General features: G+C 68.2%; 55 protein-coding genes (1 of these 55 cut by a window edge). 31 read left to right on the forward strand and 24 right to left on the reverse strand.

Translation table 11 applies throughout. The features are described from left to right. Positions 1-3 precede the first annotated feature (3 nt). The 4 genes from ABNQ40_RS02600 to ABNQ40_RS02615 form a co-directional block, all read right to left on the reverse strand. On the reverse strand, positions 4-801 hold the full coding sequence (locus tag ABNQ40_RS02600) for an ABC transporter permease (RefSeq protein ID WP_109050897.1): 798 nt from the start codon (positions 799-801) through the stop codon (positions 4-6). Next, complete coding sequence (locus ABNQ40_RS02605; RefSeq protein WP_109050898.1) at positions 801-1,652, reverse strand: ABC transporter permease; 852 nt, start codon at positions 1,650-1,652, stop codon at positions 801-803. The genes ABNQ40_RS02600 and ABNQ40_RS02605 overlap by 1 nt, the downstream gene beginning before the upstream one ends. Further along, the gene (locus tag ABNQ40_RS02610; RefSeq protein ID WP_391345463.1) at positions 1,649-2,725 is read right to left on the reverse strand and encodes an ABC transporter ATP-binding protein; all 1,077 of its coding nucleotides are present in this window, start codon (positions 2,723-2,725) and stop codon (positions 1,649-1,651) included. The genes ABNQ40_RS02605 and ABNQ40_RS02610 overlap by 4 nt, the downstream gene beginning before the upstream one ends. Positions 2,726-2,853: 128 nt before the next feature. Then, positions 2,854-3,963: a PotD/PotF family extracellular solute-binding protein gene (locus ABNQ40_RS02615; RefSeq protein WP_109050900.1), complete on the reverse strand. Its 1,110-nt coding sequence runs from the start codon at positions 3,961-3,963 to the stop codon at positions 2,854-2,856. A gap of 164 nt (positions 3,964-4,127) precedes the next feature. On the opposite strand from ABNQ40_RS02615, the gene ABNQ40_RS02620 reads away from it, so the two are divergent. From ABNQ40_RS02620 to ABNQ40_RS02660, 9 genes are all read left to right on the forward strand, one after another. After that, positions 4,128-5,036, forward strand: a complete 909-nt coding sequence (locus tag ABNQ40_RS02620; RefSeq protein ID WP_109050901.1) for a LysR family transcriptional regulator — start codon at positions 4,128-4,130, stop codon at positions 5,034-5,036. Positions 5,037-5,158: 122 nt separating this feature from the next. Next, positions 5,159-6,754: a gamma-glutamyltransferase family protein gene (locus tag ABNQ40_RS02625; protein ID WP_109050902.1), complete on the forward strand. Its 1,596-nt coding sequence runs from the start codon at positions 5,159-5,161 to the stop codon at positions 6,752-6,754. 136 nt (positions 6,755-6,890) lie between these two features. Further along, the gene (locus tag ABNQ40_RS02630; protein ID WP_109050903.1) at positions 6,891-7,607 is read left to right on the forward strand and encodes a GntR family transcriptional regulator; all 717 of its coding nucleotides are present in this window, start codon (positions 6,891-6,893) and stop codon (positions 7,605-7,607) included. A gap of 59 nt (positions 7,608-7,666) precedes the next feature. Next, positions 7,667-8,530: a transporter substrate-binding domain-containing protein gene (locus tag ABNQ40_RS02635; RefSeq protein ID WP_109050904.1), complete on the forward strand. Its 864-nt coding sequence runs from the start codon at positions 7,667-7,669 to the stop codon at positions 8,528-8,530. A gap of 85 nt (positions 8,531-8,615) precedes the next feature. After that, the gene (locus ABNQ40_RS02640) at positions 8,616-9,281 is read left to right on the forward strand and encodes an amino acid ABC transporter permease (RefSeq protein WP_109050905.1); all 666 of its coding nucleotides are present in this window, start codon (positions 8,616-8,618) and stop codon (positions 9,279-9,281) included. Positions 9,282-9,293: 12 nt separating this feature from the next. After that, a complete protein-coding gene (locus ABNQ40_RS02645) occupies positions 9,294-9,959 on the forward strand; it encodes an amino acid ABC transporter permease (RefSeq protein ID WP_109050906.1) in 666 nt (221 codons plus the stop codon). Between the two features lie 42 nt (positions 9,960-10,001). Next, positions 10,002-10,814: an amino acid ABC transporter ATP-binding protein gene (locus ABNQ40_RS02650; RefSeq protein WP_109050907.1), complete on the forward strand. Its 813-nt coding sequence runs from the start codon at positions 10,002-10,004 to the stop codon at positions 10,812-10,814. Positions 10,815-10,894: 80 nt separating this feature from the next. Then, positions 10,895-11,818: an aminotransferase class IV gene (locus ABNQ40_RS02655; protein WP_109050908.1), complete on the forward strand. Its 924-nt coding sequence runs from the start codon at positions 10,895-10,897 to the stop codon at positions 11,816-11,818. A gap of 48 nt (positions 11,819-11,866) precedes the next feature. Continuing rightward, entirely contained in the window at positions 11,867-13,645 is a 1,779-nt protein-coding gene (locus ABNQ40_RS02660; RefSeq protein WP_109050909.1) for a chloride channel protein, read from the forward strand. 40 nt (positions 13,646-13,685) lie between these two features. Here ABNQ40_RS02660 and ABNQ40_RS02665 read toward each other — a convergent pair whose 3' ends face one another. Further along, positions 13,686-14,624: a choline sulfate utilization transcriptional regulator gene (locus ABNQ40_RS02665; protein ID WP_109050910.1), complete on the reverse strand. Its 939-nt coding sequence runs from the start codon at positions 14,622-14,624 to the stop codon at positions 13,686-13,688. Positions 14,625-14,735: 111 nt separating this feature from the next. On the opposite strand from ABNQ40_RS02665, the gene betC reads away from it, so the two are divergent. Both betC and ABNQ40_RS02675 read left to right on the forward strand, forming a co-directional pair. Then, positions 14,736-16,277 carry a choline-sulfatase gene (gene betC / locus ABNQ40_RS02670; protein WP_109491070.1) on the forward strand — a complete coding sequence of 514 codons (1,542 nt, stop codon included), beginning with the start codon at positions 14,736-14,738 and terminating at the stop codon, positions 16,275-16,277. A gap of 76 nt (positions 16,278-16,353) precedes the next feature. Then, positions 16,354-17,325, forward strand: coding sequence for a choline ABC transporter substrate-binding protein (locus ABNQ40_RS02675; RefSeq protein ID WP_109050911.1), 972 nt, complete (start codon positions 16,354-16,356; stop codon positions 17,323-17,325). 286 nt (positions 17,326-17,611) lie between these two features. Here the strand turns inward: ABNQ40_RS02675 and ABNQ40_RS02680 are convergent, their stop codons facing one another. Beyond that, the gene (locus tag ABNQ40_RS02680; protein WP_109050912.1) at positions 17,612-19,063 is read right to left on the reverse strand and encodes an aldehyde dehydrogenase family protein; all 1,452 of its coding nucleotides are present in this window, start codon (positions 19,061-19,063) and stop codon (positions 17,612-17,614) included. Between the two features lie 336 nt (positions 19,064-19,399). Between ABNQ40_RS02680 and ABNQ40_RS02685 the strand changes: the two genes are divergently transcribed. The 4 genes from ABNQ40_RS02685 to ABNQ40_RS02700 are packed head-to-tail and all read left to right on the forward strand — an operon-like array spanning position 19,400 to position 24,128. After that, complete coding sequence (locus ABNQ40_RS02685; RefSeq protein WP_391345467.1) at positions 19,400-22,081, forward strand: PAS domain-containing protein; 2,682 nt, start codon at positions 19,400-19,402, stop codon at positions 22,079-22,081. Beyond that, positions 22,030-23,157 carry a response regulator gene (locus ABNQ40_RS02690; protein WP_391345469.1) on the forward strand — a complete coding sequence of 376 codons (1,128 nt, stop codon included), beginning with the start codon at positions 22,030-22,032 and terminating at the stop codon, positions 23,155-23,157. The genes ABNQ40_RS02685 and ABNQ40_RS02690 overlap by 52 nt, the downstream gene beginning before the upstream one ends. Beyond that, the gene (locus ABNQ40_RS02695; protein WP_109050914.1) at positions 23,150-23,536 is read left to right on the forward strand and encodes a response regulator; all 387 of its coding nucleotides are present in this window, start codon (positions 23,150-23,152) and stop codon (positions 23,534-23,536) included. The genes ABNQ40_RS02690 and ABNQ40_RS02695 overlap by 8 nt, the downstream gene beginning before the upstream one ends. 7 nt (positions 23,537-23,543) lie before the next feature. Then, the gene (locus tag ABNQ40_RS02700; protein ID WP_109050915.1) at positions 23,544-24,128 is read left to right on the forward strand and encodes a DUF533 domain-containing protein; all 585 of its coding nucleotides are present in this window, start codon (positions 23,544-23,546) and stop codon (positions 24,126-24,128) included. A 30-nt stretch (positions 24,129-24,158) separates the two neighbouring features. On the opposite strand, the gene ABNQ40_RS02705 is transcribed toward ABNQ40_RS02700, so the two are convergent. The 3 genes from ABNQ40_RS02705 to ABNQ40_RS02715 form a co-directional block, all read right to left on the reverse strand. Further along, complete coding sequence (locus ABNQ40_RS02705; protein WP_244592406.1) at positions 24,159-24,590, reverse strand: CBS domain-containing protein; 432 nt, start codon at positions 24,588-24,590, stop codon at positions 24,159-24,161. A 94-nt stretch (positions 24,591-24,684) separates the two neighbouring features. After that, complete coding sequence (locus ABNQ40_RS02710; RefSeq protein ID WP_109050916.1) at positions 24,685-26,451, reverse strand: SLC13 family permease; 1,767 nt, start codon at positions 26,449-26,451, stop codon at positions 24,685-24,687. A gap of 173 nt (positions 26,452-26,624) precedes the next feature. After that, on the reverse strand, positions 26,625-28,496 hold the full coding sequence (locus ABNQ40_RS02715; protein WP_109050917.1) for a diguanylate cyclase: 1,872 nt from the start codon (positions 28,494-28,496) through the stop codon (positions 26,625-26,627). Positions 28,497-28,530: 34 nt separating this feature from the next. On the opposite strand from ABNQ40_RS02715, the gene ABNQ40_RS02720 reads away from it, so the two are divergent. Next, the gene (locus ABNQ40_RS02720; protein ID WP_146255508.1) at positions 28,531-28,734 is read left to right on the forward strand and encodes a hypothetical protein; all 204 of its coding nucleotides are present in this window, start codon (positions 28,531-28,533) and stop codon (positions 28,732-28,734) included. 111 nt (positions 28,735-28,845) lie between these two features. After that, entirely contained in the window at positions 28,846-29,253 is a 408-nt protein-coding gene (locus tag ABNQ40_RS02725; protein WP_109050918.1) for a hypothetical protein, read from the forward strand. A 40-nt stretch (positions 29,254-29,293) separates the two neighbouring features. On the opposite strand, the gene ABNQ40_RS02730 is transcribed toward ABNQ40_RS02725, so the two are convergent. After that, positions 29,294-30,160 carry a LysR family transcriptional regulator gene (locus ABNQ40_RS02730; RefSeq protein WP_158285605.1) on the reverse strand — a complete coding sequence of 289 codons (867 nt, stop codon included), beginning with the start codon at positions 30,158-30,160 and terminating at the stop codon, positions 29,294-29,296. 140 nt (positions 30,161-30,300) lie between these two features. On the opposite strand from ABNQ40_RS02730, the gene ABNQ40_RS02735 reads away from it, so the two are divergent. The 6 genes from ABNQ40_RS02735 to ABNQ40_RS02760 all read left to right on the forward strand — a co-directional run bounded on the left by ABNQ40_RS02735 (position 30,301) and on the right by ABNQ40_RS02760 (position 34,169). Further along, positions 30,301-30,666 (forward strand): cupin domain-containing protein, encoded by a 366-nt coding sequence (locus tag ABNQ40_RS02735; protein ID WP_109050920.1) that lies wholly within the window; start codon positions 30,301-30,303, stop codon positions 30,664-30,666. A gap of 115 nt (positions 30,667-30,781) precedes the next feature. Further along, the gene (locus ABNQ40_RS02740; RefSeq protein WP_109050921.1) at positions 30,782-31,324 is read left to right on the forward strand and encodes a hypothetical protein; all 543 of its coding nucleotides are present in this window, start codon (positions 30,782-30,784) and stop codon (positions 31,322-31,324) included. 217 nt (positions 31,325-31,541) lie between these two features. Beyond that, complete coding sequence (locus ABNQ40_RS02745) at positions 31,542-32,006, forward strand: hypothetical protein (protein ID WP_109050922.1); 465 nt, start codon at positions 31,542-31,544, stop codon at positions 32,004-32,006. Between the two features lie 33 nt (positions 32,007-32,039). Then, positions 32,040-32,387: a hypothetical protein gene (locus tag ABNQ40_RS02750; protein ID WP_109050923.1), complete on the forward strand. Its 348-nt coding sequence runs from the start codon at positions 32,040-32,042 to the stop codon at positions 32,385-32,387. 242 nt (positions 32,388-32,629) lie between these two features. Beyond that, on the forward strand, positions 32,630-33,340 hold the full coding sequence (locus tag ABNQ40_RS02755) for a Crp/Fnr family transcriptional regulator (RefSeq protein WP_391345474.1): 711 nt from the start codon (positions 32,630-32,632) through the stop codon (positions 33,338-33,340). Positions 33,341-33,443: 103 nt separating this feature from the next. Next, positions 33,444-34,169: a hypothetical protein gene (locus ABNQ40_RS02760; RefSeq protein ID WP_391345476.1), complete on the forward strand. Its 726-nt coding sequence runs from the start codon at positions 33,444-33,446 to the stop codon at positions 34,167-34,169. A gap of 6 nt (positions 34,170-34,175) precedes the next feature. Here ABNQ40_RS02760 and ABNQ40_RS02765 read toward each other — a convergent pair whose 3' ends face one another. From ABNQ40_RS02765 to ABNQ40_RS02810, 10 genes are all read right to left on the reverse strand, one after another. Then, a complete protein-coding gene (locus ABNQ40_RS02765) occupies positions 34,176-36,962 on the reverse strand; it encodes an SUMF1/EgtB/PvdO family nonheme iron enzyme (RefSeq protein WP_391345478.1) in 2,787 nt (928 codons plus the stop codon). Between the two features lie 261 nt (positions 36,963-37,223). Beyond that, complete coding sequence (locus ABNQ40_RS02770; RefSeq protein WP_391345480.1) at positions 37,224-39,131, reverse strand: CHASE2 domain-containing protein; 1,908 nt, start codon at positions 39,129-39,131, stop codon at positions 37,224-37,226. Between the two features lie 7 nt (positions 39,132-39,138). After that, positions 39,139-40,260, reverse strand: a complete 1,122-nt coding sequence (locus ABNQ40_RS02775) for a DUF4384 domain-containing protein (protein WP_391345482.1) — start codon at positions 40,258-40,260, stop codon at positions 39,139-39,141. A 27-nt stretch (positions 40,261-40,287) separates the two neighbouring features. Beyond that, on the reverse strand, positions 40,288-40,665 hold the full coding sequence (locus ABNQ40_RS02780) for a hypothetical protein (protein ID WP_391345484.1): 378 nt from the start codon (positions 40,663-40,665) through the stop codon (positions 40,288-40,290). A gap of 26 nt (positions 40,666-40,691) precedes the next feature. Beyond that, positions 40,692-41,516 (reverse strand): OmpA family protein, encoded by an 825-nt coding sequence (locus tag ABNQ40_RS02785; protein WP_391345486.1) that lies wholly within the window; start codon positions 41,514-41,516, stop codon positions 40,692-40,694. Positions 41,517-41,633: 117 nt separating this feature from the next. After that, entirely contained in the window at positions 41,634-43,193 is a 1,560-nt protein-coding gene (locus ABNQ40_RS02790; protein WP_391345488.1) for a DUF4384 domain-containing protein, read from the reverse strand. Positions 43,194-43,286: 93 nt separating this feature from the next. Further along, positions 43,287-43,868, reverse strand: a complete 582-nt coding sequence (locus ABNQ40_RS02795) for a DUF4399 domain-containing protein (protein ID WP_109050931.1) — start codon at positions 43,866-43,868, stop codon at positions 43,287-43,289. A gap of 38 nt (positions 43,869-43,906) precedes the next feature. Continuing rightward, the gene (locus ABNQ40_RS02800; RefSeq protein WP_391345490.1) at positions 43,907-44,341 is read right to left on the reverse strand and encodes a DUF4399 domain-containing protein; all 435 of its coding nucleotides are present in this window, start codon (positions 44,339-44,341) and stop codon (positions 43,907-43,909) included. A gap of 215 nt (positions 44,342-44,556) precedes the next feature. Beyond that, entirely contained in the window at positions 44,557-44,892 is a 336-nt protein-coding gene (locus ABNQ40_RS02805) for a hypothetical protein (protein WP_109050933.1), read from the reverse strand. A 113-nt stretch (positions 44,893-45,005) separates the two neighbouring features. After that, entirely contained in the window at positions 45,006-45,404 is a 399-nt protein-coding gene (locus ABNQ40_RS02810) for a RidA family protein (protein WP_109050934.1), read from the reverse strand. Between the two features lie 153 nt (positions 45,405-45,557). Between ABNQ40_RS02810 and ABNQ40_RS02815 the strand changes: the two genes are divergently transcribed. Continuing rightward, the gene (locus ABNQ40_RS02815; protein ID WP_109050935.1) at positions 45,558-46,154 is read left to right on the forward strand and encodes a TetR/AcrR family transcriptional regulator; all 597 of its coding nucleotides are present in this window, start codon (positions 45,558-45,560) and stop codon (positions 46,152-46,154) included. A gap of 68 nt (positions 46,155-46,222) precedes the next feature. On the opposite strand, the gene ABNQ40_RS02820 is transcribed toward ABNQ40_RS02815, so the two are convergent. Continuing rightward, entirely contained in the window at positions 46,223-46,600 is a 378-nt protein-coding gene (locus ABNQ40_RS02820) for a cytochrome c family protein (protein WP_109050936.1), read from the reverse strand. Positions 46,601-46,911: 311 nt separating this feature from the next. Between ABNQ40_RS02820 and ABNQ40_RS02825 the strand changes: the two genes are divergently transcribed. Both ABNQ40_RS02825 and ABNQ40_RS02830 read left to right on the forward strand, forming a co-directional pair. After that, positions 46,912-47,766: a LysR family transcriptional regulator gene (locus tag ABNQ40_RS02825; RefSeq protein ID WP_158285608.1), complete on the forward strand. Its 855-nt coding sequence runs from the start codon at positions 46,912-46,914 to the stop codon at positions 47,764-47,766. Between the two features lie 150 nt (positions 47,767-47,916). Then, positions 47,917-48,138 carry a hypothetical protein gene (locus ABNQ40_RS02830; RefSeq protein ID WP_109050938.1) on the forward strand — a complete coding sequence of 74 codons (222 nt, stop codon included), beginning with the start codon at positions 47,917-47,919 and terminating at the stop codon, positions 48,136-48,138. A 29-nt stretch (positions 48,139-48,167) separates the two neighbouring features. Here the strand turns inward: ABNQ40_RS02830 and ABNQ40_RS02835 are convergent, their stop codons facing one another. Genes ABNQ40_RS02835 through ABNQ40_RS02845 form a run of 3 tightly spaced genes read right to left on the reverse strand, consistent with a single transcriptional unit; the run spans position 48,168 to position 50,354 of the window. Continuing rightward, positions 48,168-48,467: a DUF3325 family protein gene (locus tag ABNQ40_RS02835; protein WP_109050939.1), complete on the reverse strand. Its 300-nt coding sequence runs from the start codon at positions 48,465-48,467 to the stop codon at positions 48,168-48,170. Further along, positions 48,460-50,031 carry a PepSY domain-containing protein gene (locus ABNQ40_RS02840; RefSeq protein ID WP_109050940.1) on the reverse strand — a complete coding sequence of 524 codons (1,572 nt, stop codon included), beginning with the start codon at positions 50,029-50,031 and terminating at the stop codon, positions 48,460-48,462. Before ABNQ40_RS02840 ends, ABNQ40_RS02835 begins: the two co-directional genes overlap by 8 nt. Continuing rightward, on the reverse strand, positions 50,028-50,354 hold the full coding sequence (locus ABNQ40_RS02845) for an iron uptake protein (protein ID WP_109050941.1): 327 nt from the start codon (positions 50,352-50,354) through the stop codon (positions 50,028-50,030). Before ABNQ40_RS02845 ends, ABNQ40_RS02840 begins: the two co-directional genes overlap by 4 nt. A 267-nt stretch (positions 50,355-50,621) precedes the next feature. Here ABNQ40_RS02845 and ABNQ40_RS02850 point away from each other — a divergent pair, with 267 nt between their 5' ends. The 5 genes from ABNQ40_RS02850 to kdpB all read left to right on the forward strand — a co-directional run. Beyond that, positions 50,622-51,218 carry a gamma carbonic anhydrase family protein gene (locus ABNQ40_RS02850; RefSeq protein WP_109050942.1) on the forward strand — a complete coding sequence of 199 codons (597 nt, stop codon included), beginning with the start codon at positions 50,622-50,624 and terminating at the stop codon, positions 51,216-51,218. A 132-nt stretch (positions 51,219-51,350) separates the two neighbouring features. Continuing rightward, a complete protein-coding gene (locus ABNQ40_RS02855; protein ID WP_109050943.1) occupies positions 51,351-51,560 on the forward strand; it encodes a hypothetical protein in 210 nt (69 codons plus the stop codon). A 268-nt stretch (positions 51,561-51,828) separates the two neighbouring features. Further along, the gene (locus tag ABNQ40_RS02860; RefSeq protein ID WP_109050944.1) at positions 51,829-51,918 is read left to right on the forward strand and encodes a K(+)-transporting ATPase subunit F; all 90 of its coding nucleotides are present in this window, start codon (positions 51,829-51,831) and stop codon (positions 51,916-51,918) included. Between the two features lie 13 nt (positions 51,919-51,931). Next, positions 51,932-53,641 (forward strand): potassium-transporting ATPase subunit KdpA, encoded by a 1,710-nt coding sequence (gene kdpA / locus ABNQ40_RS02865; protein WP_109050945.1) that lies wholly within the window; start codon positions 51,932-51,934, stop codon positions 53,639-53,641. 14 nt (positions 53,642-53,655) lie between these two features. Further along, positions 53,656-54,954, forward strand: partial view of a potassium-transporting ATPase subunit KdpB gene (kdpB, locus tag ABNQ40_RS02870; RefSeq protein WP_109050946.1) — the 5' portion only. The gene runs 810 nt beyond the window's last position; only the first 1,299 of its 2,109 coding nucleotides appear in the window; the start codon lies at positions 53,656-53,658; its stop codon lies beyond the right edge, outside the window.

A 54,954-nucleotide genomic window follows, 5' to 3' on the forward strand; every position in this document is an offset into this window, starting at 1 on the left:
CAGTCAGTCCTGCCGTATCCAGGCGCCCAGCAGGCGCGGCAGGTCGCCGAAGCGGGCGATCAGCCCGAAGACGGCCGCGGTCAGCAGCACGAACAGCACGGTGACGGCGGCCATGGTCGGCGTGTAGCCGTAGCGCAGGGCGTTGAAGATCTTGATCGGCAGCGTTTCCAGCGTGAAGCCGGCGACCATGTAGGCGACGATGTATTCGTTGAGCGACAGCACGAAGGCGAAGGCGAAGCCGGAAATCATGTATGGCCGCACCAGCGGCATCACCACCGTCCGCAGCACGGTGCGGTCGTCGGCCCCCATGGTCGAGGCGGCCTCGACAAAGCTGCGGTCCACCGCGCCGAAGCCCAGCGACAGCGTGACCAGCGGCAGGGTGACAAAGAAGACGGCGTGGCTGACCACCACCGTCCACGGCTCGCCATACTGTCCGAAAGTGGACCAGAAGCTGAGGAACCCCAGCGCGGTGATGACCGGCGGCAGGATGAAGGGGGCCATGCCCAGCACCTCGAACGCCCGCGCCCAGGGCGCCCGCCAGCGCCAGATGAACCACGCCAGCGGAAAGGCGATGGCGACCGCCAGCGCCGCCGACGACGCCGCCACCACGAGGCTGGCGATCAGCGCCCCGCGCCAGCCGGGATCGGTGAAGATCTCGGCATACCATGCCAGCGACAGACCCTTGGGCGGGAAGTCGAGCGAGCGTTTGGCGTTGAGTGATACCCCCGCTACCACCAGGATCGGCGCCGCCAGGACGAGGCCGATCAGGCCGGCCATCAGGCTGTTGAGCCAGCGCAGCATCACGCCTCCTCCTTGCGTCCGAACAGCAGGGACAGCCCGACCAGCGCCAGGCTGATCAGCACCAGGAAGACCGCCATCGCCGCCGCGAACGGCATGTTGGACTGGTAGATCGCCTGATCGGTAATCAGCACCGACAGGGTCCAGTGCTGCGGCCGTCCCAGAAGCTGCGGCAGCAGGTAGCTGCCCAGCGCGAAGACGAAGGCCATGATCAGGGTTGCGACGATGGTGTTGCGCTGGGCCGGCACCACCACGGTGAAGAAGGCCTTGAGCGGCGAGGCCCCCAGCGTCCGCGACGCCTCCACCAGCGCCGGGTCGAGCCGGGCCAGCGCCGGATAGAGCACCAGCACGGTGTAGGGGAAGGCCTGATAGACCATGCCGGCCAGCAGCGCGCCGAAGCTGGGCGACAGCGATTGCGGCTCCGCCATCAGCCCGACCGCCACCAGCAGGTTGGTGATGCCGGCGGTGCGCGACAGCAGGGTCGACCAGGCGAAGCCGATGATCACCTCCGACAGCGACAGGATCGACAGCAGGAAGACCAGCCAGCGCACCTGGGCCGCCCGCGGCAGCCGCGCCAGCCGATAGGTGAAGGGGAAGCCGATGCCGACAGCCACCACCGCCACCAGCGCCGCCAACTCCAGCGAGAAGGACAGAACGCCGCCGAAGAAGGCGCTGAGAAACCGTTCGTAATTGGCGAGCACCAGATCGGGCTCGTAGAAGCCGCCGGGAATCCGGCGGGCGACGCTGACCGCGATCATCAGGCCGAAGGGAATGACGAAGAAGACGACCAGCATCAGCGCAGGAAACAGGATCGGCGCATGTTCGCCCAGGCTGCGGGGGGCGCGGCGGATCATGACGACCGCTCCCCGGCAGTTTTGCCCTCCGGCGGCAGCACGACGCAGGCCTCGGCCGGAATCTCGACGATGACGGCGGCGCCCGGTTCGACCGCCGGGCGGTCCTGCGGCCGGGTCAGCGCTACGATCTCCCGCCCGGCGACATCGATGCGGAACTCGACGCTGGCGCCGAGATCGCGGACGAAGGACAGGGTCCCGGCCAGCCGGTTTGCTCCATTGGGCGCGGTCGCCGGATGCAGCAGCACCTCCTCCGGCCTGACCGACAGCAGGGCGCGGCCATGCGGCGGCAGTCCGGCGAGGACCAGTTCGCCCCCCGGCACGCTGGCGCGGCCGGGGGCCGTCACCTCGCCTTCCAGCAGGTTGGTCATGCCGATGAAGTCGGCGACGAAGGCGTCGGCAGGCTGGCGATAGACTTCCATCGGCGGGGCGGCCTGACGGATCCGGCCCTCCGACATCACCACCACCAGATCGGCCATGGTCATCGCCTCCCGCTGGTCGTGGGTGACGACGATGGTGGTGATGCCCAGCCGCCGCTGAAGCTGCTTCAGCTCGATCTGCATCGCCTCGCGCAGCTTGGCGTCGAGCGCCGACAGCGGTTCGTCGAGCAGGAACAGCTTCGGTTCCAGCGCCAGGGCGCGGGCGATGGCGACGCGCTGGCGCTGACCGCCCGACAGCCGCGACACCGGCCGGTCAGCCATGCCGGGCAGGCGCACCAGTTCCAGCAGGCTGTCCGCCCTACGGCGGCGCTCGTCGGCGGGAACGCCGCGGATGCGCAGGGGATAGGCGATGTTCTCCCCGGCGCTGAGATGGGGAAACAGGGCCAGCGACTGGAACACCATGCCGAAATCCCGCTTGTGTGCGGGGGTCGCGGTGATGTCGCGGTCGTCGATCAGCAGCTGACCGCCGGAGGGTTCCTCCAACCCGGCGATCATCCGCAACAGCGTGGTCTTGCCGCAGCCGGAGGGCCCCAGCAGGCAGATGAACTGACCGTGCGGGATGCGCAGGCTGGCCCCATGCACCGCGGTGAAGCTGCCGTAACGCTTGGTGAGACCGTCGAGAACGAGGGCGGACATGGCGGGCCTTCGGATCGTTCGGAAAAGACGGAGTCCTTCCCCCGGCCTTCTGGATTTCCGTGCGATTCACGCTTCAGACGAGTCCGTCTGAAGCGACCGCACTCGGGGGGAGGAAGGGCACTCGCGGGTCAGCCCACGATCATTTCCGTCCATTTCTGGTTCAGCCAGTCGGCCTTCGACACATAGAGGTCGTAGCGCGGAACGATGGGCGCCAGATCGGAGGAGACCGCGGCGAACTCCTTGTCCGTCAGGTCGGTGGCCGACCGGTCGATGGTCGGCGAGGTGCCGACCTTGCGCGACAGCAGCGCCTGGATTTGCGGCTGGCACATATAGTCGATGAAGACGTGAGCCAGATCGCCGGCCTTGGACGCCTTGGACACCGCCCAGCTGCCGGAATCGAGGATGCCGCCCTCCTTGGGGAAGGTGGAGCGCACCGGATGGCCGTCGGCGGCGGCAAGTCCGGTGACGTCGTGGTAATACTGCCCCATCGGGACCTCGCCGGACTTCAGCGCCGCCTCGAACTGCGCCTCGTCGCGGTACCAAAGCTTCACATTGTTCTTCAGCTCGGCCAGCTTCTTGAAGCACTCCAACTGGCCCTGTTCGCTGTCGAGATGCTTGGGGCCGCCGAAGAAGGTGGCGGCGGTCACATCCAGCAGGAAGGAGTTGGAGACCAGCGCCAGCAGGCCGAGCTTGTCCTTGTTGGCCGGGTCCCACAGCGCCGCCCAGCTTTCCGGAGGCTGGGGGTAGCTCTTGGTGTTGGTCACCAAGGTGATGTACCAGGACACCGCACCGATGCCGGACAGCCGGCCGTCGGGATACTTGTTCATCAGCGCCGGCTTGACCTTGGCGGCGTTCGGCAGCCTGGCGGGATCGAGCGGCGCCCACAGTTCGGCGGCCATGCCCTTCAGCATCGCCACCTGGGACATCATCGACACGTCGGCCGGAGCCTGCTTCGCGCGGGCCGCCTGTTCAAGCTGGATCAGCCACGCCTCGCCCGTAGGTTCGGCCACCGCCTCCACCGCGATGCCGGTCGCCTTGGTGAAGTCCGGGAAGATGTGCTTGTCGAAGCTGTCCTTGAAATAGCCGCCATACACCCCGACCTTCAGCGACTTCGATTGGGCCCGGACGATGGAGGGAAACCCCACCGCCCCCACCGCCGCAGCTGCGGCCGCCACGCCCGCTCCCGCCAGCACCGCCCGCCTGCCCAATCCCCTGCCCAGTCCCGCGCCGATCGTCATAGCGTGTCTCCCTCTCGTCGTTGGTCAGCCCCGATGGAAGTGCATGACGGAAGTAGACGGCGACTTTGCGTTCCCACACATCCGGAATTTTTTGTATCTTACTTCGACAGGAGCCGAAGTAAGTCCGGCCCAGACCCCATCCAGGCCGGAGCACTTCCGACACCATGAGCCGGATGACCATCGAGACCGCCGATCTGCGGCTCTTTCGCCTGTTCATGACGGTGGTCGAGGCCGGCGGCTTTACTGCGGCGCAAGGCGAACTGAACCTGTCGCTTTCCACCATCTCAACCCATTTCGCCGAACTGGAAGGGCGGCTGGGAGTGCGGCTGTGCCGGCGCGGCCGCTCCGGCTTCAAGCTGACGGAGGAGGGGCAGGCGGTCTATGACGAGCTGCGGCGGGTGTTCGACACGCTGGACCGCTTCGGCGCCCGCGTGCGGGGACTGCGCGACCGCCTGACCGGAACCCTCAGCATCGGGCTGGTGGACAACACGCTGACCGACGCCAATTTCCCGCTGGAGCGCGTGATCACCCGCTTCGCCGACGCCGCCCCCGAGGTCAACCTCGCCATCGCCACCCGGCCGCCCAACGAACTGCTGCGCGACGTGGTCGGCGGCGAGTTGCACCTCGCCATCGCCAGTTTTCCGCGGATCGTGCCCGGCCTCTCCTACATCGACCTCTACACGGAAACCAACCTGTTCTATTGCGGGGCCGGCCATCCGCTGTTCGACCGTCCGGACGACATGGTCGATCTCGACGAGGTGCGCCGGCACCGCTTGGTCGCCCGCAGCTATTGGGGGGCGCGCGACATCAAGATCTTCGCCATCAGCGCCCCGCATGCGACCGTCGGCGACATGGAGGGTGCCGCCCGGCTGATCCTGTCCGGCCGCTATCTCGGCTATCTGCCCGACCATTACGCCGCCCCCTTCGTCCAGGCCGGACGGCTGCGCGCCCTGTTGCCACGGGTGCTCTCCTATCACTCGCCGTTCCAGATCGCCGTCCATGGCGACCGGGCCAGGACGCCGGTGGTCGATCTGTTCATGACCCTGACGCGGGAGGAGATCGCCAGCCGCTGATGCCCCGTCAGATCTCCTCGCTATGATGGGATTTGGTATACCATATCGGCAGAACGGTGGAGGATGCCCGCGCATCCGGCCCTTCACCGCAAAAAGCCAACATCGGGGAGTCGACGGAGACCATGCGCAACTTCGAAGAACCGGGCCGGTCGCTCGCCATGGGGCGCAACGGCATGGCCGCCACCTCCCACCCGGCGGCAACCCTGACGGCGGTCGAAATCCTCAAGGCCGGCGGCACGGCAATCGATGCAGCGGTGGCGGCCTGCGCGGTCCAGAGCGTGGTCGAAGCCGGCTCGACCGGGATCGGCGGCGACTGCTTCGCCATGGTCGCTCCGCAGGGCGGGGCCGACATCCACGCCTACAACGGCTCCGGCCGCACCCCGGCAGCGATGACGCTGGAGCGCCTGCGGGCGACAGGCGTCACCGCCATCGACCGCCACTCCCCCCACGCGGTCACGGTGCCGGGTGCGGTGGATGCCTGGACGCGGCTGGTCGCCGACCATGGCCGCCTGCCCCTGAGCGAGATCTTCGCCCCGGCCATCGCCATGGCGCGCGAAGGCTACGCGATCACGCCGCGGGTGTCGCACGACCTCGCCAAGCAAACCGATCTGCTGCGCCAGAGCCCGCCGGCGGCGGCCACCTTCCTGGTGGACGGAGAGGCTCCCGCCGCCGGCACCGTCCAGACCCAGCCGCTGCTGGCCGACACGCTGGAGGCCATCGGGCGCGAGGGACCGGACGCCTTCTATCGCGGTGCCGTCGCCGAGGACATGGTGGAGTGCCTGCGGGCGGCGGGCGGCTTCCACAGCCTGGAGGATTTCGCCGGGGCCAGGGGCGAGTATGTGACGCCGATCCGGGCCGACTATCGCGGTCGCACGATCCATGAATGCCCGCCGAACGGACAGGGCATCATCGCCCTGATGATCCTGAACATCCTGAAGCGCTTCCGCCCCACCGGCGATCCGCTCGACCCCGACAGCCTGCATGTGGAGATCGAGGCGACGCGGCTCGCCTATGCCGCGCGCGACGCCTTCCTGGCCGATCCGGCGCAGACCGGACCGTCGATGGTGGAGCATCTGCTGTCCGATGCGCTGGCCGACGAACTGGCCGCCCGCATCGACACCGCCCGCGCGCTGGAGATCGGTGAGGTGTTCGACGCTGTCGAGCACAAGGACACCGTCTACATCGCCGTGGTCGACAAGGATCGCACGGCGGTCAGCTTCATCAGCTCGATCTTCCATCCCTATGGCAGCGGGCTGATGGCGCCGCGCTCCGGCGTGCTGTTCCACAACCGGGGCCAGAGCTTCTCCCTGGCCGACGGGCATCCAAACGTGGTGGCGCCGCGCAAGCGGCCGATGCACACCATCATTCCGGGCATGGTCAGCGAAAACGGGCGCGTCAGCCTGACCTTCGGCGTCATGGGCGGGCATTACCAGGCGATGGGCCATGCCCATTTCCTGTCGAAGCTGTTCGACCATGGGTTGGACATCCAGAGCGCCATCGACCTGCCACGCCTGTTTCCCCTGCCCGGCACCCTCACCGTGGAGGCGGAGACGGCCATCCGCAGCAGGGCGGGGGCGGAGTTGGCCCGCCGGGGCTTCACCGTGGCGGCGCCCACCGGGGCCATCGGCGGCGCCCAGGCCATCGCCATCGACTGGGAGCGCGGAACCCTGCTGGGCGGCTCCGACCACCGGAAGGACGGGTGCGCGCTGGGCTACTGACGCGCCACCGGCGGCGATACCGTGCAGAGGACCATGGTCGCCGCACCATGGTCCTTCGACTACGAAGCAATGACCGTTGACAGGTCCTTTATCGCGGTTCACATTGTCAACAATCGACTGTCTACGGCGAGGGCGCATGGCTGACGGAGCGAAGGGCAAGGCTGCGGGATCGGTCCTGGCACGCGTGCCGAAAGCGACCTTCCGCGCCCACATTGCGGACGGGTTGCGGGCCGCGATCCTGAATGGCGACATCGAGCCCGGTGCGCAGCTTGTCGAGACCGCGCTCGCCGACCAGTTCGGGGTCAGCCGCGGTCCCTTGCGCGAAGCCATGCGGCAGTTGATCGACGAAGGGCTGCTGATCGCCGTGCCCTACACCGGCACCCATGTCGTCGGCCTGTCGGTCGATGACGTGCGCGAGATCTATTCGATGCGCGTCACTCTGGAGATCTTCGCCTTCGAGCAGATCTGGGCGCGCCGGGACCAGGCGTTCCGCCAGGGCCTCGTCGCCCGGCGCGATGCGCTCACCGCCAGCATCGACGCCGAGGACGATGCCGCCAGCATCGTCGCTGAGCTGCAACTGCACGGCTTCGTCTATGAGGCGACCGGGCACAAGCTGCTGATCCGGACCTGGGACAGCATCCGTGGACGCTTGCAACTCTATTGGGCGGCGCACCACCGGGCGCACGGCATCCGCGGTCCGCGCCGCGATGGCCACGACCGCTATGTGGCGATGGCGCTCTCCGACGATTTCGAGGCGCTGAAGTCCGAAATCACCGACCACATGGCCCGCGGCGGCCGGCAGACCGAAGACTTCCTGCGGGGCCGCGAGTCCCGCACTGTCCAAGGCTCCTGACGGCACCGCCGCTGACCGAACCGACAAAAAGACGACGAACAGACAGAGGAGGCTTTGAGATGACCATCGACCAGGGAAAAATCGGCCGCAGGACCCTGCTCGGCCTTGCTGCCGGGGCCGCCGCTGGCGCCACCGTCGGACTGTCGGCTCTGCCGGCATTCGCCGCCTCGCCCTCCACGCTCGACAGGGTCAAGGAGAGCAAGCGCCTGCGCATCGGCGTGACCTCGGCCGAACCCTGGTTCTTCAAGGATCCGATGACCGAGACCTGGACCGGCGTCGGCGTGGCGATGGGGCAGCGGCTGGCCGCCAGCCTCGGCGCCACCCTGGTTCCGGTGGAGACGACCTGGGCCAACGCGGTGGGGGCGCTCCAGGCCGACCAGATCGACCTGATGTTCGTCCTCGACCCGACCGAGGAGCGGCGCAAGGCCATCGATTTCCCCGACGCCCCGCTGTTCTACTATGCCATGGGCGCACTGGTGGCCGGCGATTCCACCATCAAGAGCTGGACGGACATCGACAAGCCGGGCCTGCGCATCGGCGTGACGCTCGGCACCTCGCTGGACAAGAACGTGACGGCGATGGTGAAGCAGGCGGCGATCAACCGCTTCTCCAACAACGACGAGACCATCGCCGCCTTCGCCGCCAAGCGCATCGACGTCGCCGTCCAGTTTCATCCGGCGCTCGTCGTCCAGCAGACCCGCCTGCGGCTGGGCAAGGTCATCCTGCCCGAACCGGTGGAGCCGGTGGCCACCAGCGTCGGCCTGCGCAAGGAGGAGAACCCGGCCTTCCGCGACTGGCTGGATGGGCAGCTGAAGACGCTCTACGCCGACGGCGTCCCCGACCAGCTGTTTGCCGGCTATCTGAAGTCGAAGAACGTCGATGCCTCGAAGATTCCGGGCCTGATCAAGGAAGCCTGGCACTGACAGCCCGAGGCGGCGGAGCGATGCCGGTCCGCCGCCATTCCGCATCGGTCCGTTTGTCGGAAGTGGCCATCCACAAGGACGCCGCATGAGCTACCAATGGGATTTCTCGCCGGTCCTGACGCGATGGCCGCTGCTGCTCGACGGTCTGCTCAACACGGTGAAGATCGCTGCAATCGCCATCGTCTTCGGCGTCCTCGTCGGGCTGGTCCTGGCTCTGCTGCGGCTGTCGCCGCGCCGGTCTCTGCGCCTACCGGCGGCGATCTTCGTCGAGTTCTACCGGAACACGCCGCCCATCGTGCATTTCTTCTGGTTCTTCTATGCCCTGCCGGTGGTGCTGAACATCAGCCTCGATCCGCTGGTGGCCGCCGTGCTCGCCCTGTCCACCCAGTCCGGCGCCTTCTATGCCGAGGTGTTCCGCGGCGGCATCCGCTCCATCGAGCGCGGCCAGTGGGAGGGGGCGAAGGCGCTGGGGATGACCCACACGCAGCTGATGCGGCGCATCGTGGTGCCGCAGGCGGCGACGCGCATGGTCGCTCCCTTCGTCGAACGCTCCTTCGAACTGATCAAGACCACAGCGCTCGCCTCCACACTGGCCTATGGGGAGCTGCTCTATCAGGCGATGATGGTGAACAGCGAAACCTTCCGGCCGCTGGAGGTCTACACCGCCGTCGCCCTGCTCTATCTCGTGCTGCTGGTCTCGTGCAGCGCGCTGGCCCGGGTCGCCGAAGCGCGGCTCACCGCCTACCGCTGAGGAGACGAAGAGATGGACTACGCCTTCGACTTCGCCCTGGTGGTGGAGACCTTCCCGATCCTGATGCGCGGCTTCGTGGTGACGCTGGAGCTTTGGCTGCCCAGCCTTGCCATCGGGCTGGCCGCCGGGCTCGTCCTGGCGCTCGCCCGGCTGTCGCGCAGCCGGATGCTGCGCGGCGGCAGCCTCGTCTACATCGAGCTGTTCCGCGACACCCCGGTGCTGATCCAGCTGATCTGGTTCTACTATGCCTTCCCCATCCTGATCGGGGTGCAGCTGTCGCCCTTCACGGCGGCGCTGCTCGGGCTGGCGCTGAACACCTCGGCCTATGGGGCGGAGATCTTCCGCGGCGGCATCCAGTCCATCGCCCGCGGCCAGTGGGAAGGGGCGAAGGCGCTGGGCATGCGGCACGCCGACGTGCTGCGCCGGATCGTCCTGCCGCAGGTCTTCAAGCTGATGCTGCCGGCCTTCACCAACCGCGCGGTGGAGGTGGCGAAGATGTCGTCGCTGGCCTCCGTGCTGTCGGTTCATGAGCTGATGTATCAGGGCCGGCTGCTGAGCTCGACCTACTACCGTCCCTTCGAAATCCTCACGACCGTGGCGGTCGTCTATTTCGTCCTGATCTATCCGGCCACCTTCCTGTCGATGACCCTCGAACGCCGCATGGCCGGCAAGGGCTGACCGTCATGCAAGCGGAGACTCCGTCCATGCCAGAATCCCATAATGCCGGTGTCGATCCCGCCGGCCTCGCAGGTCCCGGCACCGCCGATCCTCCAGGTGTCCGGCCTTCACAAATGGTTCGGTGCGCTGCATGTGTTGCAGGGGATCGATTTTTCCGTGGCCGCTGGCGAGCGCGTCGCCATCATCGGCGGCAGCGGATCGGGGAAGAGCACCTTCCTGCGCTGCCTCAATTTCATGGAGATGCCGACCGCCGGCCGGATCGCGCTCGACGGCACGCCGCTCGGCCGCGCATCCGCCGGCAAGTCCGACGAGGTGCGCTATCCCGAAAGCGAGCTTTGCCGGGTCCGCGAGCGCGTCGGCATGGTGTTCCAGCAGTTCAACCTGTTCCCGCACATGACCGTGCTGGAGAACGCCATGGAAGGGCTGGTCACCGTCAAGCGGATGAAGAAGGCGGAGGCGCGCGAGCGGGCCCTGCGCGAGTTGGACAAGGTCGGGCTGGGCGGCAAGACCGACGTCTATCCCGGACGGCTGTCCGGCGGCCAGCAGCAGCGGGTGGCCATCGCCCGCGCTCTCGCCATGGAGCCGGAGATCCTGCTGTTCGACGAACCGACCTCTTCACTCGATCCCGAGCTGGTAGGCGAGGTCCTGCGCGTCATCCGGCAACTGGCGGAGGAAGGGCGGACCATGCTGCTCGTCACCCACGAGCTTGGCTTCGCCTATCATTTCGCCACCAAGGTGATCTTCCTCGCCGACGGCGTCTTCCACGAGGTTGGGACACCGGACGAGGTGCTGAAGCATCCCAGACAGGAGCGCACGCGCGCCTTCCTGGAGCGCTTCACCGAATTTTCCTTCTGATCTTCCTTCTGGGCATCCGAGAAACAGGCGGCGCAGCGCCGGCCGGACAGGCCGACCGCCGCCGGGAAAGGGTACATACGATGGTTTCCAACAGCACGGTCAGCCAGACGAGTTCGCAGGGTTATGTCGACGACAGCCGCAACGACGAGGTGCTGATCTATGTGAACGGCGCGTTCTTCCGGCGCGACGAGGCGAAGATCTCGGTCTTCGACGCCGGCTTCGTGCTGGGCGATGGGGTGTGGGAAGGGCTGCGGCTGGTCAAGGGCCGCATCCTGGCGCTGGACGACCATATGGACCGGCTGTACGAGGGCGCCAACGCCATCCAGCTCGACATCGGCATGACGCGCCAGGAACTGGTCGCGGCGATCCAGGCCACGCTGGACTGCAACGGCATGACCGACGGCGCCCACATCCGCCTGATGGTCACCCGCGGCCGCAAGAAGACGCCCAACCAGGATCCGCGCTTCGCCCTTGGTCAGGCGACCATCGTCATCATCGCCGAATACAAGGCGCCGAAACCGGAATCGAAGGCCAAGGGACTGACGCTGTTCACTTCGACCATCCGGTGCAGCGGCCCGGACGTTTTCGACCTGCGCCTCAACTCGCACAGCCGGCTCAACTTCATCCAGGCGCTGATCCAGGCGATCAATGCCGGGGCCGACGAGGCGCTGATGCTCGATCCCCACGGTTTCGTGGCGAGCTGCAACTCGACCAACTTCTTCATCGTCCGCAAGGGCGAACTCTGGACCTCCACCGGCCGCTTCAACTTCAAGGGCATCACCCGCGCCAAGACCATCGATCTCTACCGCAAGGACGGCCGCACGGTGCGCGAGCACGACTTCACCCTGGCGGAGGTCTATGCTGCCGACGAGGCCTTCGTCACCGGTACGCTGGGCGGCATCACGCCGGTGGTGCGGATCGACGGACGGCAGATCGGCGACGGCAAGCCGGGGCCGGTCACCACGCACATCGCCGAACTGTATGCCCGGGCGATGCTCGGCTGACGGCTGGGCCGTCCACGCACCCCAATGCCGGAGGCGGCGCGCCGTCGCATGTTCCAATCGCTGAAAGCCAGGCTGTCCCGTCCGGAACAGCAGGATCCGGGCATCAGGGCCCCGGCCTGGCTGCGCGCCTTCGTGCGCGGCGACGAGATCTGGCTGGCGGTGCTGGCGGCCGGCATCGGCATCGTCGCCGCCTGCCTGGTCGCCGCCATCGTCACCGCGGTGCAGTCGCTCCATCACGTCCTGTTCGCGGTGGAGGGCCATGACGTCAGCGGGGCCGCCGCCGTCGATCCGTGGCGGGCGGCGCTGGTCCCGGTCGCCGGGGGCTGCCTGATGGCGGGGCTCGGCTGGCTGCTCGCCCGGCTTCCCCGCCTGTCGATCATCGATCCGGTGGAGGCGAATGCGCTGCACGGCGGGCGCATCCCCATCCACGGCAGCCTGCTGCTGGTCCTGCAAACCATGCTGTCCAACGGCTTCGGCGCCTCGGTCGGCATGGAGGCCGGCTATGCCCAGGCCGGCGCGATGGTGGCATCGAAGCTCGGCCGCATCTTCCATGTCCGGCGCGGCGATCTGCGCACGCTGGTCGGCTGCGGCACCGCGGCGGCAATCGCGGCAGCCTTCGACGCGCCGCTGACCGGCGCCTTCTATGCCTTCGAGCTGGTGATCGCCAGCTACTCGATCTCCACGCTGGCGCCGGTCGGTGTCGCCGCCATAACCGGCGTCGGCGTCATGCGGCTGATCCTGCCGCAGCCGTCCTTGCAGGTCGGCTTCGCCGGCAGTCTCGGGGCGGCCGACTACGCGCTGGTCTGCCTGATGGGCGTGCTGTGCGCCCTGCTGGGCATCGCCATGATGCGGACGGTCGCGCTGGTGGAGGCGGTCTTCAATCGCAGCCGCGTTCCGGCCTGGGCCCGCCCGGTCGTCGGCGGATGCTGCATCGGGCTGCTGGCGCTTGCCACGCCGGCGGTGCTGTCGTCGGGCCACGGGGCGCTGCATGTCGGCTTCAATGCCTATTACACCGCCCCGGTCCTGCTGGCGCTGATCGGGCTGAAGGCGCTGGCCTCGGCGATCTCCATCGGGTCCGGCTTCCGCGGCGGCCTGTTCTTCGCCTCGCTGTTCCTGGGGGCGATGCTGGGCAAGCTGGTCGCCATCGGCTGGATGCTGGCGGTCGGACTGACCATCCCGGCGGTGGTGATCGGCATCGTCGGCATGTGCGCCATGGCCACCGCGGTGCTCGGCGCGCCGCTGACCATGGCCTTCTTGGCCCTGGAGGTCACCGGCAGCCTGCCCCTGACCATCGCGGTGCTGGCCGCCGCGGTGGTGTCGTCGATCACCGTGCGTCGGGTGTTCGGCTACTCCTTCGCCACATGGCGCTTCCACCTGCGCGGCGAGTCGATCCGCAGCGCCGCCGACGTCGGCTGGATCCGCGATCTGACGGTCGGGCGCATGATGCGCAAGGATGTCCGTACCGTGCGCGACGACCAGACGCTCGCCCAGTTCCGCCGCGCCTTCCCGCTGGGGGCGACGCAGAGGGTGATCGTCGTCGATCAGGCCGACCGCTATGCCGGGATCGTCTTCGTGTCCGACGCCCACCGCGAGACGGCGGAGACGGTCGAACTCGCCGATCTCATCCGCCTCAAGACCGACATGCTGCTGCCCAACGTCAACATCCGCGAGGCGATGAAGAGCTTTGCCACGGCGGAGAGCGACGTGCTGGCGGTGGTGGACGGCAGCGACCGGATGCGGGTGATCGGGCTGCTCACCGAACAGCACGCACTGAAGCGCTACAACGAAGAGCTGGACGGGCGGCTGCGCGAGGGCGGCCTGCTGTGACGAGCGGAAGCACAGCCACCATCCGCAGCGATGCCCGCGATCAAAGACCGGCTGCGGCTCCGTCCCGCCGGCTTTCCTCGACCACCCAGCGGCGGAAGCGGTCGTGGCGCTCATCCGTCCCACGCCGGCTGGGAACGACGAGGAAATAGCCCCTCTCCGTCTGGATCGGCCGGTCGAGCAGCGAGACCAGATGCCCGTCCCGCATCAGGTCGTCGATCAGCGGGCTCCATCCCAGCGCCACCCCCTGGCCCATCAGGGCGGCCTGCAAGACCAGCGGATAGTTGTTGAAGGTCAGTTCCTGGCCGCCGGCCGGCATCGGCAGCCCGTATAGGGTAAACCAGTCTCCCCAGGACAGCCACGCGGCCGGCCCGACGCTTTCCAGATGCAGGAGCGGCAGCAGCGACAGATCGGCCGGGTTACCCGCGCCCTCGGCGGCATGCGGAGCACGGCTCGCCCGGAAGGCCGGGCTGCAGACCGGCAGCACCCGTTCCGGGAACAGCAGTTCCGCCTCGCAGCCGGGCCAATGGCCATGCCCGAAGGTGATGGCGATGTCTGTCGCCTCGCGGCGCAGGTCGATTGCGGTCTGCATCGTCACGATCCGCACGTCCAGCTCGGGCAGAAGCTGGCGCAGCGCGCTGAGACGCGGCAGCAGCCAGCCGGCGGCGAAGCCGAAATCGGTGGCGACGTTCAGCACGCCCGGCCGGCGCCGGTCACGGATGCGGGTCACCGCATCGCCGATGCCATCGAGCGCATCGCGCGTCGCCTCGTAGAGCCGTACGCCGTCCGGCGTCAGCGCCACCCCGCGGTGCAGGCGGCGGAACAGCGGCGTCCCCAGATCCTCCTCCAGCCAGCCGATCTGGTGGCTGACGGCCGACTGTGTGCAGGCAAGCTCGCGGGCCGCGGCGCTGAAGCTGAGCAGCCGGCCGGCCGCCTCGAAGAAAAGCAGGGTGCGCAGCGGCGGCAGGCGGTCCTTTCCCATGAGCACCCTTCATGCCAGCATGATCAGACAGGGGCTTCACGCTCCCTGCCGGCTTCGTCAATTCTATCCTCCTCGAACGATCTGTCCACAGACGGTATGAAGCAGGCGGATATGGCGCGGCGTCCCAACATCCTCATTCTCATGGCCGACCAGATGATCCCGCAGGCGCTCGGCGCCTACGGCAACCCGACGGTGCGGACGCCGAACATCGACCGGCTGGCGGACAGCGGCGTGGTGTTCGACAGCGCCTACTGCAACAGCCCGCTCTGCGCCCCCTCGCGCTATGTCTTCCTATCGGGACGGCTGCCCTCGGCCATCGGCGCCTACGACAACGCCGCCGAATTTCCCTCGACCGTTCCCACCTTCGCCCATTATCTGCGGCTGTCGGGCTACCGGACGATCCTGTCCGGCAAGATGCATTTCTGCGGCGCCGACCAGTTGCACGGCTTCGAGGAACGGCTGACCACCGACATCTATCCGGCCGATTTCGGCTGGACGCCGGACTGGACCCGGCCCGATGTGCGGCCGAGCTGGTATCATAACATGAGTTCGGTGCGCGATGCCGGTCCCTGCCTGCGCACCAACCAGCTCGACTTCGACGAGGAGGTGGTCTTCACCTCGGAGCGCAAGCTGTACGACATCGCCCGCGGCCGGCGGGAACGCCCCTTCTGCTTCGTGGTGTCGCTGACCCACCCGCACGACCCCTACGCCATCACCGAGCGCTACTGGAACCGCCACACCGACGCGGAGGTGCCGCTGCCGCGCGTCACCCTGCCGCCGGACGAGATGGACCCGCATTCGCGGCGGTTGCGCCACGTCTGCGCCATGGACGAGATGCCGCTCAGCGAACGGCAGATCCGCAATGCCCGCCGCGCCTATTACGGGTCCGTCGCCTATGTGGACGACCAGATCGGCCGGCTCATGACCGTGCTGGAGGAAACCGGGCTGGCCGAGGATACCATCGTCGTCCTGCTGTCCGACCATGGCGACATGCTGGGTGAACGCGGCCTTTGGTACAAGATGAGCTTCTTCGAGTCCGCCTGCCGCATCCCGCTGATCGTGCGGGCGCCGGGCTGGTTCCAGGCCGGGCGGGTCGCCGCCTCGGTCTCGTCGATGGATCTGCTGCCGACCCTGGTCGACCTCGCCCATGACGGGGCGGCGCCGGGCCTGCGGACGCCCATCGACGGGCGCAGCCTGCTGCCGCACCTTCAGCGCAGCGGCGGCCACGACGAGGTGATCGGCGAATATCTGGGCGAAGGCGCCGTGGCCCCGATTGTGATGATCCGGCGCGGCAGCGAAAAATTCATCCACTCGCCGGCCGACCCCGACCAGCTCTACGACCTGTCCGACGACCCGGACGAGCTGACCAACCGGGCGGAGCAGCCTGCCGCAGGCTCGGCGGCGGCCGATGCCCTGCAAGGCTACCGCGCCGAGGTGGACCGGCGCTGGAATCTGGGGCGTCTTCATGAGGAGGTTGTCGCCAGCCAGCAGCTGCGCCTTCTGGTCGGCGACGCGCTGCGGCAGGGGCAGCACCGCTCCTGGGATTTCCAGCCTTTCACCGATGCAGGCACCAGCTATATGCGCAACCATCTGGATCTCGACGATCTGGAAGCCATGGCGCGCTTCCCGCGTCCCGGCGCCTCTGCGCAGTAGGACGGCGCGACGGCGCGTCGGACCTCGACCGTCAACCGACAGGAGGGAAAGCAGCATGCATGGACCCGGGGTTGCAATGGGCGGTTTGACGGCAGGGCGTGCGGCGCTGGCCGGCCTGATGGCCGTGTTCGGGCTGGCGGCCGGCTCGCTGTCCTCTTCAGTGGCGGCGGCGGAACCGGCCAGCTGCCAGACGGTGAGGATGGCGGACCCCGGCTGGACCGACATCACCGCGACCAACGCGGTGGCGGGCACTTTGCTGAGCGCGCTGGGCTACCAGCAGAAGATCGAGACGGTCGCCGTGCCGATCATTTTCCAGGGGCTGAAAACCGCGCAGATCGATGTCTTCCTCGGCAACTGGATGCCGGCCCAATCCACCTTCCTCGACAAGCTGATCGCCGAGAAATCCGTCGAAATCGTGCGCCCGAACCTTGAAAACGCCAAATTCACCCTGGCGGTGCCGAAGGCGGTGGCCGATGCCGGCGTGCACAGCTTCGCCGACCTCGCCCGGTTCGGCGACCGGTTCGAAAAGAAGATCTACGGGATCGAACCGGGGGCGCCGGCGAACCAGAACATCCAGCGCATGCTCGACAAGAAGGATTTCGGGCTGGAGGGCTGGACCCTGGTCGAATCGAGCGAGCAGGCCATGCTGGCGCAGGCGGTGCGCCGGACGCGCAGCAAGGATTGGGTGGTCTTCCTCGGCTGGCAGCCGCACCCGATGAACACCCGGATAGACATGACCTACCTCAGCGGCGGCGACGCCTATTTCGGCCCGAACTATGGCAGCACGACGGTCAATACCCTATCCCGGCGCGGCTACGGCGCCGACTGCACGAATGTCTACCGCCTGTTCAGCCAGCTCGCCTTCACCGTCGGGATGGAGAACGAGATCATGGCCGCCATCACGGACGATAAGAAGGCGCCCAAGGACGCTGCGGCCGACCATCTGAAGGCACATCCCGACCTGCTCGGCCCCTGGCTGGCCGGCGTGTCGACCCGCGACGGCAAGGACGCCGCAACAGCCGTGCGCACGGCATTGGGCCTGAAGTGATGCAACCGAACGACATGAAAACGACAAGGAGATGAACGACATGCTCGCCGCGTTGCGTGCATGGGTCCGGGCCCGCTTCCCGTCCTGGTTCCGTCCATCCTACCGGCCCGAACGCCATTACATGCGAGGCCCCTCCGGCCGACGATGAGGCCGGAGCGCACAAAGGATGCTCGTTTCCATGATCCGGTCGTTCTGAGGCGCAGCGCCACCCTGGCCGGCCACCCAACCCATTGGCGGCCGGTCTCACCGGGACTGGATGGAGCACACGGCTCCATCACGGGTGGTTTCAGGGCGCGTAGCCGACGGTCCCCTTGATCTCCAGGAACTCCTCCAGCCCGAAATCGGCATATTCCCGACCGTTCCCGGACTGCTTGTATCCGCCGAACGGCGCGCCGGCGTCCCAGGCCGGGTGGTTGATGTAGACGTTCCCGCTGCGCATCTGCGCCGCCACCTTGCGGGCACGCTCCAGCGAGCCCGACTGCACGTAGGAGGCGAGGCCATAGGGCGTGTCGTTGGCGCGGCGGATCGCCTCTTCCTCGCTGCCGTAGGGGAGGATCGCCAGCACCGGGCCGAAGATCTCCTCGCGCGCGATGGTCATGTCGTCGGTAACGTTGGCGAAGACCGTCGGCCGGACATAATAGCCGCGGTTCAGCCCCTCCGGGCGGCCGGGGCCACCGGTGACGAGGTCGGCGCCCTCGGCGATGCCTGTCTCGATCAGGCGCTGGATTTTGTCGTACTGGACCTGGCTGACGACCGGACCGAGCCGGGTGTCGGCGGCGGACGGCGCACCGACCTTCAGCCGCTCGGCCGTGGTCCTGGCGATCTCCACTGCTTGGCCGTGCAGGGCGGCTGGCACGAACATCCGGGTCGGCGCGTTGCACGACTGGCCGCTGTTGTTCATGCAACCCTCGACGCCCAGCTTCACGGCACGGTTCAGGTCGGCATCGTCCAGGATGATGTTGGCGGACTTGCCGCCCAGTTCCTGATGCACGCGCTTGACCGTGTCGGCCGCCGCCTTGGCGACGAGGATGCCGGCCCGCGTCGATCCGGTGAAGGACACCATGTCGACGCCCGGATGGCGGGCGATGGCCTCGCCCACCGTCGGGCCGTCGCCGTTGACGAGGTTGAAGACGCCCTTCGGCACGCCGGCCTCATGGACGGCTTCGGCGAAGAGGATGGCGTTGAGCGGGGCGATCTCGCTCGGCTTCAGCACCATGGTGCAGCCGGCGGCCAGCGCCGGCGCCACCTTGCACATGATCTGGTTGATCGGCCAGTTCCACGGCGTGATCATGCCGACGACGCCGATCGGCTCCTTGCTGATCAGGGTGGATCCGCGCAGTTCCTCGAACGCGAAGCCTTCCAGCGTCTCGATCATCCGGGAAAGATGGGCGGTTCCCATGGCGGCCTGCGAGCGGTGGGCCAGCGTCTTCGGTGCTCCCATCTCGCGCGACAGGATGTCCGCGACGGCGTCGTAGCGCGCCTTGTAGCACTCCAGCAGGCGCCGCATCAGGGCAAGCCGCTCCTCGCGCGAGGTGGCGGCGAAGGCCGGGAAGGCGGCGCGGGCCGCGGCGACCGCCCGGTCGACATCCTCCGCTGTGCCCATCGCGATGGTGGCGAAGGCCTCCTCCGTCGCCGGATCGATCACGTCGAGCGTCGCGCCGCCCGCCGTCCCGGTCGCGGGCCCGTTCGCCGGATCCACCCAGGCGCCGTCGATGTAGAATTTCAGGCTGTTCGACATCCATGCCTCGTGTTCGTACAGTGGCGGGAACGGCTGCCTGACCAGGGACCGGAGCAGCCGCTCCGCAGGTCGAAGGAAAATAGCCCTCCGCACGACGGACCGGAAGCCGCAACACGCCGCCCCTGTCCGGGACCGGCGAAAGGCCACCCGTCCGTACAGCTTGCCGGCAGGGCGAACCCGAGCGCTCCCGAGAGGACGGGGACGAACGGAAACGGCAATCGACCGCCTGTCCCGACCACGAAGGCTCAGGTCGTGAGCGGTACCCAACACGCCGCCGTGAACGAACGCCGCCGCCGGCTGTTTCCATTACTGTCCATCCCCGTCCGACCATGGTTCATGCCCCCCGACCGAGCGCCACAGACCGACACCCCGTCCAGCAGCCAGCTTGCCGCCAGCCTCACCCGCAGGGAGAGGCAGCACGACCTGTTGGCCCGCTTCGGCATGGCCGCCCTGAAAAGCACCGACGTCGTCGACCTGTTGCAGCAGGCCACATCCCTCTGCGCCGAAGCGCTGGAGGCCGAGCTTTGCAAGGCGCTGGAATGGGTGAAGGATGCGGATGGCACCGAGCGTCTGCTGGTCCGCGCCGGTGTCGGCTGGCATCCCGGCGTGGTCGGCAAGCGGTCGGTCGGCCCCGAACTCGCCTCCCCCGCCGGCTATGCGCTGAAAACCGGCGAGCCGGTCATCGCCAACGACCTCGGCGCCGAGTCCCGTTTCCGCTGCCCCGATCTGCTGGCCGAACATGGGGTGACGCGCGCCATCAACGTCATCATCCGCGGCGAGGGCGCGCCCTTCGGCGTGCTGGAGGTCGACAGCAGCCGGGAGGGCCGCTTCGACGCCGCCGACGCCGCCTTCCTCCAGGGAGTCGCCAACCTGCTGGGCGGCGCCATCGACCGCGCCAACGATGCCACCGAGCGCCGCCGCACCGAAGCCCTGCTGCGCGAGAACGAGGCCCAGTTCCGCAGCCTCGCCGACCTGATCCCGCAGCTGACCTGGATGGCTGATGCCAGCGGAGCAATCTATTGGTACAACCGCCGCTGGTACGACTATACAGGCGCCAGGCCGGGCGAGACGGAGGGCTGGAACTGGCGGAGCGTCCACCACCCCGATCATGTCGAGCGGGCCTCCGACGGCTTCTTCCGCGCCATCCGCACCGGCGAGCCGTGGGAGGACACCTTCCCCCTGCGCGGCAGGGATGGCCGGTACCGCTGGTTCCTGTCGCGCGCTGTCCCGGTGAGCGGCCCGGATGGGCGCATCCTGCGCTGGCTGGGCACCAACACCGACGTGACCGAGCAGCGCAAGGCCGAATCCCGGATCATTGAGGCGGAACGCCGGCTGCAACTGGCGTTGCGCGCCGCGCGGATCGGCGCATGGTCGTGGAATTTGGAGGAGGACCGCATCGAGGCCGACGCCCGGCTGCGCGAGATCTTCGACTTCACCGCGGATCAGCCGATCGGCGGCTCCGACGTGACCGGCCGCGTCCATCCCGACGACCAGCCGCGGATCGGCGGGATCATCGAATCCGCCCGGCGGGAGCGCGGCGAATATGACGCCGAATTCCGCATCCTGCTGCCGTCCGGCGAGGTCCGCTGGGCGGTGGCGCGCGGGGTGGTGACCGACAGCACGCCGGAACGCAGCCTGACGCTGATAGGCGTGACCTGGGACACCACCGATGCCAAGCGGGCGGAGGAGCAGCTTCGCCTCAGCGAAGAGCGCTTCCGCTCGCTGGTGGAGGCGACCGCCGCCATCGTCTGGTACACCTCCGGCGCCGGCCGCTTCGAGGCCCCGCAACCGAGCTGGAGCAGCTTCACCGGCCAGACCTTCGACGATCTGAAGGGCATCGGCTGGGTCGAGGCCATCCATCCCGACGACCGCCCCCACACCTCGGAAGCCTGGCGTGCGGCGCGTACGGGGCGGACAATCTACAAGACGGAACACCGCCTGCGCCGGTACGACGGCGTCTATCGCGACATGCTGGTGCGCGCCGTGCCCCTGCTCGACGCCGGCGGGGCCGTTCAGGAATGGGTCGGCGTCCACACCGACATCACCACCCGCCGCCGCGCCGAAGAGGTGTTGCGCGAGACGGAGGAGCGCTACCGGCTGGCGGCGCAGGCCACCAACGACGCCATCTGGGACTGGAATCTGTCGTCCGACCGCATCCATTGGAACGAGGCGGTGCGCACCCTCTTCGGCTATGGCGCGGACACCGGCGAGACCTCCGCCTCCTGGTGGATGGACCACATCCACCCCGACGACCAGGACCATGTTGTGACCGGCATCCATGCGGTGATCGACGGCGGCGGCACGCGGTGGAACGACGAATACCGCTTCCGCCGTGCCGACGGCAGCTATGCCAGCATCCTCGACCGCGGCTTCGTCCTGCGCAGCCCCATCGGCCAGCCCCTGCGGATGATCGGCGCCATGCAGGACATCAGCGTGCGCAAGCAGGTGGAGGAGGAGCTGGAGGCCGCCCGCTTCACCGCGGAGGAGGCCAACCGGGCCAAGAGCCTGTTCATCGCCAACATGAGCCACGAGCTACGCACGCCGCTCAGCGCGGTCATCGGCTACACCGAAATGCTGGAGGAGGAGCTGGCCGACCTCGGCGTCGACAGCATGCTACCCGATCTGGAGAAGATCGAGGCGAACGCCCGCCACCTGCTGAACCTGATCAACGGCGTCCTCGACATCTCGAAGATCGAGGCCGGCAAGATGGAGGTGCACGGCGAGGACGCCGACATCGCCGAGCTGACGCGCGAGGTCGCCGCGACGGTCGAGGCGCTGGTGTCGAAGAAGGGCAACCGGCTGGCCGTGGAGGTGGCGGACGGGCTCGGCACCATGCACACCGACGTGGTGAAGGTGCGCCAGTGCCTGTTCAACCTGTTGAGCAACGCCGCAAAATTCACCGAGGACGGCACCATCACCCTGTCGGTGGAGCGGGCGCCCCCGGACCGCAGGGCGCGGATGAGGCCGTGCCCACCGACATGGTCGTCTTCCGCGTCACCGACACCGGGATCGGCATGACGCCGGAACAGGTCCGCCGGCTGTTCGAACGCTTCATGCAGGCCGACAGCTCCACCACCCGGCGCTTCGGCGGGACCGGGCTCGGGCTGGCGATCACCAAGGCCTTCGCCGACATGCTGGGCGGCGAGATATCCGTCGAGACCACGTCGGGCCAGGGCACCAGCTTCACGCTCCGCCTTCCCGCCGACCTGCGGCACGGCCGTCTGGCCGGCACGGCCGATGCCGACCCGTTGAGCGTGGAGGAGGTTACGCCGTCCCAGGCCGCCCGCGAGACGATCCTGATCATCGACGACGAACAGGCGATGCGCGAGCTGCTCGCCCGTTTCCTGCACCGCGAGGGGTTCGGCGTGGCTCTGGCCGCCGATGGACAGACCGGCCTGTCGATTGCCCGGCAAATCCGCCCGCGCGCCATCCTGCTGGACGTGATGATGCCGCGGACCGACGGCTGGTCGGTGCTGTCGGTGCTGAAGGCCGAACCCGACCTCGCCGACATTCCCGTCATCATCATCTCGTCGCGCCGGGAAAAGGGGCTGGCCCTGTCGCTGGGTGCCGCCGACTATTTCACCAAGCCGGTGGACTGGCAGCGCCTGCACCGGGTGCTGAGCGGCCTCAGCGGGCAGGCGCCGGGCACAGCGCTGGTGATGATGGAAGCGGACGAGACCCGCACCCTCCTGGCCGCCGAACTGGGCCGCGACGGCTGGCAGATCGCCGAGGCCGAAACGGAGGAAGAAGCATTCAGCCGTCTCGCCACCACCCCGCCGACGGTCATCCTGCTCGACCCCGTCATGGCCGGACTGGACGGCTTCGCCTTCCTCAAGGCACTGGACCGCAACCCGGACTGGCGGGACATCCCCGTCATCGTCGTCGTCGCCCAGCCAATCGGACGCGACGAGACGGAGGAACTGCGCGGCCGGGTGCAGGACATCATCCCGATGGCAGAGGACGGAGCGGATGGAGTGATCGAGGAGTTGAAGGAAGCGATCGCACGCCTGCGGCCCGCTCCCCCCGACCGGGGCCCCCAGGAACGGGGCATGGACGCCGGCGCGACGAACGGAACAGGAGGTACCGATGGCTAAGCTGCTGCTGGTCGAGGATCATGAGGAAATCTGGGACTTCCTGTCGCGCCGGCTGAAACGGCGCGGGTTCGACGTCGTTCTCGCCTTCGATGGACGGCAGGGGGTGGACATGGCGCGCAGCGAGCGGCCCGACGTCATCCTGCTCGACATGAACCTGCCCGTCATCGACGGCTGGACCGCTGCCCGCGAGCTGAAGGCGGGGCAGGAGACCGCCGGCATCCCGATCATCGCGCTGACCGCCCACGCCATGTCCGGCGACCGCGAGAAGACCTTGCAGGCCGGCTGCGACGACTATCACCCCAAGCCGGTCGATTTCTCCCGCCTGCTGACCCAGATCGACACCGTCATGCAGCGCCGCCCGCAAACGGCCGGGGAGTAACCGCGGAATGACCCAAGCCCCCCTCGGCCTGCTGAAGCGCCTTTTCGCCGGAGTGCCTGAGGCACCCGCTCCGGATGCCGCACCGGATGCCGCCCTCGGGGCCGATCCCGCTCCGCCGAAGTCCCGCCTGGGCCACGAGCCGGCGCTGCATGCGATGCTGGGCCGGCAGATCCTCGACGCCCATCTGCGCAACCGCCACCAGCTGCTCGACCGTGCGCCCACCGACTTCCGGACCGCCGACGCGGATGAGACCCATCTGCTGGTCCTCGCCATGTCGGCCGCCGCCCAGGCCGACGGTGAACTGGATGCGATTGAACGTGGCCGGATCCGGAGCAGGCTCGGCACCAGCAGCCTCGACGAGGAGGCCCGGAGCCGGCTGGAGCAGTTGGTGGACGAACCGCAATGCCTGGAGGAGCTGGTCCGCCGGATCGACACCCCGCGGCTGGCCGCGCGTTTCTACGCCGTGTCCCTGGCGACGGTCGACAAGAACGCGGCGATCAACCGCTCCTACCTGCGCTATCTCGCCCAGCGCCTGGGCCTGCCCGCCGATCTGGTTGTCCGCCTCAACCGGCAGATGGGGCTGCGGCTGTAAAGGAAATGGCGGGGGACTTTCGTCCTCCGCTCACACATCCTGCCCGCTGGCGCTGAGTTCGCTCAGCGCTTCGCGGATGGTGTCGGTGTCCAGCAGCATGCGGCGCGAGATATCGCTCAGCGTCAGCCATCCGACGACCACCCCGCCCTCGTCCAGCACCGGCAGGCGGCGCACGTGATAGGCGCCCATGATATCCATGGCGGTGGCCAGCGTGTCGGTGTCGCGGCAGCTGAACAGCGCGCTCGACATCACGTCGCGCACCCGCACCCGCGTGTTGTCGCCGCCTTCCGCCACCACGCGGAACAGGATGTCGCGGTCGGTCAGGATGCCGACGAGGTCGTCGGCCGATCCGACCGGCAGAGCGCCGACATCCAGTTCCCCCATCAGAGTCGCGGCGTCCTGCACGGTGGCGTCCGGTGAAATGAACTCCAGCGCCTTCGCCATGATCTCGGAAACCAGCACGGTCGTGATCCTCGTTGTTCAGGCCATCCGAACATCAGGCTTGGGGAACGGAGGCCGGCTTCCCGTTGTTCCCCGTCCCTCTCAGCCGCTCCTCTCAACCACCAAGCGGCCAGACCATGACGATCAGCCAGGTGCCGAGCGCCAGGATGATCAGCGACAGCGGCACGCCCAGCCGCGGATAATCGCCGAACCGGTAGCCGCCCGGCCCCATCACCAGCGTGTTGCACTGGTGGCCGATGGGCGTCAGGAAATCGCTGCCGGCACCGACCGCAACCGCCATCAGGAAGGGGTCGGGGCTGAGCCCCAGCTGCTGCGCCATGCCCGCGCCAATGGGCGCCATCACCAGCACCGTCGCGGCGTTGTTCAGGAACGGCGTCACCGCCATTGCCGCCGCCATGATCAGCGCCACGCAGGCCACCGCCGGCAGGCCGCGCGCGGCGTCGGCCAGCAGGGTGGAGATCACCTGCGTCGCCCCGGTGCTTTCCAGCGTGCCGCTGACCGGGATCAGCGCGGCCAGCAGGACGAGGATCGGCCATTCCACCGCGTGGTAGGCATCCTCGACGCTCAGCACGCCGGTGACGATCATCGCCGCCGCCGCCGCCAGGAAGGTGACCGCCAGCGGCGCCAGATGGAAGGCGAGAACCAGCATCGTGACGACCAGGATGCCGACCGGCACCCAGACCGGACGGCGCCGGCCGAGCTGCAGCCTGCGCTCCGCCAGCGGGATCAGGCTGGCGTCGGCCAGCGCATCCGGATAGCGCTCCGCCGGCACCTGCAACAGCAGCAGATCGCCCTCCTTGAACGTCACATGGTGCAGACGCCGGGCAAGCCGCTCGCCGGTCCGGCTGACCGCCAGCAGACTGACGCCGAAGCGCCGCCGCAGATCCAGATAGCGATCCGATTTGCCGGCCAGCGGCGAGTCCGGCGTCACCACCGCCTCCACAGCCAGCATTTCGCCTTCCGCCCCCTCCAGTATGCCCAGCGGCTCCAGCGATGCGCCCTGGACGAGGCGCTGAAGGGCGGGAGCGTCACCCTCCAGCACCAGCACGTCGTCGGCCATCAGGGTCCAGTGCTTGTCCGGCACATAGCGGCGGAAGCGCTCGCGGATCAGGCCGATCACCTGCGCCTCGCCCTCCGCCAGGGCTTCCACGTCGCGGACGGTGCGCCCGACGAAGGAGGACCCGGCCGGCAGCCTCATCTCGCTGGCGTAATTCTCGACCGCGAAGGTCTCCTCCGCCGAACGGGCGCCGCTGCGGTCCTGGGGCAGCAGGCGCCAGCCGACCATCAGGAACAGCAGCCCGACGACCGTGATGCCCAGCCCGACCGGCAGGTAGTCGAACATGGAAAATGGCTGGCCGACGATCTCGGTCCGCACGCGCGACACGATGATGTTGGGGGAGGTGCCGACCAGCGTCATCAGCCCGCCCATCAGCGAGGCGAAGGCCATCGGCATCAGCACCCGGTGCGCACCCGTCCGGTGCCGCCGCGCCAACTGCATGGTGATCGGCAGGAAGATGGCGAGCGCGCCGATGTTCTTCATCAGCGCCGACATGAAGGCCACCGATCCGCACAGGAAGGCGATCTGCCGCGTCGGCGTGCTGAGCTTCGCCGCCACCGGACGCACCAGCGCGTCGATGACCCCCGACCGGGCGATCCCGGCGCTGACGATCAGGGCGGAGGCGATGATGATGACGATGTCGTCGGCAAAGCCGGAAAAGGCGTCCTTCGCGGGGATCAGCCCCAGGAACACGCCGGCCAGCAGGGCCAGCACCGCAACCACGTCGAACCGCCACCTGTTCCAGACCAGCATCGCCACCACGATGCCCACCAGCGCGAAGGACATGAACTGCTGAAGGGTCATCTGGGGTCCGTTCGTTGAGGTGCCCGAAGGTAACCCCGCGCCCCCCACCTGCGTTCCCGCAAAGCCTGCGCTGACGCCCGGATGACCAGGATGCGCATCGTCCGTCGCTTCGGACTGCACTTTCAGGTTGCCTCCTCAGATGGCACCCCTGTGCAGCACCCTGGTACAGTCCCTCAGGCGGCGATGGCCCGCCGGTCCCGCCCCGCGGTCTTGGCCGCATACAGCGCTTGATCCGCCGCCGCCAGCAGGTCGTCCAGCGTGCTGCGCCGCCGCATCACGCTGATGCCGATGCTGACGGTGATGGCCAGCATACGGCCCGGCACGGCCACCCGCGCCTGACGGACGTCCGCCAGCAGCCGATCGGCGATGCGGTCGGCGTCGGAACCGTCGGAGCCCGGCAGGATGATGGCGAATTCCTCGCCGCCCAGCCGTCCGAGCAGATCGCCGCCGCGCACCGCCGCCTGGAGGATGTCGGCCAGCATACGCAGCACATCGTCGCCGGCCTGATGCCCGAAGCCGTCGTTGATCGATTTGAAATGGTCGGCGTCGATCATCAGGACGCTGACCGGCCGGCCCTGCCGCCAGACCTCCTCCAGCAACTCGGCGCCGCGTCCCATGAAGGCACGACGGTTCAGCAGCCCAGTCAACGGATCCAGGTTGGCCAGCTCCCACAGCCTCTCTTCCTGCAGCTTGCGCTCACGGATGTCGCGCAGCACGCCGACATAGATCGCCTCTCCCTCGCTGTGCGACGCGCCGAGCGTGAGTTCGACCGGAAACTCCACGCCGCTGCGATGGCGCGCCACCAGTTCACGGACACCGGCCTGCCCCCCCAGTCCGTGGGGCGCGAAGTGACCGGGATCCTGAAGGTCGCGCAATTGGCACGGCAGCAGCAGGTCGATGGTCCGGCCGATCAAATCCTCGGCGGCATATCCGAACAGGGTCGTTGCGGCAGGGTTGAGAAACTGGATGGTGCCGGAGCCGTCCACCACCAGCATCGCATCGCGCGCGGTGGAGACGAAGGCGGTCAGCCGCTCTTCGCTGCGCTGTAGGGCGGCCGTGCGCTCCACCACACGCTGCTCCAGCCGGGCGTTGGCTTCGGACAGCTGGAGCATCGCCCGCCGCCGCCGGGTGACCTGACGGTAGAGAGTGGCGGACAGCACCGCCCCGCCGCCGCTCAGCACAAGGTCCAGCAGGAAAAAGACCGGCAGGCGTCCGAGCCAGCCGCCGATCGCCTCCCGGGTTTCGATGTTCGCCGCCGCGATGATGCCGTAGCGGGGACTGACCTGATAGGCGCCGGGACCGGCCACGCCCGGCAGGATGGAGCCCCGCGTCGTGCTGTTGGTCGTTCCCGGACCCTGTTCATGATGGAGGAACAGCGGCCAGTCGCCGGCCGGGCGGCCGAGGCAGTCCGTGCTGGGCAGGCATCCGAATACGAAACCGGACGGCGACACGATCGCCGCCTGCATGCCTTCCGGCAGCGGGTATGACCTCAGCATCGCCGAGAAGATTTCAGGGTCGAGCGCTGCGGTCACGATTCCGACAAGGCGGCCGAACCGGTCCTCGACCCGGCGGCTGACCGGCACCATCCATTGGCCGTCGGTCCGGCTGACGACCGGCTTTCCGATGAACAGGATGTCCGCACCCCCGTGCAAATGAAATTGGACATAGTCGCGGTCATGCAGATCCACGCCGGTCGGATGCGGCGTGCGGGAGTCGTAGGTCAGGCGCCCGTCCGGCTTGACGACAAAAAGGCTTCGCAGGATCGGCGTGATCCTGTGCTGATGGACCAGAAGGCGATGGATGTCGAACTCTTCGAGGTCAGCGATCCGTTCGGAAACCCGCATGAACTCCGACACCACGGAAATGGTACGGTCCGCGATCTCCAGAACCTCGTCCATATGTTCGGCACTGTGGGCAGTGGTGAGCGAGGCCAAATCCACCATGGACTGGACGCCGGCGTTGCGCTCCGCCAGGAGCAGGCCGCCGAGCACACCATTCAACAGGATGATCAGTCCGAGGGTCGTGGCGACCCATACCCGCTTCATGGCGCCCCGTATCGCACAGCGTTCGGAGGGAACCATGCCCGCCGCCAGGCTGGACACGCAATTGGGACCAACCGCAGTCGCCGAACACCCGCACCCCGGCAATCGTCCGGTGCTGCCAAGCACTCTTTTCACGGTATCGGCTTACTTACCATCCGGCCCCATGGCACAAGTTGTTGTGGCGAGCCATAACTTGATGGAGCGCAGTATCCCGGATGATATTCGGGATTTTTTAAAATAACTGCCTGCGACATCTGAATGGTTATAAGTGGATTTTCCATGGACTCCCGATTCGTGCTCTGACATCGTTCGAACACGAACCTTTACAGGGCAGGAAATCGGAGTCAGAGCAATGAAAACTTCATCCACAAGTTTCAAGGTGGCTTGCCTGTTCGCAATCGCCGGTCTCAGCATGGGCATTGGAATGGCGGCATCGCAGGATCACACCCTGATGCCGGCCCATGCGCACCTCAATCTTCTGGGCTGGGTGTCGCTGTTCCTGTTCGGCGTCTTTTACCGCCTGCATCCGGCATTGGAAACCAGCCGTCTTGCGATGACCCAGATCGTCGTCTGGAGTGTCGGCACCGCCTTCCTCACGGTCGCGGTGGCGGCGCTGCATCTCGGCTATGCCGCATTCGAACCCGTCGCCGCGGTCAGCGCGCTGCTCCTGCTCGGCTCGCTTGGACTGTTCTCCGTCCTGGTCTTCCGGTCCGGCAAGCTGCCGCAGCCGGCAGCACGGGTGATGACCGCAGCAGAGTAAACCCGCGGCGCTTCCGGACCGTTCCAGCCCCGGACGGCGCTCAGCGTTTGTCCCGCAACGCATCCACGACGGCGCGCACGGCTGGGGACAGCGGCGCGCCCGCCGCGTAATAGAGGTGGAAGCCGGGAAAGCTCGGCGACCAGTCGGCCAGCACCCTCAGCAACCGCCCGTCGTCGATCATCGGCTGCACGACCTGATCGATGCCGTGCCACAGGCCGACGCCGCCGATTGCCGCATCCAGCATCAGGTCGGCATCGTCGGTGACCAGCGTGCCGTCGACGTCGAGCACCACCGTTTCCCCGTCGCGCTCGAAGGCCCAGCGATAGAGCGCTCCGCCGGGGCCGCTGAGGCAGCCGATGCAACGGTGACGCACCAGATCGGACGGATGGAACGGGGCCGGATGGTCGGCGAAATAGCCGGGCGAGCCGACGACCGCGGTGGTGAAGGGCTTGGTCAGCGCCACCGCCACCATGTCCTGTGCCACCTCGTTGCCATACTGGATGCCCAGGTCGAACCCGTCGGTCAGGTCGCCCGGCCATTCGACCGTGCGCACGTCCAGCGTCACATGCGGACACTCGTGTGCAAGCCGGCGGATCGCCGGCCCCACCAGCATCTGGATCGCCAGCCGTGGTGCCGCAAGCCGGACGGTCCCAACCGGCGCGTCCTCCGGGATGCCGACCGCGGCGACGGCCTCGTCCAGCAGCGCCAGCGCCGGACGCAGATCCTGCAACAGCTTGGCACCGGCTTCCGTCACCGTCACAGCCCGCGTGGTGCGGTTCAGCAACCGCAGGCCCAGCCGATCCTCGAAGGCGCGGATCGCGTGGCTCAGCGTCGACGGCGTCAGCCCCAGTTCAGAGGCTGCCCGGCGAAAGCTGCACGCCTCCGCCACCGCGGCGAACGCCCGCACCTCCGCATATTCCCCCGGCTTCAATCGCCTTCGCATTGCTGAATGCCACCCACCACACTGTTGCACCGCAGCCGCCTTATGACGGAGCGCCCTGGATACTAGTTGAGGGTGATCGGACCCACCATTCCAGGGAAATACAAATGACCGTCCGTAAATTCGCCGTCACCGATATCCAGCTTGAACGCACGCCCGGCCAGCAGGCCGACGTGTTCGTCGGCAATGCAGTCGACCAGCGCCATGGTGGGCCTGTCACCATCGGCTACGGCCGTTACGCACCAGACCAGAGCATCGACGAGCAGATCGCCGTCGACGACGTGATGGTGGTGCTGGAAGGCCGGATCTCCGTCACCTCCGGCGCCGGCACGATCACCGCCGGTCCGGGCGAGATCGTCTACATGCCCAAGGGGTCAACCGTCACCATCCGCTCGCACGCGCAGGGCGCCCTCACCGCCTATGTCACCCATCCGCACTGGCAGGAGGCGCATCCCGCCACAAAACAGCGCTGATCGACAAAACGCCGATGTTTGTGGTGCGGCTCACATCCGGGAATCAAGCGCTTGGGTAGGGTCTGTCCATCGGCAACACGCCGCACCCCGCGGCCCCGAAAACAGGAGACAGACCATGATCCGCACCGCCCTGCTGACCGGCTTCGCTTCGCTCGCCCTGTTCGCCGCGCCGGCGATGGCCCAGAACATCTCCGACATCTCCAACACCGCGGCCGGCATCGGGAACACCGCCAACCAGAGCGCGCTGGTCATGCAGAAGTCCAAGGGTCCCTTCGCCGGCCCGAACAGCGCCACCGTGTCCAACCTCGCCGCCGGCATCGGCAACACGGCCAACCAGGAAGCCTTCGTGAAGCAGCGGAGCGGCGGCCTGTTCAACGGCGGTTCGGCGGCCACCATCGGCAACACCGCGGCGGGCATCGGCAACAACGCCGGCCAGATGGCGACGGTGATGCAGCGGAGCGGCGGCCTGCTGAGCGGCGGTAACGTCGCCAACGTCGGCAACACGGCGGCCGGCATCGGCAACACCGCCCTGCAGAGCGGCACGGTGCTGCAGCGTTCGGGCGGGCTGGTCGGCCCCTTCAACCGCAGCAACATGCAGAACCTGTCGGCCGGCGTCGGCAACTTCGCCGGACAGAGCGCCCTGGTGAAGCAGCGCTGACCGTCCCTCTCCTCCCGGCTTCCTCCCTGACCTCGCTCCGGCCGGCAACGGCCGGAGCATTATTCTGCCCGCCGGCAGCCCCGGAGGCCCGCTCCGCACTCCAGCGGGAAATCCGCCGGCCGTTGTGGGGCAACTCACAGAAGCCGGTCCGGCACTTCACTTAAGCTTTCCACAAGGACGCCACCTCACCCCATCCCCAACCGAAGGATATCCCGCCATGATCCGCACCTGTGTTCTGGGCACCCTCGCCGCCATGCTGCTCGCCACTCCCGCCCTGGCGCAAAACAAGCCCGTCGGTCCCATGACCGGTCCCGGCATGCCGTCGATGATGGCGGTGCCCGGACTGGTCAGCACCAACGTCGGCAACGCCACCAATGTCGGCGCCGGCATCGGCAATTCGGCACAGCAGCAGGGTGTTTTCCTTCAGGGCGGAGGCGGCGCTCCCATCCGCGGCGTCAGCCCGCTGGTCAGCACCAATGTCGGCACCGCCACCAACGTCGCCGCCGGCATCGGCAACACCGCCGGTCAGAGGCTGCTGGGCATCCAGGGCAGCGGAGTGCAGGTCGGGCTGAACTTCAGCGGCCGCGGCCCCCTGGTCAGCACCAATGTCGGGGTCGGCACCAACGTCACCGCCGGGATCGGCAACACCGCCGCCCAATCGCTGACCGGCCTTCGCCGCTGAGCGCTCTTTTCCCTCCAATCCCGGAGGCCACCGATGCCGAAGCTCCCGACACTCCTAGCCCTCGCCGCACCCGCCCTGCTGGTCCTGGCCGTTTCGGCCCCGGTGCAGGCCGACTCCCTCTCCTGCCAGACGGTCAACGGCAAGACCGTCTGCATGCGAGGATCGGGAACGTTGAGCTGCGTGACGCACAACGGCCGGACCCGCTGTTCGGCCACCCCGTCCGACCCGCAGTCGGAGGTCGTTCCCGATGCGGAAATCCAACGGCTTCCCCGCCCGATCACGCCCGATCTGCACAGCCTGCTCGAGCGCCGGGGGTTCCCCTTCGACCATCGGGCCCACTCCCTGATCCTGGAGGACGATGACGATCCGGACATCGACTGATCCCCACCGAGCCGCGTAACCGGAGAAGCCGACTGAGATCCTCCACCAAGGACGATCCACCGCACTATCCCGCAATCGAAGGGCGGCCGGCAGACGCCGGTCGCCCTTTTCGTATCCCACCTGTGCACGAACGGGGCAGAAGCGCCGACGACGGCGTACCGCCTTTGACGGCGGGGGTCGGGTCGGTTGCCGGCGTACCATTCCTCCCGCGTCGTCAGCCGAAGCTCAGCCAAGAGGCAGCCATGACCGCGATACGGATCAATTTCGACAAGGATCTCGTCCTTGCCGGACATTTCCTGCTCAAGCATCTGGAGCGGGAGGAAAGGCATCGTCTGGCGACCGCCGCGCGGCTGTCCCACCACGCGCGCGGCGCCATGATCTTCCAGAAGGGCGATCCCGGTGACAGCATGATGGCGGTCATCCGCGGCCGGGTGAAGATCTGCTGTCATTCCATGGACGGCAAGGAACTGGTGCTGAGCATCATCAACAAGGGCGGCCTGTTCGGCGAGATCGCCCTGCTGGACGGCGAGCCGCGCACCGCCGACGCGGTGGCCCTGGAGGAAACCGACCTCCTGGTGCTGGACCGGTCGCAGCTGATGCCGGTGCTGACGGCAAGGCCGGATTTGGCCTTCCGCATCATCAGCGTGCTGTGCCAGCGGTTGCGCCAGACCAGCGAGCATCTGGAGGACACCCTCTTCCTGGAAGCCCCCTCCCGCTTCGCCCGCGCCCTGAAGAGGCTGGGCGATGCCTTCGGCAAGCCGGGGCCGGAGGGGCTGCGGCTGGACATCAAGCTGTCGCAGCAGCAGCTGGGCTGCCTCGTCGGCGTCTCGCGCGAGAGCGTCAACAAGCTGCTGAACGAATGGCAGCGTGCCGGCGTGATCGAGATGGACGCCGGCTATATCGTCATCCGCGACACCGGCGCCCTGGACGACATCGCCGGCTCCTGCGGCTGAGACGCCAATCCGGCGCCGCTTGTGAGCCGCGCCACAGCGCGCTTTTCCGATCAGCCTCAAGATGCTCCCCACACCCGGCCGTCAGCCACTGAGGGAGCCAGCGATGATATCGTCCCGCACCGTCTTTCTGCCTGCATTCGCCGCCCTGCTGCTGACCGCCGGGACGGCCGCGGCCCAGGTCACCGGCGGCATCGCCTTTCCGCCCGGCCCGATCCCCGGTGCGGCGATGGCGCAGGCCTTCGCCCAGACACCGCGGTTGCCGGTGTCGGTGAATCCGACGCCCCGCGGCGCCCCTCCCGGCGCGATGGTCACCAACCCATCTGTGCGCCGGTCTTCCGTGAACCAGCAGGCGATCACCCGCATCCGCGGCGATGCCGGCTATCTGGCCGGCTTCAACAAGGGGCAGCCGCTGGCCGCCAGCCGTCAGCCGCCGGTGCAACCGGTCGACCCCAGCTTCACCATCATCGATGCCCCCTTCATCGTGAACAACTTCAACAGCGCGCTGAACTTCGCCTTCGGCGACGGCAACATCAGCCAGCAGCAGCTCGGCGACGGCACCGCGGCAGGCAGCGCCGGCCCGGTGGAGACCGCCGCCCCGGCACCGGCGCCCGAACCGGCCCCGCTCCCCGCTCCGGCTCCCGCTCCAACCGCCAAGCCCGCCGGACCTTCGACGCTCGACATGCTGATGAGCAGCGCCGGTCCGCTGCCGCATCTGCCCGCAGCGCTGGCCCATGGCGGCGTGCAGTTCAACAACGTGAACACCACCACCAACACGGCAGTCGGCAAGGGCAACCGGGCGACCCAGACCACGGTCACGGTCCAGCGCTGACCTCCGTCAGTTGACGTCCCGCGCAACCCGGAAGCCATTGGTGAGATAGCGCACGTCGACGTCGTAGCTGTTGCGCATCGTTCCGTTGATGGCTTCCAGCTTGTCGCGCCAGGAGCCGCCGCGCAGGACCCGCTTGCGGCAGTTCCCCTGGGTCCAGGCGCTGCCGTCGGCCGGTGCACCCTGATAGTTCTTGTTCCAGCAGTCGGCGACCCATTCCGCCACGCCGCCGTTCATGTCGTGCAGGCCGAAGGGATTGGCCTTGTAGCTGCCGGCGGCGGCCGGTGTCAGATGTTCGTGCGGACCGCCGCAATCGTCGCAGTCGGCGTGGTTTCCTTCCTCCGCCCCCCACCAGAAGGGCGTGGCGATGCCGGCCCGCGCGGCGAATTCCCATTCCGCCTCGCTCGGCAGGCGATAGCGCTGCCCGGTCTTGCGGCTGAGCCATGCCACATAGGCCTGCGCATCCTGCCAATGCACATTGTGGACGGGGGTTCCATCGGTCGGGTTCGTCATGCGCGGCATGTCGGTGCAGCCCCCCTCCTGGATGCAGGCGCGCCATTCGCCGACCGTCACCTCATACATGCCGAGCGCGAAGGGCTTGGCGATGGTGACGCGGTGGACCGGCCGTTCCGACGGGTCGCCCTTGTCGTTCCCCATCATGAAATTGCCGGCCGGCACCCGCACCAGCACCGGGCAGGTCGGACAGTCCTGGAAGCTGTTGCCCGAGCCATGATTGCGCGCCGTGCCGTTCGTGGGGACCGACGGCGCCGTGGACGGTGCAGTTGGCGTCGCTGCCGGGGGCACGGTCGCCGCCACCTGCGGCTCGGCCGGGGGCGGTGAGGCGGTCGCCTGGACCGGTGCCGGCACCGGAGGCGCTTCACGCTTCAACAGCGCCGCGGCGACGAAACCCTGCGTGCCGTCCTCCAGCGCGATGCGGTACCACCCGCCCTCCGGCACGCGGCCGAGAACCTGGACCGCCGCCCCGCGCGCCACCCGGCCGACCCGCGCCCCGCCATTGGCCGGCGTCGCCCGCAGGATGCCGTCCGCCGTGACGGTGTAGCGTCCGGGTTCGGCCGGCTCCAGCCCCGGCCCCATCGCCGCTTCCGGCTTGGCTTCCGCCTTCGGCTGCTGCTCCGCCGGTTTGCCGGCGAGCTTCAGCGCCTCAAGCTGGCGGCGGGCCAACGGGGCGTAATTGCCGCTGCCGAACAGTTGCAGGAAGGCCTGATAGTCGCCGGGCTCCTTGCTGGACTGGATGCGTTTCCACAGGCTGTCCTCCAGCTCGGCCACCGGGGCGGTGCCGGGTGCCGCGATATCCACGTTGACGCTCGCCGTGGCGGTGCCGCCGCGCCCATCATCGACGCTGTAGCGCAGGGTGCCGGCCGCACCGGGGGCGGCGGCTTCCGGGTCGAAGGTCAGGCCGGTCAGCGCCTGGACGGTCAGCTGGTCGCCCGACTTCACCACGGCCGCCCCATTGTGGACGCTGCCGCGCTCGGGCACGGCGGTGACGGTGACGGTCAGCGGGTCGCCGTCCGGGTCGGACGGCGCGTCGATCCCCATCGGGTTGCCGGCGACGCGCAGCTTGCGCTCCGCCACCACTGCCGGGGGCTGGTTGCTCGGCTTGATCGTCACGGGGACGGCACCGGTGGTCATGCCGCCGCGCCCGTCGGCCACCAGGAACTCGAAGGCCCCGGCATCGCCGCGGAAACTGCCGTCGGGCTTGAAGCTGGTGGCCGCCAGCTGTTCCACCGTCAAATAGTCGCCGATCAGCACGCTGCGTTCCCCGACACGGACGGTGCCGCCGCGTGGCAGTCCAGTGACGCGGGCGTACATCTGGTCGTCGTCGGGATCGGTCGGCTTGCCGGCCCCCAGCGGCTCCGCGCCGGCACGATCCAGCACGGTCAGCGCCCGCAACTCGCCCAGCACCGGCGGCCGGTTGGGCGGGCGCGGGTTGAAGTAGAAGGGCGTCGCCCCCAGCGACCCGTAGACGAACGGCTCCTGCCGGCCGTTGGTGGCCTGCTTCACCGTATCGCGCACATTGCGGAAGAACAGGCTCAGTTCCAGCCCCGGCGTCTGGAGATGCTGGAGCAGCGCCGCGCTGAAGGGACTGTGGTCGCCGGTGCCGTCCTCCGCCAGCTGGTCGGCGCGGGTCGCCATCGCCACCAGCGTGTCGCTCGGCGTGTCGTCGACGCTGCCGAAACCGGGATGCGCCTGGTTGCGGTTCGACCCGCTGCGGGTCAGGCGGTCGACGAAGGGATTGTTGCGGCAGGCGTCGAGGATGAGGATGCCGAGCTTGCGCGCGCCCGCCAGTTCACCCATCGGCAGGTTCAGCGGGATCGCCTCATAGACCAGATCACGTTCGCGTTCCAGCTGGGCGTCGGCCGGCAGCAGATAGTTGACGCCGTTCACCTGGATGCCGTGCCCGGCATAGAAGATCACCGCCACGTCGGCCTGCGAGGCCTTCAGGCCGAACTGGCGCAAGGCGGTGGCGAAGCCGCGGGCATCGAGATCGTACTGCTCGTCCACCGTGAAGTTCAGTGCCCGCAACGCCTCGCCGATGGCTTTCGCATCGTTGCGCGGGTTCACCAGTTCCGGCGCATTGCGGTAGTTGCTGACCCCGATCACCAGCGCCAACCGGCTTTCCGCCGCGGCACCGGCCGGCGTCTGTCCGGTGGTGGCCGGACCGGCCGCAAGCGCTTTCCCGCCGAGGCCCAGGACCGCCAGCAGCCCAGCCGCCAGCAACAGGAGCAGGAGCAGCACCGCGACCATCGTCCGGCAGGGTCCGACCGGTTTCACCATCCCCGCCTCCGTACCCGTGCAAAGAGGCGCCGCACTCTGTGGTCGGTCGCATGCGACCTGTAGGCTCACCGGCGAAGCTTGCGGCGCATAGCGGATGGCTGTTCGAATCGATTTCGGAAATTGCCGGCAGCCCGCCATGGATGGAAGGAAGCATACCATGGCTCAAACCCATTCCAAGCCGCCCCTTAGGCCCGAACCCGGCAAAAGAGGGGGTGGCAGGCCGAAGTGATTACTTCCTGTATCGAAGATTAATGCTGATGATTATCGCCGACGGCTATCGGCATCTTCATCGTCGATCAGCAGCCAGATCCGCACCGCCTTCACCTTGCCCTTCAGCGCCACCTCCCCCACCGGCAGCGCCGTGCAGCGGTCTTGCACCGCCTGCCGCACCGCCTGCCAAGTCGGATCGCCGACAATGACCCGGCAATGGCACGAGGTGCGGGCATCGACCAGCTTGCCATAGGCCTCCAGCCGGGCGGCGGTGTTCGCGGTGTCGCCGAGAAGCGAGTATTCGCTGTGCCGCAACCCGCCAAGGCTGCCTGCGACGAGCGGACCGGTGTGCACGCCGACCCGGATGCCGACCGGCGGCAGCCCTTCCGCCTGCCACCGCCGGTTCAACGCCACCAGTTCCCGGCCCATCTGCAAGGCGCAACAGACCGCACGGCGGGCGTCGGCGTCGATCTCGTCCTGCGCGCTGCGGGCGACCGGCGCGCCGAACACCGCCAGAATCGCATCGCCGACGAAGCGCAGAACCACTCCGTCATTGGCGGTGACGATGTGGACCATGGCATCCAGATAGCCCTCCAGCCAGCGGATCAGCGGTTCCGGCTCCAGGGCCTCGCAGATGGTGGTGAATCCCTCGATATCGGAAAACAGCACGGTGGCAGTCAATTGCTGCGGGCGCGGGCGGTTGCCGGTCATGAAGGTCGCGCGTTCGCGCCAGATCTCCTCCGCCACCGGCTGGGAGACATGGTTGGCGAACAGCTGCATCATGACGCGCCGGTCCGCCCGTTCGCGCAGCGACATCTGCACGGTCATGGCCGCAAGCCCCGCCCCCCAGGCCAACGACGGCGCCACCAGCGGCATCAGCGGCCCGCCCGCCGCGAACAGCGCATTGGCGCCGGTCCAGGCGGCAGCCGGCACAAGCAGCCCGGCCGCCGCCACCAGCCACAAGGGCAATCCCGCCAGCGCCACCGCCACCCCGGCCGCCGCCATCAGCAGCGCCAGCGCCGCTTCTCCCGCGAATGGCAGGCGCGGGCTGCTCCGCCCATCGAGAAGCTGGGCCAGCACATGCGCCTCGATTTCCACCCCAGGCGTCGACGCACCGGCCGACGACAGCGGCGTCCGGTGCTGATCGATGCCGGCCAGCGCCGTGCCCACCAGCACCGTCCGCCCGGCCAGCCAGCTTTTCGGCAGAACGGCGACAGTCTCCGCAGGATAGATCGGGAACGGGGCGGTCGAGCCGTCCGGCCGGCCATGCCAGTCGATGCGGAAGGGCTCACCCGGCACAACCGACACACCGCCCAGGCGGGCAAGCTGAACCGGCAGGCTCGGCGTGCCGTCGCCACCGAAGGGGACATGCCAGCGCACGGCGGCATCCAGCCGGTCCTTCGCCAGGTTGGCATGGCCGCGCGGCATCCCGTCGGTGAACCCGTCGAGGAAACGGCGCTGCCGCTCGGTCAGCGGCGTCTGCTCCAGGGCGGTGATCGCCACCACCGGAACCGGCGCGCCCAGCATGGTGCGGCGCAGCCGCTCGTCCAGGGCCGGAAGGCTCGGCTGGTCGAACAGCACGTCGATTCCGATGGCGCGGACCCCGGCCGCCGCCAGCACGCCGACGATGTCGGCCAGCATGCCGCGATCCACCGGCGACCGGCAGGCAAGACCGGCGAAGCTGTCCTCGCCGAACAGCACCAGCGCGATGGCCGCATGCTGTGGCTGCGCCGGGGCGGCGGCGGCGATCAGCCGGTCGCTCAAGCTCTCGTCGGCGGTGCGCAGCGGCGGCACCAGCCGCGTGGCGGCAAGCGCCAGCACCGCACTCGCCAGCATGACGGCCACCGGCAGCCACCGGCGCGACCAGCCGCGACGGTCCGGCGGCGTGTCGCGCACCGCCGGTTTCGCGACGGCGGGAGGCTCCGGCCCTTCCCTGGGGTTCGCCGGCGGGCCGTCCATCCGCTCCTCACCGAACCTTCAGGATCAGCTGGGCGGAGGCCACCTCCGTCTCGCGCAGGCGGGACACCGCGCGGTCGAGCTGGCCGGCGGCATCCTCGGCCAAGGGACGGAAGGCGGCATCGCGGCCGGGAATCTCGCCGTCCAGATTGCGGCTGGTGGCGATGCAGCGCACCTCCAGATCGGCCGGAGCGTCCCCGGCGCGCAACGGCATGCGGTCGCCGGACAGGCTGATCGGCACATTGCCCATCACCCGGGCACTCATCGTGGCACCGGACGGGAAGATCGGGATCAGCTGGCCGCGCGCGTTGCGCAGATAGCAATAAAGATGGGCGTCACGGTCGGTCTGCACCAGCAGGCGGATGTCCTCGCCCGGCCGGTAGGCGGCATTGCCGGCCGGATCGGCTGACAGAAAGACGTCGAGCGGCACCATCGCGTCGCGCAGCGACGCCATCGCGGCACCGCTCTGCCCGGCGCAGCCGGCCGATGCCAGGCCGACCGCCAGCGCCGCGCCGCCCGCGGCCTCTACCATGCGGACATGCAGGGTGCCGACCGGGGTGCCATCCGGCCGCAGCATGCCGATGTCCGTCCCGTCCGCGAGCGGCAGGCTCCGCGGCCAGGGGGCCGGGCTGCCGTTCATCCATTCGACCGCCGCGCGTTCCCCGCCGGCCTGCAACGTCAGCCGGTCCAGTCCCGGCTCAGCCGGGCGCCGCAGGAGGGGTGGACTGCCGGCCTTGACGCATTGCGTGCCGGATGCCGACGGGTCGATGGCCAGCGCCTTCTCCAGCGCCGCATCCAGTGGATTTCCCAATGCACGCGCGGCCCCGAGGTCGCTCTGCATGAAACGGTCGTCGCCGGGACCGGCACGGGCCGACACGGCACCGTCCGCCGCTTGCCCGGGAACGCCGTCATAGGGACCGCGCAGCCGCAGCAGGCGGCCGTTGGCGAACAACAGCGTCGCATTCGCCCCGTCGGGAAGCCTGACCGCCTGCCCGTCGGCGACGAGCTGGCCCTGGACATAGCCGGGCGCACTGGACGCCACGACGACGGCCTCCGCAGCAGCCTCCTGGCCGAAGCCCAGGGCGAGGACGGCGGCGGCTCCCAGCAAAGAAGAAAAGCGTCTCTTCGGCATGATGGTCACCTCCTGGATTTGAAAGGATCAGTCGCGGTTCCGGCCCTTGCCGGTGGCGGCCCCGTCATCGGGCGCGAGCAGGCAGGCGGTGCGGGACTGCGTCACCACCGACACCGCTCCGTCCGTCCCGCCGTTGCGGCGGAAGCGCAGCCCGTTCATCTGGCTGGCGATGCTGAGCGAGACGACGGCAAGGTCCTCTTCGTCGATGATCTTGTGGCCGTCCTGCCAGCACTGAACACGGACCCGCTTGCCGGTGGGGGCGATATCCACGCCGCCCGCAACACCGCCGCTGGTGGCACCCGACGTGTCGGCTCCCTTCTTGCGGACAACCGTGGCATCGGCTGCACCGGCGAGCCATAGGGCGGCAAGACCGAGACAGGCCGCGAGGAGCAGAGCGTGTTTCATGGCATCCTCCTCCGTTCGGGCCGCACTCAATGGGTCGGCTTGAATTCGACGCGCCGGTTGCGGCCGTCAAAGGGGTTGGCGGCGATCGGCGCCGTCGGGCCCTTGCCGTCCACCGTGATGCGCTTGGGGTCGATTTGGTAGACACGGACCAGATACTCGCCGACCGAGACGGCGCGGCGCTGCGACAGCAGCATGTTATAGGGAAGACTGCCGCTGGCGTCGGTGTGGCCCTCCACCGTCAGTCCCAGGGTCGGATCTTCCTTCATCAGCGCCCCGACGGCGTCGATGTAGGAGGCGGACTCGGCCGGGATCTCGGCGGAATTGAGCGCAAAGTTGATGCGGAAGCCGAAGGCCTGCGGTGCGGCATCCTGCTCCTGGGCGACAGGAGCGGCGGGCGGCTCGGCGGTGGCCGTCTGGGCAGCCGGGACCTCCGTGCGCACCTCCTGCCGGCGCTGTTTGTGGACCGGGCGGCTGGCTTGCGGAGCAGGTTGGGGTGCCGGTTGGGCAACGGGCTGCACCTCGGGCTGGGGAGCCGGCTGCGCTGCGGACGGGATCGGCGCCGTGCCGTAGTTGATCTCGTCGATGGGCCGGGGCCGCTTGGCGGCGGCACCGGCCGCACCGCCGATGATCTCGATGCTGCGGGTGCGGATTTTGGGTTCCGGCGCCACCACCTCGCGCAGCTCCTCCACGCTGGGTGGCCGGTCGAACATCATCACCTTCGACGAACCCGACCCTTCCACCGTCTGGGCGGACACCGGACCGGCCCAGGCGGCGGCCAGCATCGGCAGGGTGGCGACCAGACTATGGGCCAGAGTACGGGTCAGGGCGTGGGACAGGGTGGACTTGGTCATGTCAGGCTCCATGGGCAGGAGTAAGGAACGGCGTTGCCCTGGTTCTACCGCCACCGCCCTGCCCCGCGCTGTGAGCCGGCCAACACTCGGCCCCCGATTCCGGCGGTGCGCCCGAAATCACTCCCCCTGAGCCAGCGTGCCGGGCAGCACCTTCACCGTCAGCCGCTTGGCGCGGGCATCGCTGCCCTTGGCGGTGGCGAAGGCATTGATCACGTCATCCAGGGCGGCACCGGGAATGGGCTGCAAATCCTCGCTCTTGAACGCTTCGGGGATCCGCACGCCGATCTCGTCGTGCGACAGGACGCAGGCGACCGTCTCCTCGGCATTGGGCCGGTCCATGCGCAGGTTGAAAGGCTTCTGCACACCGGGCGGGATTTCCACCTGCCGGCCGGCCTCGACGAAGGCGTCGGGCTGGAAGCGGTTGGGGAAGATGCGGGACACCGTGCCGGCGGCATCGCGGTAGTAGCAATAGACGAAGCCGTCCGCCGTCGGCTGCATCCGCACTACCAGCGCCTCGCCGGCGCGGTAGCGCGGTGCCGGCCCGCGGTCCGACGACAGCAGCAGGTCCAGCCGGGACGGCGACGGCTGGGCGCGCGGCAATCCTTCGCCTCCGGCATTGCTGACGCTCTGCAGCCGGGCCGGCGGTGCCCCGCCCTGGCCGGGCGGCTTGGCGAGCAGGCGCTGGTAGAGGTCGAAATCGATGCGGCCGGTGGCGATCAGGTCGCTGTCCGCCTGGAAGCGGCCGACCGCTTCGGCGGTCCGCTGGTCGAGCTGCCCGTTGACTGGCCCATCGTAATAGCCCTGTGCCGACAGCGCGCGCTGGGTGAAGGTCACGCGCTCCGACGGAGCCATGCCGTCGAACCAGCCGCGCGCCTCCGCCATGAAGGCGGGATTGGTCTGGTCGATGCCCAGGCATTGCCAGTAGGGCACGCGGGTCAGCTTGCCCAGCACCTCGATGGTGCTGAGTTCGACCAGCGTGCGCACCCCCTGGTGCAGCCCTTCGGACCGGTTCAGCGAGATGTTGAAGGACAGGCCGGCCTTGCCGATCACCCCGCCGGCGTCCGCCCCGCGCCCCGACGACACCACCGCCAGCGTGTTGGACGCCGACATGCCGGGGATGATCTGGCGCGTCACCAGTTCACCGACATTGAGGTCGACCGAGACCATCGACACCACCTGATCGGCCGAGACGCCGATGTCCAGCTTGGGCAGCGACAGCCCGGCCCCCGCCGCCTCGCTGACCACATTGTCGTCCAGTTGGGTGATGGCGCCGCGGATGTAGTAGGAGGGCGCGCGGAAGTTCGGCTGCACGCCGATCATCCAGTACAGAGCGTTGACGTCGTCCAGCGCCGGCTCGAAATCCACGAAGCGGAAGGCGTTGGAGGTTTCCGACATCCGCGAAACGGCGGTAATCAGCATCTCCTTCGTGCCGCCGGCGACCCGGCCGGTGGCGTCGGGCAGGCCGTTGGCGGTGATGTAGATGTCGTGCTTGCCATGGGTCCACAGCAGCGTGTCCATGCAGCGCAGCGCCTCGCTGAAGCTGCTGATGGTGCGGACGGCCGGGGTCTTCGGCTGCTGCACCACGCGGGCCATCTCGCCGGAGGTGAAGCAGCCGCCGAGCGCCAGCGTCAGGCCGACGGAAACCACGGCGGAACCAAGGAACCGGACCATGCTCATCGGCGCTGTCTCCTGTGGGTTTGTGGTCCGGCCCAATGGTCCGACCCGACGGTCCGGCTCGGGGCCTGCGCCGTCAGGCCGGCTCGGGACCGGTCACCGCGCCGACAGTTGCGGGCTGCGGTCGGCGCGGACCGTGATGGTGATCTTCTTCGACATGATCGGCGGGTCGTGCGGCACATGGTCGGCATCGGCCAGGACCAGTTGCAGCGTATGGCGGCCGGGCGGCAGTTCCAGGATCGTTTCGGTCTGGCCCTTGCCGAAATGAAGGTGCTGCTTGTCGCTGGGGATCGGCTCGTTGAAGTTCTTGAGGTCGGTGTCGATCAGCAGATGATGGTGCCCGGTGCCGTCCTTGCGCACCCCGGCCGGCGCGACGCCGAAATTGCGCAGCCCGAACCAAACCTTGAAGCGCGTCCCCACCACCTGGCCGTTGTTGGGCCAGCCGATATAGAGCCATGCATCCTTTCGGCCGGGCGTCCGCGGCGTGGCGGCAGGGTCGTTCTGGCTGTCCTTCTGGCCGGCCTTCTGTTGGGCGGATGCATCCGCCGCAACCGCGGGCGTCGCCGTGACCGTCACCAGCGCGAGCGACAGCACACCACACAGCACCGCGCAGGACACCGCGCCCAGAACCGGTTGCAGGCGGCGAGCGGTCGTAAGCGCGCACGAATTCGATGTCATGGTGCCCTCCCTGGCAGGGACGAAGCGAACGGCTCCGGTCAGCGGACGGTGATGGTCACCTTCTCGGACATCACCGGCGGGTTGTGCGGAATGTGGTCGGCATCACCCAGGACCATCTGAAGCGTGTGGGTTCCGGGCGGAAGCTCCAGCCGTGCTTCGGTCTGGCCGGCACCGAAATGCAGGTGCTGCTTGTCGTTGGGGATCGGCTCGTCCGGGTTCGTCAGCTCGGTGTCGATCAGCAGGTGATGGTGCCCGGTGTCGGCGTGGCTTACGCCCGCCGGTGCGATACCCATGTTCTGGAGCCCCATGCGCACCCAGAATTTTCCGCCAGTGATGACCGTCCCGTTGGAAGGCCACAGGATATAGGCACGCGCGTCATCGGGTGCTTTCGCCCGGTCGGCCATTCCCTGCCCAGCCAGAAACAGCGGCAGAAGCAGCAGGGCGCCGACTGCGATCACGGCAGTCCGCAGCATGATTTCCCCCTGTATTCTTCATTGCCCTTTGTCCGATGCCATCGATCTTAGTCTTCGACCGCGAAGCAGGGTTCCCCCGAATTCTTGGGTAATCCCATCCCGTTGAAAAACAACCCGCTCCTGCGCCACACCCTTCCGAATTGGCGGACAATCGCCGCCTCCATCCCCACCATTGCGGGGGAGGACGGCTCAGGGAAGACAGGCAGGCGACCTTTTCAGCGCTTGATCCCGAACAGTTGCTCGTTCATCGCCGACCGGTCCGCAGTTGCCGCACCGCCGGCCCGCCCCGGCAGTGGCAACCCGCCGCCCATCGCCCCGTTCGCCAGGGCCGGGCCGTTCGTGCGGCTGTTCCCCATCCAGGGCGGAAAAGCGCCAACGGGACCGGCCGCATTGGGTGGCGCGTTGCCGACCCGGTTCCCCAGCAAGGAAACGGCCGCAGCTGAAAGCGGCACGCCGCCGGACTGCACCTCGAACGCGGCGGCCGGCCGGACAAGGGCGGTGATCGCGACGAGAACGGAAAGGCAAAGGGTAACGGCGGCAAGACTGCGCATCGGGGCTTTCCTCCGCGAAACAGGGCCAGGGGCGGCATGGCCCCATCCTGCCGCAGGCCATCCGCCCGCCGCTGTGAGCGGGGCCACAGCGGCGGGCAAAAAGCCGAAAAGGCTCATGGCTGCTCGGGGATACGGGCGATGACCTTGATTTCAAAATCGAATCCCGCCAGCCAGTTCACCCCGACCGCAGTCCAGTTGGGATAGGGCGCATCGCCGATCATCGTCTCCCGCACCGTCATGATGGCTTCGAACTGGTTGGCCGGATCGGTGTGGAACGTGGTGACGTCGACGACATCGTCGAAGGTGCAGCCGGCAGCCTTCAACACATTGGCGAGATTGTCGAAGGCCAGCCGCACCTGCTGCTCGAAGTCGGGTTCCGGCGATCCGTCCGCGCGGCTGCCGACCTGCCCCGATACGAACAGGAGATCGCCCGAGCGTATCGCCGCCGAGTAGCGGTGCTTTTCGTAGAGCGCATGCCGGTTGGCCGGAGTGATCGCGTCGCGTTTGGCCATGGTCGTGGTCCTCCTTGACTGCCGGAATGTCCGGCATCGGGCTTCACAGCGCGGCTGCAAGTTGATATACGCCGCGTATGCGGAACACAACACACATACGTCGCGTATGTCAATTCACATACGCGACGTATGTATAAATTTCTGGAGAGGACCATGGCCACCAAAAAGCGATCCGAGATGATGGAGGAAACCCGCGCCAAGCTGATCGCGTCCGCGCGCAAGGCCTTTGCCGAGCAGGGGTTCGCCGCCGCATCGATGGACGATCTGACGGCCGAGGCAGGGTTGACGCGGGGCGCCCTCTATCACAATTTCGGCGACAAGCGCGGGCTGCTCCAGGCGTTGGTCGACCAGCTCGACACGGAGATGGCGCAGCGTGCGCACGACATCGGCGCCCGGGCCGGGACCGGCTGGGACGGATTGCTGGCGGAGGGTGTGGCCTACATCGAGATGGCGCTGGAGCCCGAGGTTCAGCGCATCGTCCTGCTCGACGGACCGGCCTTCCTGGGCGATCCCTCGCAATGGCCGAGCCAGAACGGCTGCCTTCAAATGACGCGGCAAACGGTGGAACGGCTGATCGCGCAGGGGGTCGTCAGGCCCATTGACCCCGAAGCGGCCGCCCGGCTCTTGAATGGGGCGGCATTGAACGCCGCGCTCTGGGTGGCCGCCAGCCCCGATCCTCAGGACGTTCTCGCCAAGGCGGTCGAGGCGTTCCGCGCCCTGGCGGAAGGGCTGCTGGCACGCCCATCCTGAAACAGCCACAGCCCCGCATCGGCGGGGCTGTGGCGACAGTCAGGACGATGTTTCAGCCAGGTCCGCGGTTACTTGGACTCGCTCTTCAGATAGGCGATCAGGTCCGCGCGCTTGGCGTCGTCCTTGACGCCGGCGAAGGCCATCTTGTTGCCGGGAAGCGCCGCCTTCGGATCCTTCAGATAGGTGTCGAGCTTCTGCTCGTCCCAGTCATAGCCGGCATCCTTCACCGCCGCGGAATAGCTGAATCCATCGACGCTGCCCGCCTTGCGGCCGACGATGCCATGCAGGTTCGGGCCGACGCGGTTGGGGCCGCCGGCCTCGATGGTGTGGCAGGCCTTGCAGGTGTTGAACACCGACTTGCCCGCCGCGGCATCGCCGTCCGCGGCCTGCGCGGCGGCGGTTCCACCGGAAATCAGAATGACGGAAGCCAACAGAATCTTGCGCATGACGGACACAGCGGAACTCCCATTTCTCAACGTTGTCTCCGGCCAACCGAGAAAATTGGTCGGGCTTCCTTCCGGCGAGCAGGCGGAAGCTAATGGCCGCCAATGAGGTCAGGAAGCGAATTTACCCGATGGTTGTCATCGGTTTTTCCGATACGACCCTGCCGCATTAGGGGAACCGCCGGTCGCGGCTGCATCCAGTGGATGCGACGAATCGTCTCACACCGGTCGGTCGCGATCAAGCTGCCAATGGCGTAGGTCTTGCTCCCCGTCCGTGGAGGCGGGGTTTCGAGCGAGGTATCATGGATACGGAAATGGCCCGGACATTTCTGGAGGTCACGGCGGCAGGCAGCTTCATGGCGGCAGCCGACCGGCTCCATGTGACCCAGTCGACGGTCAGCACGCGCATTCAGCAACTGGAGCAGCAGCTTGGCTGCCGGCTGTTCGTGCGCAACAAGACCGGCGCCACGCTGACCAGCGCCGGCCTGCGTTTCCAGCGCCATGCCGCGGCGATCCTCCGCCTGTGGGAGCAGGCCCGGCAGGAGGCCACCCTGCCCGCCGGCCACAAGGCGCTGCTGCGCATCGGCAGCGAAGCCGGCCTGTGGAACCGCCTGCTCTACCGCTGGATTCCCTGGATGCGGCGCAACGCCAACGACATCGCCCTGCGTTGCGACGTCGGCCTGCCGAACGGGTTGCTGCAAGGCCTTCAGGACGGGACGCTGGACGTCGCCGTCCTCTATTCGCCGCGCGCCCTGCCGGGCCTGTCGATCCGCCTGCTGCTTGAGGAGGAACTGGTCCTTTTCCGCATGCCGGCGGTCGAGGATTACCTGGAGGAACCCTATGTCCACATCGACTGGGGCGACGACTTCCGCCGCAATGTGCAGCTGCATCGCCCGGACGTGCAGGCCGCCCCGGTGTCGATCGGCGTCGGCACGCTCGGGCTAGACTATGTCAAGCAGTGCGGCGGCACCGGGCATTTCCCCCGGCAGCTCGTCCAGCCGCTGATCGATGCCGGCAAGGGGGAAATCCTGCCGGAAGCCCGGCCTCTCAGCCTTCCCATCTACGCCGCCTACCCGACCGACGCCGACGACGCCATCATCGACCCCGCACTCACCGGGTTGAAGGCCATCCTGGGCGAACCTGCCGGCGCCCGAGATTCACTTCGATAAAGCCGATGTGATCTATCGGTTTATTTCGCTTTTTGCGATGGATGGCGCTGCCTAGGATCGGCTTCGCGGGAATTCGGCCCCCATCCGGCATCGGTACCGGGGTTCCCGAATGCCCGCTCATCCAAACCGAAGACCGAAGGTCCCGATCCGATGTCCACGCAATTGGCGCAGCCGTCCCTGCTCGAAGAAGAAGGCACCGCGGCGGAGACGAAGTGCTGCCGGTTCGAGTCTCCCTACATCGTGTTTCCGTCGCTGATCCTGCTGCTGATCATGCCGTTCGGCATCCTCTTTCACCCGGCCTGGCTCGCCACCGCCGCCGAGGTGGGCGTGGTCGTGATGTTCATCGCCATTTTCCGCATGATGCGCATGTGAGGCCGGCGCTCCCGCCGCTACTAAGACGTTCAGCCGCGGGCGGACCGCGTCCTCCAGGTGACGGTGGCAGCGACCGCCAGCGCACCGGCGCTCAAGGCCAGTGCCCAGAGCAGGAGGCCGAAGCCCGTCCCGTCATGGCGGACCGCGACGGACAGCGCCGCCGCCAGGCACAGCAGCGCCGCCAGCCTCAGCCGGAACACCGTGCGGCGCGGCGGCCCCCGCCTGGACTCGACAAGGTCGCGCCAATGCCGCTCCACCGACAGGGCAAGGGCGGCGAAGGCGACGTAGCAAAGCCCGAACAGGCCGGGCAGCATCAGGGCATCAGGCATGGTCGGTCACCTTCGCCAGGGTTGAGAGTTCGGGATCGGGCCGCTGGGCCAGCCGCCGCGACACCCGCCAGGCGGCGACGGCGGTCAGCGCCAGCACCGCATCGACGCCCAGCACCGCCCAGTCGGCGGAGGCTATGGCACGGATGGGATGCTCCCCCGTCGTGATCCAGTTCAGCGCCACGCAAGACGCGGCCAGCAGGGCGACCGCGGTGCATTGCTCGCTCCAGGGCGGGTTCGTCCGGGTGCGGACGGCGGCATGGACGGCGCTTCCGATCCAGATCAGGAAGAAGAGGCCGACCTCGACCAGTTCCCGCGAGGGGATGCCGGCCGGCAGCAGCCGGTTGGCCGCCATCATCGCCAGCGTAGCGATCAGCTGGCCGGAGGTGCTGCCGCAGGCGATGGCGGCGACGCTGCACCAGCCGGCGCCGGGCCTCACGCCATGGGCGACCCGCCGCTTCTCCATCCAGTACAGCATGCCGGTGCCGATCAGCACGCAGCCGGCCAGCCCGAACACGAAGTACAGCCAGCGCAGCGGCCAATGGTCGAAGGCGGCGAAGTGTAACCCCGACAGGACGCGGTGGGTCGCCACCACAGGCCCCGGCGGCTGGTACTTCAGCACCTGTCCTGTGACGCCGTCGAAGAAGACCGGCTGGACATCCAGGCTGATGCGGTCTCGCAGAGCACGGTTGATGCGGACGACCGACGCGGCATCGCCGGCATTGTAGACGAACACCACGGCCGGCTCTCCCCCGCCCCACAGCCGGCGGGCCTCCGCCACCATCGGATCGAGCGGCGCCAGCGGGGCGGCGATGCCGCTGCGCGGACGGCTGTAGTTGCCCAGCGCATCGTCGTAGAAGCGCCGCACGTCGCCGCCATACAGCGCCTGGACGCCGGCCGGCAATACGATGGGCAGGACGATGACGATCCCGGTGATCGTGATCATCAGATGGAAGGGCAGGACCAGCACACCCGTCAGATTGTGCAGGTCGAGCAGGGAGCGGCGGAACTGCCCCCAGCTGCGGAAGGTGAAGAAATCCTTGAAGATCCGCGCATGGATGATGACGCCGGAAATCAGTCCGGCCAGCATCGCCACCGATGCGAAGCAGACGATCCAATAGCCGATGAAGCCCGCCCGCAGATGCAGGCTGTAATGCAGCGGATAGAAGAAATAGGTGCCTCCCAGCGTCCCGACCGGCGGCAGCAGTTGGCCGTCGCTGGTCGCCATGCCGCCGGCATTGCCGGTCTCGGTCCGAAGCTGAAGCGCCATCACCGGCCGCCGCTCGTCCGGCAACTGCACATACCAGTCGCGCACCGCCCGCCCGGCGGCGAGCTTCTCCACCGCCGGCAGCACCGCATGGTCGAGCGAGGCCGGCCCGGTCTCCACCGCACCGACACGGGTGGCGGGCATCATCCAGCGGTCGATCTCGGATGCGAAAACCGCGAGCGATCCCATGAAGAAGATCAGCATCAGCAGCCCGCCGAGCGTCACGCCCGCCCAGGTGTGCGGCCACAGCATGGCGGTGCGCAGGGCCGGGCCGATCAGCTTGCGCGTCTTCGCCGTCATGGTCCCACCGTCCCGGCAAACTGCGAGGCCGCGATCAGCAGCACCCCGCCGCCACCCAGCACCGCCCAACCGACCGTGACCCGCGGCACTGCGAAGGCCCAGAGTGAGGCCACCGGCAACACGACCAGGGCCAGCAGGCTGGAGGCCGTGACCGCCTCCGCCGGCGCCATGCCCGCAAGCGCCCCCAACTCCGCCCCGAAGGCAGCGAGGCCCCAGGCGAAGCCATAGGCGCCAAACACCGCCGCCGTCACGCGTGCGGCGGTGCGCAGGCGCGGCGGCGCAGCCCGTCCCTCAACCCGTCCGGACTGCCCGGCAGTCTTCATCGCGATGGTCCCCCTGCCATTGTGCCTGCCAAAGTGCCGACGCCCCCGGCACGGTCCCCACAGCCCCAACCTTGATATTGATACTGATTCGCATTTGCAAGATTCTTCTCTTTCCGGGGGAGAAAGACGGACCGCTTGCGACCGCCGGCTGGAACCGCGCAGGGGCGCGACGCTGCCGGCCGGACTGGGCTACACTCGAATCGACATCGACCGGCTGTTTCCCGACTGGAACCAAGACCCGGCAGGGCCAAAAAAGGACAAGAACCAATGACCACCGAGAGCGCAACCGAAGCGACCTTCGAAACCGGGGCCTTCGAAACCGGGGAGGCCCTGCTCGCCCGCCATCCCGGCGCCATCATCCAGCCCGTCAAGGGAGTATGGCCGCGCATCGCCGCCGACGCCTACATCGCCCCCGGCGCGGTGGTGGTCGGCGACGTCACCATCGGGGCGGAGGCCAGCGTCTGGTACGGCTGCGTGCTTCGCGGCGACGACCACCGCATCACGGTGGGGCCGCGCACCAACATTCAGGACGGCACCATCGTCCACGTCATGCTGAACGAATATCCGACCGTCATCGGTGCCGACGTGGTGATCGGCCATGGCGTGCGGATGCATGGCTGCACGCTGGCGGACGGCTGTCTGGTCGGCATCGGCGCAATCGTGCTGGATGGGGCTGTCGTGGAAAGCGGCGCCATGCTGGCGGCCGGCGCGGTGCTGACCCCGCGCAAGCACATTCCCGCCCGCCAGCTTTGGGCGGGCAGCCCGGCTAGGCATCTGCGCGACGTCACCGACGCCGAGGTGGAGTTCATCGCCTTCGACGTGCGCCACTATGCCGGCTTGGCACGGGCTGCGTCGGGACGCTGATGACCGGGATGGGGGCGCGTATGGCGGCCATATATTTTTTGGGCCTCACGCCCCCCATCGCATTTATATGCCCCGCAGCCTTCTTCTCAGTGGGATAGCGGCCATAGGCCGCCTCTGGACTGCGAGGCTGTCATGCAAGGGAAATCGCCTCTCGCGCTGCTCGACCGGACCATGCCTGCCCCGGCACGCATGGAAGACTGCGATCCACAGACATCGGCCGCCCCTTCCCATGAGGCATTCCCCTCTCCACGCGCGGTGCTGGGCGAGGCGGCAGTCACCATCGCCGCATTCCTGCTGATCGCATTTGCCCTGCAAGCGCTCGCCTTGTGGGTCGGGGCCTGACCGGCAAAGACGGTCGCGCGGATGCCCGGACGGCCAGCCATATATGTGCCGTATATTTTCCGGCCCTGCCGTCCCCCATCGAATCTATACGCGGCTCCGGCGCACCCTCACAGGGTCGGACCTCCCCGCCACCGTCAAGGCGAGGGGGACGCAATTCCGGAGACCCCAACGATGCTCGACCTGCTGTTTCTTGCGCTCACCGTCGGCTTCTTCGCCGCGGCGGTCGCCTATGTCCATGCCTGCGACCGGCTGTGAGGGGAGCGGCGCCATGTCCCTCGATTTTGCCCTGGCCGGCCTCGTGACCGCCGGACTGCTGGTCTATCTGGTCTATGCCCTGATCCGCCCCGAACGGTTCTGAGGAGACCCATCCCATGACCGTCAACGGCTGGATCCAGATCCTGGTCTTCCTCGCCCTGGTCGTCGCGATGACGCGGCCCCTGGGCGGCTTCATGACGCGCGTCTTCACCGGCGAGCGCACGCTGCTCTCCCCCATCCTGGGGCCCGTCGAACGCGCCCTCTACCGTCTGGCAGGCGTCGACGAGCGCACCGAGCAGCATTGGGTGACCTACGCCGTGTCGATGCTGCTGTTCAGCGCCGCCGGCATGCTGCTGCTCTATGCCCTGCAACGTCTCCAGGCCGTGTTGCCGCTGAACCCGCAGGACATGGCGGCGGTGCCCGCCGACCTCGCCTTCAACACCGCGGCCAGCTTCACCACCAACACCAACTGGCAGAACTACGGCGGCGAGACCACCATGAGCCATCTGGTGCAGATGGCCGGGCTGACCTTCCACAACTACGTCTCGGCCGCCACCGGCATCGCATTGGCGGTGGCGCTGGTCCGCGGCTTCGCCCGCACCTCTGCCCGCACGGTCGGCAATTTCTGGGTCGATCTGACCCGTGCCACCCTCTATGTCCTGCTGCCGCTGTGCGTCGTCTGCGCGCTTTTCCTGGTCTGGCAGGGTGTGCCGCAGACGCTGGCGGGTGCTGTCGACGCCACCACGCTGGAAGGGGCCAAGCAGACCATCTCGCTCGGCCCCGTCGCCTCGCAGGAGGCGATCAAGATGCTGGGGACCAACGGCGGCGGCTTCTTCAATGCCAACTCCGCCCATCCCTTCGAGAACCCCAACGCCCTGACCAATCTGGTCGAGATGCTGTGCATCTTCGCGCTGGGCGCCGGCCTGACCAACCTGTTCGGCCGCATGGTCGGCGACGAGCGACAGGGCTGGGCCATCCTCGCCGCCATGGGCCTGCTGTTCGTCGCCGGCGTCTGCGTCGCCTATTGGGCGGAAGCCCAGGGCAACCCGGCCTTCGCCGCCTTCGGCATCGACGGCAGCGCCGGCAACATGGAGGGCAAGGAGACCCGCTTCGGCATCGCCGCGACGGCCCTCTTCGCCACCGTCACCACCGCTGCCTCCTGCGGTGCGGTGAACGCCATGCATGACAGCTTCATGCCGCTGGGCGGCATGGTGCCGATGATCAACATGATGCTGGGCGAGATCATCGTCGGCGGCGTTGGCGCCGGCCTCTACGGCATGCTGCTGTTCGCCATCGTCGCGCTGTTCGTCGCCGGGCTGATGGTCGGCCGCACCCCGGAATATCTCGGCAAGAAGCTGGAGGCGAAGGAGGTCAAGATGACCATGCTCGCCATCCTCTGCCTGCCGTTGATGATGCTGGGCTTCACCGCCGTCGCGGTGGTGCTGGACACCGGCACCGCGTCGATGGCCAATGCCGGGCCGCACGGCTTCTCCGAAGCGCTCTACGCCTATGTCTCGGGTGCCGCCAACAACGGCAGTGCCTTCGGCGGACTGACCGGCAACACGCCCTGGTACAACGTCACGCTCGCCGTCGCCATGCTGGTCGGGCGCTTCCTGGTCATCGTGCCGATGATGGCGATTGCCGGCTCGCTGGCGTCCAAGGCCCGCGCCCCCGTTTCGGCCGGCACCTTCCCCACCCATGACGGGCTGTTCGTCGGGCTGCTGGTCGGCGTCATCCTGATCGTCGGCGGCCTCACCTTCTTCCCGGCTCTCGCCCTCGGCCCGGTGGTCGAGCATCTGGCGATGACCGCTGGCACCCTCTTCTGATCGGGAACGCTCCCATGCATGCCAAAAGCAAACGGTCCGGCCGCTCTTCGGCCAGCACCCTGCTGGACCCCGCCATCCTGGTGCCGGCCATCGGCGGCTCCATCGCCAAGCTCTCCCCGCGCCAGATGATCCGCAACCCGGTGATGTTCTGCGTCGAGGTGGTGGCGGCGCTCACCACCCTGCTGGTCCTGCGCGATGCCGTCACCGGTGCCGGGGTCTCCGGCTTCGCCGTGCAGATCGTCGTCTGGCTATGGTTCACGCTGATCTTCGCCAACTTCGCCGAGGCGGTGGCGGAAGGGCGCGGCAAGGCCCAGGCCGCCAGCCTGCGCAAGACCCGCACCGAGACCAGCGCCAGGAAGCTGGAGAACGGCACCATCCGCACGGTGCCCGCCGCCGCCCTCAAGCCCGGCGACCTCGTGCTGGTCGAGGCAGGCGACATCATCCCGTCCGACGGCGAGGTGGTGGAGGGCGTCGCCTCGGTCAACGAGGCCGCCATCACCGGCGAATCCGCCCCCGTCATCCGCGAGAGCGGCGGCGACCGCTCGGCCGTCACCGGCGGCACCCAGGTGCTGTCCGACCAGATCAAGGTCCGGATCACCGCCGCCCCCGGCTCGACCTTCCTCGACCGCATGATCTCGCTGGTGGAGGGCGCCCAGCGCCAGAAGACCCCCAACGAGATCGCACTGAACATCCTGCTGGCCGGGCTGACCATCGTGTTCGTCATCGCAGTGGCGACGATCCCCAGCTTCGCCGCCTATGCCGGCGGGTCGGTCGGCGTGCTGGTGCTGGTGGCGCTGTTCGTTACACTGATCCCGACCACCATCGGCGCACTTCTGTCCGCCATCGGCATCGCCGGCATGGACCGTCTGGTGCGCTTCAACGTGCTCGCCATGTCCGGCCGGGCGGTGGAGGCGGCGGGCGACGTGGACACGCTGCTGCTCGACAAGACCGGCACCATCACGCTGGGCAACCGTCAGGCGGCCGAGTTCCTGCCGGTCGCCGGCGTCGGCGAGGAGGAGCTGGCCGACGCCGCCCAACTCGCCTCGCTGGCCGACGAGACGCCGGAAGGCCGGTCCATCGTCGTGCTCGCCAAGGAGGAATACGGCATCCGTGCCCGCAGGATGGAGGAGATGCACGCCTACTTCGTCCCCTTCACCGCCCAGACCCGCATCAGCGGCATCGACACCGATGGCACGGTGATCCGCAAGGGTGCGGTGGACGCGGTGCTGGCCCATGTCAACGGGGCGCAGCGCGTCGCCGTGGCCGGCGGCCGTGGCGTCACCGCGCTGCACCCGGCCGCCGGCCCGGCGGAG

It is taken from the genome of Azospirillum sp. A23 (assembly GCF_042938965.1).
Classification (GTDB): domain Bacteria; phylum Pseudomonadota; class Alphaproteobacteria; order Azospirillales; family Azospirillaceae; genus Azospirillum; species Azospirillum melinis.

What these genes read in the sequence shown, in the direction of transcription:
- ABNQ40_RS02655 (WP_109050908.1), top strand. Translation starts at nt 10,895, where the DNA reads ATGGTTTCCAACAGCACGGTCAGCCAGACGAGTTCGCAGGGTTATGTC.
- ABNQ40_RS02825 (WP_158285608.1), top strand. Translation starts at nt 46,912, where the DNA reads ATGGCCCGGACATTTCTGGAGGTCACGGCGGCAGGCAGCTTCATGGCG.
- ABNQ40_RS02700 (WP_109050915.1), top strand. Translation starts at nt 23,544, where the DNA reads ATGACCCAAGCCCCCCTCGGCCTGCTGAAGCGCCTTTTCGCCGGAGTG.
- ABNQ40_RS02660 (WP_109050909.1), top strand. Translation starts at nt 11,867, where the DNA reads ATGTTCCAATCGCTGAAAGCCAGGCTGTCCCGTCCGGAACAGCAGGAT.
- ABNQ40_RS02790 (WP_391345488.1), bottom strand. Translation starts at nt 43,193, where the DNA reads ATGAGCATGGTCCGGTTCCTTGGTTCCGCCGTGGTTTCCGTCGGCCTG.
- ABNQ40_RS02770 (WP_391345480.1), bottom strand. Translation starts at nt 39,131, where the DNA reads ATGGACGGCCCGCCGGCGAACCCCAGGGAAGGGCCGGAGCCTCCCGCC.
- ABNQ40_RS02630 (WP_109050903.1), top strand. Translation starts at nt 6,891, where the DNA reads ATGGCTGACGGAGCGAAGGGCAAGGCTGCGGGATCGGTCCTGGCACGC.
- ABNQ40_RS02760 (WP_391345476.1), top strand. Translation starts at nt 33,444, where the DNA reads ATGATATCGTCCCGCACCGTCTTTCTGCCTGCATTCGCCGCCCTGCTG.
- ABNQ40_RS02750 (WP_109050923.1), top strand. Translation starts at nt 32,040, where the DNA reads ATGCCGAAGCTCCCGACACTCCTAGCCCTCGCCGCACCCGCCCTGCTG.
- ABNQ40_RS02615 (WP_109050900.1), bottom strand. Translation starts at nt 3,963, where the DNA reads ATGACGATCGGCGCGGGACTGGGCAGGGGATTGGGCAGGCGGGCGGTG.
- ABNQ40_RS02740 (WP_109050921.1), top strand. Translation starts at nt 30,782, where the DNA reads ATGATCCGCACCGCCCTGCTGACCGGCTTCGCTTCGCTCGCCCTGTTC.
- ABNQ40_RS02665 (WP_109050910.1), bottom strand. Translation starts at nt 14,624, where the DNA reads ATGGGAAAGGACCGCCTGCCGCCGCTGCGCACCCTGCTTTTCTTCGAG.
- ABNQ40_RS02855 (WP_109050943.1), top strand. Translation starts at nt 51,351, where the DNA reads ATGCAAGGGAAATCGCCTCTCGCGCTGCTCGACCGGACCATGCCTGCC.
- ABNQ40_RS02645 (WP_109050906.1), top strand. Translation starts at nt 9,294, where the DNA reads ATGGACTACGCCTTCGACTTCGCCCTGGTGGTGGAGACCTTCCCGATC.
- ABNQ40_RS02640 (WP_109050905.1), top strand. Translation starts at nt 8,616, where the DNA reads ATGAGCTACCAATGGGATTTCTCGCCGGTCCTGACGCGATGGCCGCTG.
- ABNQ40_RS02830 (WP_109050938.1), top strand. Translation starts at nt 47,917, where the DNA reads ATGTCCACGCAATTGGCGCAGCCGTCCCTGCTCGAAGAAGAAGGCACC.
- ABNQ40_RS02815 (WP_109050935.1), top strand. Translation starts at nt 45,558, where the DNA reads ATGGCCACCAAAAAGCGATCCGAGATGATGGAGGAAACCCGCGCCAAG.
- ABNQ40_RS02820 (WP_109050936.1), bottom strand. Translation starts at nt 46,600, where the DNA reads ATGCGCAAGATTCTGTTGGCTTCCGTCATTCTGATTTCCGGTGGAACC.
- ABNQ40_RS02720 (WP_146255508.1), top strand. Translation starts at nt 28,531, where the DNA reads ATGCCCGCCGCCAGGCTGGACACGCAATTGGGACCAACCGCAGTCGCC.
- ABNQ40_RS02860 (WP_109050944.1), top strand. Translation starts at nt 51,829, where the DNA reads ATGTCCCTCGATTTTGCCCTGGCCGGCCTCGTGACCGCCGGACTGCTG.
- ABNQ40_RS02835 (WP_109050939.1), bottom strand. Translation starts at nt 48,467, where the DNA reads ATGCCTGATGCCCTGATGCTGCCCGGCCTGTTCGGGCTTTGCTACGTC.
- ABNQ40_RS02610 (WP_391345463.1), bottom strand. Translation starts at nt 2,725, where the DNA reads ATGTCCGCCCTCGTTCTCGACGGTCTCACCAAGCGTTACGGCAGCTTC.
- ABNQ40_RS02685 (WP_391345467.1), top strand. Translation starts at nt 19,400, where the DNA reads ATGCCCCCCGACCGAGCGCCACAGACCGACACCCCGTCCAGCAGCCAG.
- ABNQ40_RS02695 (WP_109050914.1), top strand. Translation starts at nt 23,150, where the DNA reads ATGGCTAAGCTGCTGCTGGTCGAGGATCATGAGGAAATCTGGGACTTC.
- ABNQ40_RS02795 (WP_109050931.1), bottom strand. Translation starts at nt 43,868, where the DNA reads ATGACATCGAATTCGTGCGCGCTTACGACCGCTCGCCGCCTGCAACCG.
- ABNQ40_RS02725 (WP_109050918.1), top strand. Translation starts at nt 28,846, where the DNA reads ATGAAAACTTCATCCACAAGTTTCAAGGTGGCTTGCCTGTTCGCAATC.
- ABNQ40_RS02785 (WP_391345486.1), bottom strand. Translation starts at nt 41,516, where the DNA reads ATGACCAAGTCCACCCTGTCCCACGCCCTGACCCGTACTCTGGCCCAT.
- ABNQ40_RS02810 (WP_109050934.1), bottom strand. Translation starts at nt 45,404, where the DNA reads ATGGCCAAACGCGACGCGATCACTCCGGCCAACCGGCATGCGCTCTAC.
- ABNQ40_RS02850 (WP_109050942.1), top strand. Translation starts at nt 50,622, where the DNA reads ATGACCACCGAGAGCGCAACCGAAGCGACCTTCGAAACCGGGGCCTTC.
- ABNQ40_RS02710 (WP_109050916.1), bottom strand. Translation starts at nt 26,451, where the DNA reads ATGACCCTTCAGCAGTTCATGTCCTTCGCGCTGGTGGGCATCGTGGTG.
- ABNQ40_RS02650 (WP_109050907.1), top strand. Translation starts at nt 10,002, where the DNA reads ATGCCGGTGTCGATCCCGCCGGCCTCGCAGGTCCCGGCACCGCCGATC.
- ABNQ40_RS02735 (WP_109050920.1), top strand. Translation starts at nt 30,301, where the DNA reads ATGACCGTCCGTAAATTCGCCGTCACCGATATCCAGCTTGAACGCACG.
- ABNQ40_RS02775 (WP_391345482.1), bottom strand. Translation starts at nt 40,260, where the DNA reads ATGCCGAAGAGACGCTTTTCTTCTTTGCTGGGAGCCGCCGCCGTCCTC.
- ABNQ40_RS02745 (WP_109050922.1), top strand. Translation starts at nt 31,542, where the DNA reads ATGATCCGCACCTGTGTTCTGGGCACCCTCGCCGCCATGCTGCTCGCC.
- kdpA (WP_109050945.1), top strand. Translation starts at nt 51,932, where the DNA reads ATGACCGTCAACGGCTGGATCCAGATCCTGGTCTTCCTCGCCCTGGTC.
- ABNQ40_RS02805 (WP_109050933.1), bottom strand. Translation starts at nt 44,892, where the DNA reads ATGCGCAGTCTTGCCGCCGTTACCCTTTGCCTTTCCGTTCTCGTCGCG.
- ABNQ40_RS02755 (WP_391345474.1), top strand. Translation starts at nt 32,630, where the DNA reads ATGACCGCGATACGGATCAATTTCGACAAGGATCTCGTCCTTGCCGGA.
- ABNQ40_RS02605 (WP_109050898.1), bottom strand. Translation starts at nt 1,652, where the DNA reads ATGATCCGCCGCGCCCCCCGCAGCCTGGGCGAACATGCGCCGATCCTG.
- betC (WP_109491070.1), top strand. Translation starts at nt 14,736, where the DNA reads ATGGCGCGGCGTCCCAACATCCTCATTCTCATGGCCGACCAGATGATC.
- ABNQ40_RS02675 (WP_109050911.1), top strand. Translation starts at nt 16,354, where the DNA reads ATGGGCGGTTTGACGGCAGGGCGTGCGGCGCTGGCCGGCCTGATGGCC.
- ABNQ40_RS02600 (WP_109050897.1), bottom strand. Translation starts at nt 801, where the DNA reads ATGCTGCGCTGGCTCAACAGCCTGATGGCCGGCCTGATCGGCCTCGTC.
- ABNQ40_RS02765 (WP_391345478.1), bottom strand. Translation starts at nt 36,962, where the DNA reads ATGGTGAAACCGGTCGGACCCTGCCGGACGATGGTCGCGGTGCTGCTC.
- ABNQ40_RS02625 (WP_109050902.1), top strand. Translation starts at nt 5,159, where the DNA reads ATGCGCAACTTCGAAGAACCGGGCCGGTCGCTCGCCATGGGGCGCAAC.
- ABNQ40_RS02715 (WP_109050917.1), bottom strand. Translation starts at nt 28,496, where the DNA reads ATGAAGCGGGTATGGGTCGCCACGACCCTCGGACTGATCATCCTGTTG.
- ABNQ40_RS02620 (WP_109050901.1), top strand. Translation starts at nt 4,128, where the DNA reads ATGAGCCGGATGACCATCGAGACCGCCGATCTGCGGCTCTTTCGCCTG.
- ABNQ40_RS02840 (WP_109050940.1), bottom strand. Translation starts at nt 50,031, where the DNA reads ATGACGGCGAAGACGCGCAAGCTGATCGGCCCGGCCCTGCGCACCGCC.
- ABNQ40_RS02635 (WP_109050904.1), top strand. Translation starts at nt 7,667, where the DNA reads ATGACCATCGACCAGGGAAAAATCGGCCGCAGGACCCTGCTCGGCCTT.
- ABNQ40_RS02680 (WP_109050912.1), bottom strand. Translation starts at nt 19,063, where the DNA reads ATGTCGAACAGCCTGAAATTCTACATCGACGGCGCCTGGGTGGATCCG.
- ABNQ40_RS02780 (WP_391345484.1), bottom strand. Translation starts at nt 40,665, where the DNA reads ATGAAACACGCTCTGCTCCTCGCGGCCTGTCTCGGTCTTGCCGCCCTA.
- ABNQ40_RS02800 (WP_391345490.1), bottom strand. Translation starts at nt 44,341, where the DNA reads ATGCTGCGGACTGCCGTGATCGCAGTCGGCGCCCTGCTGCTTCTGCCG.
- ABNQ40_RS02845 (WP_109050941.1), bottom strand. Translation starts at nt 50,354, where the DNA reads ATGAAGACTGCCGGGCAGTCCGGACGGGTTGAGGGACGGGCTGCGCCG.